Here is a 52,516-nt window from a genome sequence, read left to right as displayed (position 1 = left end):
GCGGCGCCGAGGACGTCGGCCAGGACGTCCGCCCCGTCGGCGGCCGCCGCGATGCCTCGGCAGCGGTGACGGACGGGCCTTCCGGCGTTCGTGGGGCGGTGCGGCCCGCTCAGCCGGCCTGGTGCGGCGGCTCAGGCTGGGCCGGCGGGGCGGGCTGCGCGTACGGGTTGTCCGCCACCGGCTGCGGCGGGACACCCGGCTGGTGCGGCGCGGCGGCCGGCGGGACGGGAGCGCCCGGCTGCGGCGGCACGGGAGCGCCCGGCTGTGGGGCGTTCGGGTTGTACGGCGCCTGCGGGGCGTTCGGGTTGTACGGGGCCTGCGGGGCGTTCGGGTCGAACCCGGCGGCCTGCGCGGTGGCCGCCTGCTGCTTGGCGTTGCTGCGCTCGACGATCGCCTTCACCGAGTAGACGATCATCGCGACCGGCAGGATGAAGACCTTGAAGAAAAGGTAGTACGTGCCGCCCTCGAAGACGAACACGAGGTAGTAGGCGTACCCCAGGAAGCCGAGGCCGATGAGTACGTTGAGGATCCGCAGACCGGCCTTCAGCCCGCCGGCGACGGCTCCGAGGACCAGCATGATCACGCCGCTGAGCGCCAGCAGGACGGCGTACCAGGAGAACAGCGGTTCGGCGCTGAAGTCGAGATTGTTCACGGGGGATTTCCTGTGGGAGGGAAGAAACAACGGCGGAACCGTTTGGGGACGAGAGCGCACAGTACTGGAGGCGGCTGACATTCGTCGCCGCCTTTACGTCACGGTGTCGTTGCGCTCTGCCGGAGCGGTAATTGACGAGGTGGGAAATGACTGATTATGAGGTGCTGCGGGTCTTTTGCGGACCGGACGGGCGGCACGGGAACGAGCTCGGCGTCGTGCGCGCCGGCGCCGCCGTGCCGGAGCGCGCGGACCGCCGACGGCTCGCGCGCGAACTCGGCTTCAGCGAGACGGTGTTCGTCGACGACCCGGAGCGCGGGGAGATCGACATCTACACCCCGACGCTGCGTCTGCCCTTCGCCGGGCACCCGTGCGTGGGCGTCGCCTGGCTGCTCGGCGTGGACCGGCTGGTGACGGCCGCCGGTGAGGTGGGAGTGCGGCGCGCGGACGGGCTGACGCTGATCGAGGCCCGGCCGGAGTGGGCCCCGCCGCGGACGCTGCGGCAGTACGGTTCGGCGGCCGAGGTGGAGGCGCTGGAGGTGCCGCCGCCGGGGGAGTGGGTCTACGCCTGGGCCTGGCAGGACGAGGCGGCGGGCACCGTCCGGGCACGGGCCTTCCCCGGGCGGGGCGACGGGATCGACGAGGACGAGGCGACCGGCGCGGCCGCCCTGCTGCTGACCGCGCGGCTCGGCCGGGCGCTGACCGTCACCCAGGGCGCGGGTTCGCAGCTGCTGACCGGGCCGCGCCCCGGAGGGCTGGTCGAGGTCGGTGGCCGGGTGGTGCCGGGGCGGGCTCAGCGGCCGGGCGGCGTCGGCTCCGCGTAGGCGCGCGGCCGGGGGACGGGTGCGACGGCCGCCACCCGGCCGACGGCGGCCACCGGCGGGACGGTCAGCACGGACACCCGGGGCACCCGCGGCCGCCGCCCCCGCAGCAGGTGCCGCAGACCGGGGACCAGCGCGAGGTGGGCGGCGGCCACGCCGATCACGGCGAACAGGATGTGGTCCACGTTGAGGACGTGCCCGGGCGTCCAGGAGGAGAGGAACTCCAGCCCGGTCGCCAGCAGCGCGGAGACGCCGGTGGTGCGCAGGAAGGACGGCAGCCAGGGGGCTCGGAGCCGGCCGCCGGCCAGCGGCAGCAGGACGCCGAGCGGGGCCAGCAGCAGGAGTTCGCCGACCACCTGCCAGCCGGTGGAGGAGCGGAGCGAGGCCAGCGGCGTCAGGTTGGCGTCGTACACCCAGGCCACCGGCAGCGGTCTCAGCACCAGCCAGAGCACCAGTGCCAGGTGGCAGGCCAGGCCCGCCAGTCCGGTCAGCCGGAGGGGACGGTGGACGCCCGCCGCCGGCCTGCTCTCGGTCCCCGCGCCGGAACGCTCGTCGCGTGTCCTGGTGCCATCTCGCTGCACGGGGGGAAGGACGTGAGCCGGTGGCACGGCGGTTCCACACCGGGCGTGAACATTCCCGGACGCGCCCCCGGCGCCCCCGCTACTTGCACGGGGAGGGCGTCGGCACGGCGCTGAACACGTTGTCCGGCGGCGGGCTGCCCGGTGTCACCGGGGTGGGCGACGGGCTCGGGCTCACGGCACCCTTGGCGGCGCCGCGGGCAGGGGTCACGGCCGGCGCGGGGCCGGGCGGGGTGGCCAGCGCGGCCGGTACGCGCGGGGTGGTGGGGCAGGCCGTCCGGCTGGCCGGGGCCCCGGCGTCGACCGGTACGGCCGTCGGCCGGATGCCGCAGCCGGAGGCCAGCGCGAGCAGGAGCAGCACGCCGGCGGTGCGGCGCAGGGTGGTGCGGGCGGGGGCGGTCACGTGGCGTCCTTGTCCTGTGCGGCGTCGCGCGCGGGGCCGCGCTCGGCCCCGCCCGCGGCCGGCGGGGGCGGTGGGGCCGACGGCAGCGTCAGGGTGAACACCGCGCCGACCTCCCCGTTCGCCGCCGTGATCGTCCCCCCGTGTATCTGGGCGTTGGCCATCGCGATCGACAGCCCCAGACCGCTGCCCTCCGAGCGGGCCCGCCCCCGGTCCGCCTTGTAGAACCGGTCGAAGACGTGCGGCAGCACGTCCTCGGGGATGCCCGGGCCGCTGTCGGAGACCTCGACCACGACCGAGTCGGCGGTCTGCCGGACCCTGACCCGCACCGGCGAGCCGCCGTGCTTGAGCGCGTTGCCGATGAGGTTGGCGAACACCACGTCGAGCCGGCGCGGGTCGACCACGGCCAGGATGCCGCGCGGGGCGTCCAGTTCGACCGCGTCGTACCAGGCCCGCCCGTCGATGCAGGACATGATCAGGTCCGCGATGTCGACCTCGTCGGCGACCAGCTTGGCGGTGCCGGCGTCGAAACGGGTCACCTCCATCAGGTTCTCGACCAGGTCGGACAGCCGCCGGGTCTCGCTGACCACGAGCCGGACGGCCGGCTCGATCATCGGGTCCAGCGACTCGGCCTCGTCCTCCAGGATGTCGGTGACGGCGGTCATCGCGGTCAGCGGAGTGCGCAGCTCGTGCGACATGTCGGCGACGAACCGCCGGCTCTGCGCCTCGCGCGCGCTCAGCTCCTCGACCTGCTCGTGCAGTGACTCGGCGGCCAGGTTGAACGTCCGGGCCAGGTCGGCGAGTTCGTCCGAGCCCTCGACTTCCAGCCGGGTGTCCAGGTGTCCCTCGCCGAGCCGCCGGGCCGCGTCGCCGAGCCGCTTGACCGGCCGCAGCACGGTGGCCGAGGCGGCCTGGGCGAGCAGCGCCGAGCCGATCAGGGCCAGCAGGGTGGCCACGGCCAGCGACCAGCCCAGCGTGTTGAGGTCGGCCCGCTCGTTCTCCAGCGACTTGAACATGTACGCCGTCGGGCCGTTCGGCACCACCTTGGTGCCGCCGATCAGGAACGGCCGGCCCTCCAGGTTCTGCCGCTGCCAGTACAGGTGGTACGGGTACGGGTTGTTCTCGGTGACCTCCCGCGGCTTGGCGACCGTGGACTGCAGCGCGGTCGGCACGTCGGCCAGCGTGAAGTGCGTCGGGTCGGAGGACGCCGAGGGGCACTCCGGGTGCGCCGGGTCGATCACCACCACGTCGTAATTCAGTCCGGAGCTGGCGACGTTGGACGCCAGCGCGGCCAGCTCCGGGCAGCCGGCGTTCAGCGGCAGCTCGGAGACGTTGCGGCTGAGCGAGACCCGGAAGTCGTTCAGCGCGGTGTCCTGGGCCCGCTTGAGCACCGCGTCGCGGTTCAGCCAGTACGCGATGCCGGAGGCCGAGACGGCGGCGAGCAGCGCGACCGCCGCGAACACCGCGATCAGCCGTACCCGCAGGGAACGCAGCCGGCGCCACCGGCTCGCCGGGAAGCGCCGGGCAGTCGTCTGATGGTCAGTCACAGGAGCCTGTCGTGATACGGGAGTTCAGGAGTCGGACGGGGCGGGGCCGGGGGCGGAGGGGTCAGGCCGGCGGGTCCAGCCGGTAGCCCACCCCGCGCACGGTGCGGATCAGCGTCGGCGCGGACGGCACGTCCTCGACCTTGGCCCGCAGCCGCTGCACGCAGGCGTCCACCAGGCGGGAGTCGCCCAGGTAGTCGTGCTCCCACACCAGCCGCAGCAGCTGCTGGCGGGAGAGCGCCTGCCCGGGGCGGCGGCTGAGTTCGAGCAGCAGTCGCAGTTCGGTCGGGGTGAGCTGGAGGTCCTGCCCGTCCTTGGTGACGGTCATCGCCGCGCGGTCGATCACCACGGTGCCGTACGCGGAGGAGTCCGAGCTCTCCCGCTCGCCGCGTCGCAGCACCGCCCGGATCCGGGCGTCCAGCACGCGCGGCTGCACCGGCTTCACCACGTAGTCGTCCGCGCCGGATTCCAGACCCACCACCACGTCGATGTCGTCCGAACGCGCGGTCAGCAGGATGATCGGCAGCTGGTCGGTGCGCCGGATCCGGCGGCACACCTCGAAGCCGTCGATCCCGGGCAGCATCACGTCCAGCACGATCAGGTCGGGCCGCTGCTCCTTGAAGAGCCTCAGGCCGTCTTCGCCGGAGGCAGCGGTGGCCACGCGGTGGCCCTGGCGGGTGAGGGCGAGTTCGAGGCCGGTCCGGATGGCGTCGTCGTCCTCGATCAGTAGGAGGAAAGGCACGGCCCCATTTTGGCCCACCCGCAGCCCCGAATCACCCCCCGGATCGCTCACCGGCCGCTCGGGAACCGGAAGGACCGCCACCGGCGTCAGGTACGGAGGGAGGCGGACCGGGACGAAAGGCCCCCGCCTGTGACACCCCTGTGACAGTCGGCGGACAGCGCCATCACAACCGGCGGGCAGGATTTTCCATGTCGCCGCAGGACAGCGGGCCGAAAGGGCCGGCTGGAGGGCGGCTACCGGAACCGCTCGTACCGACCCAGGGGGCGCACGATGAACGCCATGCTTCAGACCCGGACCAACCCGGCTGTCCGCACCGCGCGTTCGTCAGCCACGACCCACCGGACCCGGTACGAGGTCAGGACCGACGAGAACTCCGGTGCCGTGACCGTACGGGGGTGCGCGCACAGCACCGGTGGAAACCCCGTCGCCCGCCGGGTGAGCGGCGGCGCCAGGACGGGGGAGCTGTACGGGATCGGCCGGCTGGGGAGTTCGGCCGACTCCGCCAACACCCTCACGCTGCGGGGCATCCTCCCCGTCCGCGTCGAGGGCAAGGACACCCCGGGGGGGAACCGGGGTACCGGGGGGAACGGTCTGCGGACGGTCGGTTCGGGGGAACCGTCCGGTCGCGAGGCCGCCGGTGCGACGCTGCTGCGGCTGAACCCCGCTGCGGCCCGCACCACCGAGGCCGGACAGGGAGGCGCGCAGGGGGAGCACTCGGCCGCCGCGGAGGACCACATCACGGAGTTCACCGCGTACGTGCGCGAGCGCCGCGCCTCCCTGTACGCCACGGCCTACCACCTCACCGGTGACCGCTACGAGGCCGAGGACCTGCTGCAGAGCGCGCTCTTCAGCACCTACCGGGCCTGGGGCCGGATCACCGACAAGGCGGCGGTCGGGGGCTACCTCCGCCGCACCATGACCAACCTGCACATCTCCGCCTGGCGGCGCCGCAAGGTCAACGAGTACCCGACCGAGGAGCTGCCGGAGACGGCGGGCGACACCGACGCGATGGGCGGCACCGAGCTGCGCACCGTGCTCTGGCAGGCGCTGGCGAAGCTGCCGGAGAACCAGCGGACCATGCTGGTGCTGCGCTACTACGAGGGCAAGACGGACCCGGAGATCGCCGACGTGCTGGGGATCAGCGTCGGTACGGTCAAGAGCAGCATCTGGCGCGCCCTGCGCCGGCTGCGCGACGACGAGCACCTGAACAAGTCGGGCGACACCGTCCGGGCGTTCGGCGAGCTGGTCGCGTAACGAGGGACTCCCGTCGGGGGACGGGAACGGACGGTCAAACGGTCCGGGGGCAGCGGCTCGGGGGAGCGTGCCCGTGGGAGAGCCGAGGATCGTTCGGGGAAGGCGACGGGCCCGGTGCGGGGGAGACGCACCGGGCCCGTCGTCGTGCCGTCCGGACCCGCCCGGGCCTCGGCGGCGGGGACGGCGGGAACGGCCCGGCTCAAGCCGCGGAGAGCTCCGTCGGGCGGGCCGCGGTGCGGATTCGCCGCTCGGCCTCCGGCCCGGCGCACGCGTACGAGCCGAGCGCGACCTGCCGGCCCACGATGGAACGCTCGGCGCGCATCAGCCGCCAGCCCCGGCGCAGCAGCACCGGCAGCGACTTGCGGCCCTCCCGGACGTCCCGGCGCAGCCGGCGCCAGGCCGTGGTGAGTGCGCCGTTGCGCAGGCACAGGGCGTCGCCGAGCAGGCCCTCCTCGGCACACGCGGCGGTGATCTCGGCGGCGAAGATGCCCTCCGCGATGAACGCGCCGACGCTGCCGAGCTCCAGGGCGCGGGTGCCGATCCGGCCGTTGTCCGGGATCGAGTACACCGGGACGTCGGTGCGGCCGTGGTCGTGCAGGGCGCGGATGGCGGCGAGGGCCTGGTCGCGGTGCCAGGCGAGCGGGGAGTCCCAGTCGACGGCGCCGTCCGGCAGCCGCGGCAGCGTGGGGTCGTCCCCGTCCTTGTAGAAGTCGTCGAGCTGGAGGACCGGCAGGCCGCTGCGCTCGGCGAGCGAGGACTTCCCCGACCCGGAGGGCCCGGAGAGCAGGATCACCCGGGCGTGCGCGCCGGGGGCGGGGTTCATGGGGGAGTCACTCACGGGACACCAGTCTGACGCATCAGGGCCCGTTGCCGAAACCGGTCGGCACCGACCTTCTGCCACGGAGGCGGCGGTGGTTGCGGCCCGTCACCGCGTCGGCGACTGCGACTACGGGCCGGTGAGGGCGGCGTGCACCAGCGGCAGGTAGCGGGTGTCGACCTGGAGGTGGACCGGGTCTCCGGCACCGGGCGGCCGGTAGGCGGTGGCGGCCCAGTCCTGGCTGTGCCAGGTGTCGGGCTCGGGCTCGTGGAAGGTGCCCCCGGCGGGCAGGTCGAGCCGCCCGGCCTCCCGGGAGACGAAGGCCACGCCGGCGGTCCCCGGCGTGATCCGCAGGCTGCCGTTGACGTACCCGTGCCCCGGGCCGGAGCGGACCGAGCAGGGCACCCGGACCGGCCGCCCGGCGGCCAGTCGGCGCCTGCTGCGGGCCACGTGGTACCTGCGGAGGAAGCCGTCCGCGAACAGTGCGACCAGCTCGCCGATGAACTCGCCCATGGTTCCCCCCGATCGTCCCCGTCCCCGGTGATTCTGGCCGGGCCGGCCGGGCGCGCGGGAGCGGCGAAAGTCGGCGGCGGGGGTGACGAAAGTCGACGGGAACGGCGGCGGAAAGTCGACGGACCCGCGCCAGGGGGGGAGAGGCGCGGGTCCGTCCAATGACCGTCCGGGCCCTGGGGGGGAGAGGGCACTGGGGACGGCCAGTCTGTGGAGTTGTCGCCCCGGAGGGCGGGTGGGTCAGATACCCATCGGGTGCCACACCGTCTTCGTTTCGAGGAACGAGAGTAGCCGGTCCGTACCGGGCGCACTGGTCCAGTCCTGGGCGAACGGGTCCAGCTCCGGACGGACCACCCGCTTCAGGGTATCCGCGGCGGCGGCTTCCAGCGCCTGCGCCGCGCCGGGACCGTCGGCGGCGATGGCCCCGGTGAGGTCCACCGCGTTGACGTCCTGGTGCGAGGCCAGGGTGGGGGCGATGTCCGCGGTCCGGCCCGAGAGGATGTTGACCACGCCGCCCGGGACGTCCGAGGTGGCGAGCACCTCGCCCAGCGACAGCGCGGGCAGCGGGGCGTCCGCGGCGGCCGCGACCACGACCGTGTTGCCGGTGGCGATCGCCGGGGCGATCACCGAGACCAGGCCGAGCAGCGAGTGCCCGTACCCGGCCTGCGGGGCGACGATCCCGACCACGCCGGTCGGCTCGGGGGTCGACAGGTTGAAGTAGGGACCGGCGACCGGGTTGGCGCCGCCCGCGATCTGGGCGACCTTGTCGGTCCAGCCCGCGTACCAGACCCAGCGGTCGATCGCGACGTCCACCAGCGCGGCGGCCTTCTTCGGGCCGATGCCCTCGGAGAGGGCCACCTCGGCGGCGAACTGCTCGCGCCGGCCCTGCAGCATCTCGGCCACCCGGTACAGCACCTGGCCGCGGTTGTACGCGGTGGTGCCGGCCCAGCCCTTGACGGCGGCGCGGGCGGCGAGGACCGCGTCACGGGTGTCCTTGCGGGTGCCCAGCGGCGCGTTGGCGAGCCACTCGCCCTTGGAGTCCGTCACCTCGTACACCCGCCCGCTCTCCGAGCGCGGGAACTTCCCGCCGACGTACAGCTTGTAGGTCTTGTTCACCTGGATCCGCACCGGGGCGTCAGGACGCGCGAAGGTCGTGTCAGACATCGAGGTAGGCCTCCAGACCGTGGCGGCCACCCTCGCGGCCGTAGCCCGACTCCTTGTAACCGCCGAACGGCGAGGTCGGGTCGAACTTGTTGAAGGTGTTGGCCCAGACCACACCGGCCTTGAGCCTGTTCGCGGTCCAGAGGATGCGCGAGCCCTTCTCCGTCCAGATGCCGGCGGAGAGGCCGAACGGGGTGTTGTTGGCCTTCGCGACCGCCTCGTCGGGGGTGCGGAAGGTCAGCACCGACAGCACCGGGCCGAAGATCTCCTCCTGGGCGATCCGGTGGGCCTGGCTGACGCCGGTGAAGATGGTCGGCTTGAACCAGAAGCCGTTGCCCGGGAGTTCGCACTCGGGGGACCAGCGGTCCGCGCCCTCGGCCTCGCCGGCGTCGGTCAGCTCGGTGATCCGGGCCAGCTGCGCGGCCGAGTTGATCGCACCGATGTCGGTGTTCTTGTCCAGCGGGTCGCCGACCCGCAGGGTGGACATCCTGCGCTTCAGGGCGTCCAGCAGCTCGTCCTGGATCGACTCCTGGACCAGCAGGCGCGAGCCCGCGCAGCAGACGTGGCCCTGGTTGAAGAAGATGCCGTTGACGATGCCCTCGACCGCCTGGTCGATCGGCGCGTCGTCGAAGACGATGTTGGCGGCCTTGCCGCCCAGCTCCAGCGACAGCTTCTTGCGGCTGCCGGCCAGCTGCTTGGCGATGGCCCGGCCGACCGGGGTGGAGCCGGTGAAGGCGACCTTGTTGACGTCGGGGTGCGCGGTCAGCGCGGCGCCGGTGCGGCCGTCGCCGGTGACGATGTTGACGACGCCCTTCGGCAGGCCGGCCTGGCGGCAGATGTCGGCGAAGCGCAGCGCGGTCAGCGGCGTGGTCTCGGCCGGCTTCAGGACGACCGTGTTGCCGGTCGCCAGCGCGGGCGCGATCTTCCAGGCCAGCATCATCAGCGGGAAGTTCCACGGGATGACCTGGCCGGCCACGCCGAGCGGGCGCGGGTTGGCGCCGTAGCCCGCGTAGTCCAGCTTGTCCGCCCAGCCCGCGTAGTAGAAGAACCACGCGGCGACGGTCGGGATGTCGAAGTCGCGGGTCTCGCGGATCGGCTTGCCGTTGTCGATCGACTCCAGCACGGCCAGCTCGCGGCCGCGCTCCTGGATGATCCGGGCGATCCGGAACAGGTACTTGGCGCGCTCGCTGCCCGGCAGCGCCGACCAGTCGGCGAAGGCCCTGCGGGCGGCGGCGACGGCGCGGTCCACGTCCTCGTCGGTGCCCTGGGCGAACTCGGCGAGCACCTGCTCGGTGGCCGGGTTGACCGTCTTCAGGGCCTCGCTGCCGGAGGAGTCGACGAACTCGCCGCCGATGAAGTGGCCGTAGGAGGTGGCGATGTCGCCCGCGGCGGCGGGGGACTCGGGGGCCGGGGCGTAGGCGAAGAGGCCTCCGGCGGGCTTGGCCGCGGGCTCCTCGATGTTCTTCTTCTTGGCCATGGTGATCAGTCCACCGTCACGTAGTCGGGACCGGAGTAGCGGCCGGTGGCCAGCTTCTGGCGCTGCATCAGCAGGTCGTTGAGCAGGCTGGAGGCACCGAAGCGGAACCAGTGCGGGGTCAGCCAGTCGTCGCCGAGGGTCTCGTTGACCATCACCAGGTACTTCATGGCGTCCTTGGTGGTCTTGATGCCACCGGCGGGCTTCACGCCGACCTGGACGCCGGTGGCCGCGCGGAAGTCGCGGACCGCCTCCAGCATCAGCAGGGTGACCGGCGGGGTCGCGTTGACGGCGACCTTGCCGGTGGAGGTCTTGATGAAGTCGGCGCCGGCCAGCATCGCCAGCCAGGAGACCCGGCGGACGTTGTCGTAGGTCTGCAGTTCGCCGGTCTCGAAGATGACCTTGAGGTGGGCGTAGCTGCCGTCGGCGCGCTTGCACGCCTCCTTGACGGCGACGATCTCGTTGTAGACGTCGAAGTAGCGGCCGGAGAGGAATGCGCCGCGGTCGATCACCATGTCGATCTCGTCGGCGCCCGCAGCCACCGCGTCGGCGGTGTCGGCGAGCTTGACCGGGAGGGCCACGCGGCCGGCCGGGAAGGCGGTGGCCACCGAGGCGACCTGGATGTCGGTCCCCTTCAGGGCGTCCTTCGCGGTGGCGACCATGTCCGGGTAGACACAGATGGCTGCGACGCGGGGGGTGGTGGGGTCGGTCGGGTCGGGGGTCCTGCCCTTGGCGCACAGCGCGCGCACCTTGCCGACCGTGTCCGCGCCCTCCAGCGTGGTCAGGTCGATCATGGAGATCGCCAGGTCGATGGCGTACGCCTTCGCCGTGGTCTTGATCGAGCGGGTACCGAGAGTGGCGGCACGCGCCTCCAGGCCGACCTGGTCGACGCCGGGCAGGCCGTGCAGAAAGCGGCGGAGCGAGGCCTCGGACGCCGCAACGTCCTGAAGACCGCTGCCCGCAACGCCGGGGGCATTGGCTGCAACAGTGGACATAGTCACCAGACCAGCATATCTACGCGCGTAGTGGGCCGCCAGGGCACCCGCCATTCGTGGCCGGACCGAGACCTCCGTGCGAGGGGCATGGGGCAGAATCGACGCCATGACCGATTCCGACGGCACGCCCCACCAGGGCAAGGCCGCCCCCGGCGGGGAACCCGAGTACGCGGACCGCGTGTACCGCTCCGTCCCCGGCGTGATCTCCGGCGTGTTCCTGCTCGCCGTCGCCGCCTGGCTGATCGGCGACGCGGTGGTGACCGGCGCCGGCAAGACCCCGTACGTCGCGCTCGCCGCGGTGCCGGTGTTCGCCTTCCCGGTGATCGCCTACACGCTGCGCCCGGTGGTGCGGGCCTCCGGCGACCGGCTGGTGGTGCGCAACCCGTGGCGGACCATCATCGCGCCCTGGGCCTCGGTCGACGCGCTGCGCGCGGGGTACTCGGTCGAACTGCTCGCGGGCGGCAGGAAGTACCAGGTCTGGGCGGTGCCGGTGTCGCTGCGCCAGCGCAAGCGCGCCACCCGCGCCCAGAGCCGCGGCAACGCCGAGCACGCCTCCCGCACCGGGCTGGGGCTGGGCCTCGCGGCCCGGACCAACCCGGTCGTCCAGGGCTCCTCGGACCCCACCCGCGCCTGGTCCGACCAGGTGACCGACGTGCTGCAGGAGATGGCCGAGCGCAACGCCCGCCGTCCCGAGGCCGCCGGTCCGGTGACGGTCCGCTGGTGCTGGTGGGTGATCGTCCCCACCCTGGTGGGTCTGGTCGCCCTGATCTCCGTCATCGCGGCCTGACGCCGGCCGCCCCACGCGCGAACGGGCCCGCCGGAAGCTCTCCGGCGGGCCCGTTCGGTGTGGTGGTCAGATGCCGGCGGCTGCGGCCAGGTCCTGCTTGACGGCGTCCAGGAGCGCGGCGGCGCGGTCGCGGGTGGCCGCGAGGTCGGCGGCGGTGGCGACCGGGAGGACGACCTCCAGGTAGCACTTGAGCTTGGGCTCGGTGCCGGAGGGGCGGACCACGATGCGGGCCGAGCGGACGGCCTCGCCGGCCAGGTAGTAGCGCAGGCCGTCGGTGGGCGGCAGGTCGGCGGAGCCCTCGCTGAGGTCGTCGGCGCGGGTGACGGTCAGGCCGGCCAGGACGGTCGGGGGCTGCTCGCGCAGGCGGCGCATGGCGTCGGCGATCAGCGAGAGGTCCTGCACCCGGACGGACAGCTGGTCGGTGGCGTGCAGGCCGTGCTCCAGCGCCAGGTCGTCCAGCAGGTCGGACAGGGTGCGGCCGGACTTCTTCAGGGTGGCGGCGAGCTCGGCGACCAGCAGGGCGGCGGTGATGCCGTCCTTGTCGCGGACGCCCTGCGGGTCGACGCAGTAGCCGAGCGCCTCCTCGTAGCCGTAGCGCAGGCCCTCGGCGCGGGAGATCCACTTGAAGCCGGTCAGCGTCTCGGCGTAGCCCAGGCCCGCCGCTTCGGCGATCCGTCCGAGCAGTGTGGCGGAGACGATGGTGGTGGCGAAGGTGCCCTCGGCCTTCTTGGAGACCAGGGCCGTGCCGAGCAGCGCTCCGACCTCGTCGCCGCGCAGCATCCGCCAGCCGGCCGTGCCGTTGCCGCTGCCGGCCGCGTTGCCGCTGATGGGGACGGCCACCGCGCAGCGGTCGGCGTCCGGGTCGTTGGCGATCACGATGTCGGGGCCGACCGAGGCGGCGGTGCTGAAGGCGAGGTCCATCGCCCCCGGCTCCTCCGGGTTGGGGAAGGCCACGGTCGGGAAGTCCGGGTCGGGCTTGGCCTGCTCGGCGACGACGGTCGGCGCGGGGAAGCCGGCCCGGCGGAAGGCGGCGACCAGGGTGTCGCGGCCGACGCCGTGCATCGGGGTGTAGACGACGTCGAGGTCGCGCGGGCTGTGCGGGTCCACGATGGACACGGCGCGGGTCAGGTAGGCGTCGACGACGTCCTCGCCGAGCACCTCCCAGCCGTCCTCGGCGCGCGGGACCTCGTCCAGCGAGCCGATCGCGTCGATCTCGGCGGCGATCCCGGCGTCGGCCGGCGGGACGATCTGCGAGCCGTCGCCCAGGTAGACCTTGTAGCCGTTGTCCTGCGGCGGGTTGTGGCTGGCGGTGACGGTGACGCCGGCGGCCGCGCCCAGGTGGCGGACGGCGAAGGCGAGCACCGGGGTCGGCAGCGGGCGCGGCAGCAGCGCGGCGCGCAGGCCGGCGCCGACCACCACGGCGGCGGTGTCGCGGGCGAAGTCGTACGACTTGTGGCGGGCGTCGTAGCCGATGACGACCAGGTCGCCGAGGCCCTGCTCCTTGACGTACGCGACCAGGCCGGCGGCGGCCCGGATCACCACGGAGCGGTTCATCCGCATCGGCCCGGCGCCGATCTCACCGCGCAGTCCGGCGGTGCCGAACTGCAGGCGGTCGGCGAAGCGCTCGGCGAGCTCGGACCAGGCGAGCTTGCTGTCCGACTCGGCCTCGGGGCCCTCGGCCCGGGCCAGCAGGGCGCTGAGCTCCTCGCGGGTCTGCGGGTCGGGGTCCTCGGCCAGCCAGGCCCGGGCCCGGGCGAGGAGGTCGGTGGTGGGTGCCTGCGTCATGGCTGCCAGCTCCATCGGGAAGTGCGTCGGTGTGTCGGCCGGAGGGTTCGCTGAGACCGGGGGTTCCGCTGAGACCGGAGGGTTCGCTGAGACCGGGGGTTCCGCAAGGAAGGGGTCGAGCACGCGGACGGGGCCCACGGGAGGCGTGATCAGCGGATCACGCCGCCCGTGGGCCCCGTCACTCATGCATTCTGCGCCTGGTGGGCGTCAGATCCGCTCAAGGACCTTCGCCAGCAGCTCGCCCATGCGCTCGGCGGAGGCCTTGCCGGCCTCCAGCACCTCTTCGTGGTTGAGCGGCTCGCCGGTCATGCCGGCGGCCAGGTTGGTGACCAGGGAGATGCCGAGCACCTCGGAGCCGGCCTCGCGGGCGGCGATGGCCTCCAGGGTGGTGGACATGCCGACCAGCTCGCCACCGATGACCCGGGCCATGTTGACCTCGGCCGGGGTCTCGTAGTGCGGGCCGCGGAACTGCACGTAGACGGCCTCGTCCAGGGACGGGTCGACCTCGCGGCAGAGCGCGCGCAGGCGCTTGGAGTACAGGTCGGTGAGGTCGACGAAGTTGGCGCCGACGATCGGCGAGTCCGCCGTCAGGTTGATGTGGTCGCTGATCAGGACCGGCTGGCCGGGGGTCCAGCCCTGGCGCAGGCCGCCGCAGCCGTTGGTCAGCACGATGATGCCGCAGCCGGCCGCGGCGGCGGTGCGCACGCCGTGGACGACGGTGGCCACGCCGTGGCCCTCGTAGTAGTGGTTGCGGCCGAGGAAGATGAGGGCGCGCTTGTCGCCGATCTTCACCGAGCGGATCGTGCCGGCGTGACCGGCGACGGCGGGGGCGGGGAAGCCGGGCAGGTCGGTGACCGGGAACTCGGCCACGGTCTCGCCCAGGGCGTCGGCGGCCGGCACCCAGCCGGAGCCCATCACCAGGGCGACGTCGTGCCGCTCGGCACCGGTCAGCTCGCGCAGGCGCTCGGCGGCGGCCTGGGCGGCGGCGTAGGGGTCGGCGGAGACGACCGACTGAGGAGAAGCGTTCACGGGTCCGAGGATAGACGGGAATCGGCTACGCGCGTAGAAAATCTGGCGCGGCATGCCGGATCGTTACCCGGTTGACCCGAAAGCACAGCTCGGTGGCGCCGTCCGGGTGACCTGCTTTGTCGCTTCCCACACAGTGGGCTTTCCACGCACCGGGCGTTCCGCGTGTCCCGCCCGCGCGGCCGCCCCGGATTTCCGGGCACCCCGCTTTCCGGACACCCGGTGTTCCCCGTCCGCGCGGACCCCGCAAGCGGTCTGCCGGGCCTGGCGGGAGACGTGCGGGCAGCTGGGCGGCACCACGAACGTCGAGGGCCGGTTCGCGGCCGGTGTCGGGGTGCCGTGGCTGCACGTCGAGCTGGGCAACGGGCTGCGCACCGAGCCGGCCCGGCGCGCGGTGGTGGCCGGCGTCCTGGCGGAGACGGCGCGCAGCTGGGGCCCGCGGCCCTGACGGGCCCGCCCGGTCAGCAGGGGCGGCGGCGCAGGTCCATGACGTAGTCGTGCGGGGCGCCGGCGCTCTCGGCGGCGTCGGCGACCAGGCCGAGGTAGCGGGCCGCGGGCAGGCCGCCCTCGTAGTCGTTGAGCACGTACGTCCAGACCGGGATGGAGCCGTCCAGGGTCTGCGCGCGCAGCTTGATCTTGCGGTAGATGCCGAGCTGGACGCCCTCCCAGCGGTCCAGGCCCTCCTCGTCCACCGGCGAGACGTCGTACAGCGAGACGAAGACCTGGTCCTTCTCGTCCTCGACGACGGTGGCCAGCGAGCCCTCCCAGCCGAGCTGCTCGCCGCCGAAGGTGAGCCGCCAGCCGTCCAGCCACCCCGTGCCGCGCAGCGGGGAGTGCGGGGCTCGGCGGGTCATCTGCCGGGCATCGAGGTTGGTGGCATACGCGGCGTAAAGGGGCATGGGGGCCAGCGTAGCCGGGGTGGCGCGCGGACCGGGGCGACCGGGCGAACGGACGGAGCCCGGACCCCGGCGTGGCGGCGCTCCCGGCGTACGGGACAATGGTGAGCGTGACTCGGATCGTGATCATCGGTGGCGGACCCGGCGGCTACGAGGCGGCCCTGGTCGCCGCACAGCTCGGCGCGGAGGTGACCGTCGTCGACCGCGACGGTCTGGGTGGATCGGCGGTGCTCACGGACTGCGTTCCGTCGAAGACGCTGATCGCGACCGCGGAGGTGATGACCACCTTCGACAGCTCGTACGAGGAACTCGGCATCCTGGTCGCGGACGACACCCCGCCGCTGGAGCAGGCCGCCCGGGTCATCGGCGTGGACCTGGGCAAGGTCAACCGCCGTGTGAAGCGACTGGCGATCGCGCAGTCCCACGACATCACCCAGTCGGTGACCCGCGCCGGCGTCACCGTCCTGCGCGGCCGCGGCCGGCTCGGCACCGGCGGGCAGGCCGCGGACGGCTCCCGCGAGGTCCTGGTGGACGCGCCCGACGGCACCGTGCACGCGCTGCGCGCCGACGCGGTGCTGATCGCCACCGGCGCCCACCCGCGTGAGCTGCCGGACGCCCAGCCGGACGGCGAGCGGATCCTGACCTGGACCCAGGTGTACGACCTGGAGGAGCTGCCCCGCGAGCTGATCGTGGTCGGCTCCGGCGTGACCGGCGCCGAGTTCGCCGGGGCGTACCAGGCGCTCGGCTCCAAGGTCACCCTGGTCTCCAGCCGCGACCGCGTGCTGCCGGGCGAGGACCCGGACGCCGCCGAGGTGCTGGAGGACGTCTTCCGGCGCCGCGGCATGAACGTGATGGGCCGTTCGCGCGCCGAGTCGGTGAAGAGGATCGGCGACCGGGTCGAGGTGACCCTGGCCGACGGCAAGGTGATCGAGGGCACGCACTGCCTGATGGCGGTCGGCTCGATCCCCAACACCTCCGAGATGGGCCTGGAGGAGGCCGGGATCAAGCTCAACGACTGGGGCCAGATCCAGGTCGACCGGGTCTCCCGCACCACCGCCCCCGGCGTGTACGCGGCCGGCGACTGCACCGGCGTCTTCATGCTCGCCTCGGTGGCGGCCATGCAGGGCCGGATCGCGATGTACCACGCGCTCGGCGACGCGGTGCAGCCGCTGAACCTCAAGACCGTGGCCTCCAACGTCTTCACCGACCCGGAGATCGCCACCGTCGGCTACACGGCGGCCGACGTGGAGTGCGGCAAGATGGACGCCGTCGTGGTCAAGCTCCCGCTGCGCGGCAACCCGCGGGCGAAGATGCAGGGCATCCGGGACGGCTTCGTGAAGCTGTTCTGCCGTCCGGGCACCGGCATCGTGGTCGGCGGCGTGGTCGTGGCCCCGCGGGCCAGCGAGCTGATCCACCCGATCTCGCTCGCGGTGGACGCCAATCTGACGGTCGAACAGGTGGCCAGCGCCTTCACCGTCTACCCGTCCGTCTCCGGCTCGACCGCCGAGGCCGCCCGCCAGCTGCACATCCGCAAGCGGGCCGACGGCGAATCCTGAGCGTCCGGCGCGCAGTTGAGGGCGGCTGCCGACCGGCGGCCGCCCTTCGCGCATGATCGACCGTCACCCGGACGGCGGGCGCAGTCCCGGGCTATTGACGGCGCGTATTGTACGGTCACGCGCCGCTCGTGCGTGAGCAATTCCCGCTACTAGCTGCAAACGCCTGAAAGCAGACGGTCACGCAGGTTACCGTCGGTTCTGTGTTTGCTGCAGAACGTCGCCAGTTGATCCTCGAAATGGTGCGCGCCAACGGAGCGGTCTCGCTCCGGGAGTTGGCCCGCGTCGTCCAGACCTCCGAAGTGACCGTGCGCCGTGACGTGCGGGCGCTGGAGGCAGAAGGGCTCCTCGACCGCCGGCACGGCGGCGCGGTGCTCCCCGGCGGCTTCAGCCGCGAACCCGGTTACCCGCAGAAGACCCACCTGTCGGCGGCGGAGAAGAGCGCCATCGCGGACCTCGCCGCCGGCCTGGTGGAGGAGGGCGACGCGGTGGTGGTCGGCGCCGGCACCACCACCCAGGAGCTGGCCCGCCGGCTGGCACGGGTGCCCGGTCTGACGGTGGTCACCAACTCGCTGCTGGTCGCCCAGGCACTGGCGCACGCCAACCGGGTCGAGGTGGTGATGACCGGCGGCACCCTGCGCGGCTCCAACTACGCGCTGGTGGGCAGCGGCGCGGAGCAGTCTCTGCAGGGGCTGAGGGTCACCAAGGCCTTCATCTCCGGCAGCGGGCTGACGGCCGACCGCGGCCTGTCGACCGCGAACATGCTGTCCGCGAGCGTGGACCGGGCCATGGTGCTGGCGGCCGCCGAGGTCATCGTCCTCGCCGACCACACCAAGCTCGGCGCGGCCGGCATGTTCCAGACCGTCGCCACCGAGACGATCACCCGGCTGGTCACCGACGAGCAGGCCACCGCGGACGACGGCACCGCGCGCGAGCTGGACGCCCTGGCCGACTGCGGGGTGCAGATCGACCTGGCGCCGATCGGGGCGGCCCCGAGCGGCGACGCCCCGGTGCACGGCACCGGCAGCGGCCCCGTGCACCAGACCCAGCCCGGCCCGATGGCCCGCCGCACCGGCCCGCCCCCCGGCGGCGCGCCGCTGCCCGGCCAGCGCCGCCCCGGCGCCCACGGCGGCCCGGTCGGCCCCGGCGGGATGCCGGCGCGGCTGGCCGAGCTGGGCCTGCCGCGCGGGCGCTGAGCGGCCCGTGCGCGGCCGCGCACGAAGACGACCGGCCCGCACGCCCCGGAGGGCGTACGGACCGGTCGGTGCCCGCCGGGCGGGCCGGGCCCCGATCAGGAACGGTCCCTGATCGGGGCCGGCCCCGGCGGGGTCAGTCCTTGATCTCGCAGAGCGCGGCACCGCTGCTGACGCTGGCGCCCACCTCGGCCTTGAGGCCGACGACGGTGCCCGCCTTGTGGGCGTTCAGCGGCTGCTCCATCTTCATCGCCTCCAGGACCACGATCAGCTCGCCCTCGGCGACGACCTGGCCCTCCTCGACGGCGACCTTGACGATGGTGCCCTGCATCGGCGAGGCCAGGGTGTCGCCGCTGACGGCCGAACCGGCCTTCTTGGCGCCCACCCGGCGCTTGGCCTTGGCGGTGCCCGTCGCACCGGCCGCCGGGGCCGCGGCGACGCCCAGCGAGGACGGCAGCGAGACCTCGATCCGCTTGCCGCCGACCTCGACGACGACGGTCTCCCGGCCCTCGGCCTCCTCGCCCTCACCGGCGGCACCGGCGAACGGCGGGATGGTGTTGTCGAACTCGGTCTCGATCCACCGGGTGAAGACGGTGAACGGTCCGTCGCTGCCGTGCACCTCCGGCGCGAACGCCGGGTCGGTGACGACCGCCTGGTGGAACGGGATGGCGGTGGCCATGCCCTCCACCTTGAACTCGCTCAGCGCGCGGCGGGCCCGCTCCAGGGCCTGCTTGCGGTCACGGCCGGTGACGACCAGCTTGGCCAGCAGGGAGTCCCAGGCCGGGCCGATGACCGAGCCGGTCTCCACGCCGGAGTCCAGGCGCACGCCCGGGCCGGACGGCGGGGCGAACAGGGTCACGGTGCCGGGCGCGGGCAGGAAGCCCCGGCCCGGGTCCTCGCCGTTGATGCGGAACTCGAAGGAGTGGCCGCGGACCTCGGGGTCGCCGTAGCCGAGCTCCTCGCCGTCGGCGATCCGGAACATCTCCCGGACCAGGTCCAGGCCGGTGACCTCCTCGGTGACCGGGTGCTCGACCTGCAGACGGGTGTTGACCTCCAGGAAGGAGATCGTGCCGTCCAGCGCGACCAGGAACTCGCAGGTCCCGGCGCCCTCGTAGCCGGCCTCCTTCAGGATGGCCTTGGACGCCCGGTACAGCTCGGCGTTCTGCTCGGGGGTCAGGAACGGCGCGGGCGCCTCCTCGACCAGCTTCTGGTGGCGGCGCTGCAGCGAGCAGTCACGGGTGGACACGACCACCACGTTGCCGTGCTTGTCGGCGAGGCACTGGGTCTCGACGTGCCGCGGGTTGTCCAGGTAGCGCTCGACGAAGCACTCGCCGCGACCGAAGGCGGCGACCGCCTCGCGGACGGCGGACTCGTACAGCTCCGGGATCTCCTCCAGGGTGCGGGCGACCTTGAGGCCGCGGCCGCCGCCGCCGAAGGCCGCCTTGATGGCGACCGGCAGGCCGTGCTCCCGGGCGAAGACGACGACCTCGTCGGCGCCCGAGACCGGGTCCGGCGTACCGGCGACCAGCGGGGCACCGGCGCGCTGCGCCACGTGCCGGGCGGTCACCTTGTCGCCGAGGTCGCGGATGGCCTGCGGCGGCGGGCCGATCCAGATCAGACCCGCGTCGAGGACGGCCTGGGCGAAGTCGGCGTTCTCCGACAGGAACCCGTAGCCGGGGTGGACGGCGTCCGCACCGGAGTCGGCGGCCGCCTTGAGGACCTTGGCGATGTCCAGGTAGCTGGTAGCGGGGGTGTCACCGCCCAGCGCGTAAGCCTCGTCGGCCGCGCGGACGTGCAGCGCATCCCGGTCCGGCTCGGCGTAGACGGCGACGCTGGCGATACCGGCGTCCGAGCAGGCCCGGGCGACGCGGACGGCGATTTCCCCGCGGTTGGCGATGAGCACCTTGCGCACTGTGGCTCCCTTCTTGAACCTCGTTGAGTTTATGGATTCCTGGGCAGTACCGGCGAGTAGCCCCGGGTTGTGAACTATCCCACACGCTCGGTGATGGAATTTCCGGTCCCCGTACCGGCCGGTACGGAGACTCCGCAGGTCGCGGCTGGTGTGCCCGGAAGGGCGGGGGCCACGGCGGGTGACGGGGCCGCGGCGCGGCGGGACGGTGGCATGGGCCACACTCTCGCGCGGACGGCTCAAGCGGCGCCGGAGCGGGCGCCGGGCCGCTGCAGCGCCTCGGCGGTGACGTCGGCCACCAGCTCCACCATGTCCGGCCCGTACGCCTCCGGATTGACCACCCGCAGGACCATCGCGAAGGTGCCGTTGCGGCCGTGCCGGCGGGCGAGTTCGCGGTGGTGGGACACCAGGTAGCGCACGCCGGCCTGGTTGGCGGTGCCGGTCTGGCCGGCGATCAGGAACACCGGGCGGCCGCCGTCCGGGGTGGCGATCCGGGCCAGCAGGGTGTGCGTCTGGTCGTGGTCGGCGGTGAAGTCGCGGTCGCCCACCACGAGCACGTTGCTGCCCGGGCCGGGGCCGGAGGTGACCAGCACGCCCGGCAGTCCCCAGGCCAGGTGGGCGGCCATCCGCTCGTTGCTGACCGGGCCGCCCAGGCAGAGCTCGGTCTTGGCGCCCAGACCCCGGTGCGCGGCGTCGTGCGCGACCAGTTCGGGCCGCGCCCCGCACTCCTCGACCAGCCCGGCCAGCCACATCAGGGCGTAGGCGTCCCGGCGGGTCACGGTGTGCGCGTGCGAGCCCGTGCCGATGCTGCGCGGCACCACGATCAGGCACTCGCTGTCGGCGGGCAGCCCGAGGAACTCCCGCACCCGCTCGACCCTGCGGCGGCGCCGCACGGCCTGGGCGAGCCAGCCGAGGCCGGCACTGATGGCGCTGGCCACCAGACCCAGCACCACGTTGAGCACGCTGTCGGTCATCGCCGTGTTCCCTCCCCCGTGTGGACGGCGGTCAGCTTAGAGGCACAACTGTCGGGAGCGGGATGTCACTTGGGTCACGGATCGGCCGGGTCGTCAGGCCCAGAGGTCGACCAGCCGGACGTCGAGGTCGGCGAGCAGCCGGCGCAGCAGCGGCAGGGAGAGGCCGATGACGTTGCCCGGGTCGCCGTCGATGCCGTCGATGAACGGCGCCGAGCGGCCGTCGAGGGTGAACGCCCCGGCCACGTGCAGCGGTTCGCCGGAGGCCACGTACGCGGCGATCTCGTCGTCGTCCGGCGTGCCGAAGCGGACGGTGGTGGAGGCGGTGGCCGAGGACTGTCGGCCCGTCACCGTGTCGATCACGCAGTGGCCGGTGCGCAGGACCCCGGCGCGGCCGCGCATCGACTGCCAGCGGGCCAGTGCCTCGGTGGCGTCGGCGGGCTTGCCGAGCGCCTGCCCGTCCAGCTCCAGGACGGAGTCGCAGCCGACCACCAGCTCGCCGCCGGTGAGTTCGGCGGCGACGGCCTTCGCCTTGGCCTCGGCCAGCACGAGCGCGAGCTCGGCGGGGGAGGCGGCGCTGATCGCGTCCTCGTCGACGCCGCTGACCACCACGCGTGGGTCGAGACCCGCCTGGCGCAGCAGCCCGAGGCGGGCGGGGGAAGCGGAGGCGAGGACGAGGGCGCGCTGGTCGGTCATGCCCACCAGGGTAGGGGGTGCGGGTGTCCGCCTTTCAGGTGAACATCCGGGCGATCATGAGCAGGACGGAGCCGACCAGCACCAGGGCGCCGAGCACCCGGCCGGCCCGCTGCATCCGTTCCTGCATCCGACGGGCCTCGGGCGAGGGCTCGTCGCGGGGGTCTGACCAGAGCACCCGTCCAGAGTGCGCCGGGCCCGGGCCCGGGCGCCTGAGTATCCGTACTCAGGTTTCGGGCGATCCGGGCGGGTGCGGGCGGGTGCGGGCGGGTGCAGCACGGAGCGGGACGCCGGCCGGGCCGACGTCCCGCTCCGGACGCCTCAGCGTGCCCAGCCGGACGTCCGCCAGGCGTTGACGCCCGGGTGGACGGCGGGGCGGAGCAGGCGGGAGCGGTCGTTCCAGGGGGATGCCGGGCCGTCGCCGGCCCGGCGCGCCGCCTCGGCGGCGGCCTGCGCGGCGGCGGCCCGGGCCTGGACCACCGCCAGAACGGTGGCCAGCTCCTCGGGGGTCGGCTGCCCGTGCAGCACGTGGATCGGGGACATGGCTGGTTCTCTCCCGACGGGGACGGGTCTACAGGGGGATGTTGCCGTGCTTCTTCGGCGGCAGCACCTCGCGCTTGCCGCGCAGCGCCCGCAGGCCCCGGACGATGTGCCGACGGGTCTCGCTCGGCGCGATGACCGCGTCGACGTAGCCGCGCTCGGCCGCCAGGTACGGGTTCAGCAGGGTGTCCTCGTACGAGGCGATCAGCTCGGCCCGCTTCGCCTCGGCGTTGCCGGCCGCCTCGGCCTCGGCGATCTCCCGGCGGTGCAGGATGTTGACCGCGCCCTGCGCGCCCATCACGGCGATCTGGGCGGTCGGCCAGGCCAGGTTGAGGTCGGCGCCGAGGTGCTTGGAGCCCATGACGTCGTACGCGCCGCCGAAGGCCTTGCGGGTGATCACGGTGATCAGCGGGACGGTGGCCTCGGCGTAGGCGTAGATCAGCTTGGCGCCGCGGCGGATGATGCCGTCCCACTCCTGCTCGGTGCCGGGCAGGAAGCCGGGCACGTCCACGAAGGTCAGCACCGGGATGTTGAACGAGTCGCAGGTGCGGATGAAGCGGGCGGCCTTCTCGCTGGCGTTGATGTCCAGGCAGCCGGCCAGGTCCATCGGCTGGTTGCCGACGATGCCGACCGACTGGCCCTCGACCCGGCCGAAACCGGTGATGATGTTGCCGGCGTACAGCGGCTGGGTCTCCAGGAACTCGCCGTCGTCGACGACGTGCTCGATCACCTTGCGCATGTCGTACGGCTGGTTCGCCGAGTCCGGCACGATCGTGTCGAGTTCGAGGTCCTCGTCGGTGACCGTCAGGTCGGCCTGCTCCGGGTACGAGGGCGCGTCGCTCAGGTTGTTGGAGGGCAGGTACGAGAGCAGGCTCTTGACGTACTCGACGGCCTCCTTCTCGTCCGCGGCCAGGTAGTGCGCGTTGCCGGACTTGGTGTTGTGGGTGCGCGCGCCGCCCAGCTCCTCCATGCCGACGTCCTCACCGGTGACGGTCTTGATCACGTCCGGGCCGGTGATGAACATGTGCGAGGTCCGGTCGGCCATCACCACGAAGTCGGTGATCGCCGGGGAGTACACCGCGCCGCCCGCGCAGGGGCCCATGATCAGCGAGATCTGCGGGATGACGCCCGAGGCGTGCACGTTGCGGCGGAAGATCTCGCCGTACAGGCCGAGCGAGACCACGCCCTCCTGGATCCGGGCGCCGCCGGAGTCGTTGATGCCGATGACCGGGCAGCCGGTCTTCAGCGCGAAGTCCATCACCTTGACGATCTTCTCGCCGAAGACCTCGCCCAGGGAGCCGCCGAAGACGGTGAAGTCCTGGGCGAAGACCGCGACCTGACGGCCGTCGACGGTGCCGTAGCCGGTCACCACGCCGTCGCCGTACGGGCGGTTCCTCTCCTGGCCGAAGTTGGTCGAGCGGTGCCGGGCGAACTCGTCGAACTCCACGAAGGAGTCCTCGTCCAGCAGCTCGACGACCCGCTCGCGGGCGGTCAGCTTGCCCTTGGCGTGCTGCTTCTCCACGGCCTTGGACGAGCCGGAGTGCACGGCCTCGTCCAGCCTGCGTCGCAGGTCGGCGAGCTTGCCCGCGGTCGTGTGGGGGTCGTACGGCGCCTCGGTCATCCGGTGGCTCTCCCTGATCCTTGGCCGCGACCTGTTCGAGTGCGCGCGGGCCGGGTGGTGGGCCCGCGCATGAGGGCAGGGCGGCGCTACGAACTACCGCTGGGTAGCGTAGCCAGCGCGGAGGGCGATCCGGCACGTCCTGGCGTTATGGCCATCGACACAGTTTTATCGGGGCGCGTTCTGCGGGACGATGGGGCGGCCTACGCCCCGCGGCCGCGCCCACGATCTAGGGTTTCCCCCATGACCGCACCCGACACCCCTCGACGCAGCGGACTGCGCGGCTTCGGCCGCACCGGACCGTCCCCCTGGACCGATCTGGACCGTCCGCCGCTGGACGAGGAGGCGCTGCGCCACGACCTGCTCGTCCCGGGCGGGCTGTGGACCTCCCTCGACGTCGTCACCGAGACCGGCTCCACCAACAGCGACCTCGCCGCCCGGGCCAGGGCCGGCGCCGCCCAGGGTGCGGTGCTGGTGGCCGAGGCACAGAGCGCCGCGCGCGGGCGGCTGGACCGCCGGTGGACCGCCCCGGCCCGCTCCGGGCTGTTCCTGTCCGTCCTGCTGCGCCCCGAGGAGGTGCCGGTCGAGCGCTACGGCTGGCTTCCGATCCTGGTCGGGGTGGCTGCGGCGAGCACGCTCGGCCGGGTCGCCGAGGTCGAGGTCGGGCTGAAGTGGCCCAACGACCTGCAGGTGGAGGTGGACGGCGCGGAGCGCAAGATCGGCGGCATCCTCACCGAGCTGTCCGGCGGCGCGGTGGTCGTCGGCCTCGGCCTCAACGTCTCGCTGCGGGCCGACGAGCTGCCCGTTCCCACCGCCGCTTCGCTCGCGCTGGCCGGCGCCACCACCACCGACCGGGGCACCCTGCTGCGGGCCCTGCTGCGCGAACTCGCCGGGCTGTACCGCGAGTGGACGGCCGCTGCCGGCGACCCGCACGCCAGCGACCTGCTGCGCGCCTACGTGGACCGCTGCACCACGCTCGGCCGCCAGGTGAAGGTCCACCTGCCCGGCGACACCGAGCTGTCCGGCGAGGCGGTGGCGGTGGACGGCGACGGCCGGCTGGTGGTCCGCACGCCCGACGGCGCACGCCGGGCGGTCGGTGCGGGCGACGTCGTCCACGTGCGCCCCGAACCCCGCTGAACGGCAGGCTTCACCTCTCCTTGACCCGGGCGGATGCCCCGGATCCGGCGATTCCGTGCGAACATTCCACCTGGCAGCGGTGTGAGGCGCGCCACTGTCCGCCCGGGTGGCGGACGGCGCGCCCGGACAGGTAGGACACGAGGCGAGTGCGGCGACCGCACGGGGACGGACCGGTGGCAGAGGACGGCAGCAGCGGCACGACGGCGGGCAGCACCGACCCCACGGTCGCGCTCGAACTGGAACGCCTGATCCTGGACGCGCCGCGCCGTTACACGCCGTACCAGGCCGCGCGCGCCGCCGACGTCCCGATGGAGCTGGCCACCCGGTTCTGGCGGGCCATGGGCTTCCCCGACATCGGCCAGTCCCGGGCGCTCACCGACGGCGACGTGATCGCGCTGCGCCGGCTGGCCGGCCTGGTCGAGTCCGGGCTGCTGAGCGAGTCGATGGCGATCCAGGTCGCCCGTTCCACCGGCCAGACCACGGCCCGGCTGGCCGGCTGGCAGATGGACACCTTCCTGGAGAACCTCACCCAGTCCGTCGAGCCCGGACTGACCCGCGCCGACGTCGCGTACCCGCTGGTCGAGCTGCTGCTGCCGGAACTGGAGCAGTTCCTGGTGTACGTCTGGCGCCGCCAGCTGGCCGCCGTCACCGGGCGGGTGGTGCAGGCCGCCGAGGACCACGAGATCACCAGCGGGCGGCTCGCCGTCGGCTTCGCCGACCTGGTCGGCTTCACCCGGCTGTCCCGGCGGCTGGAGGAGGAGGAACTCGGCGAACTCGTCGAGACCTTCGAGAACACCTGCTCCGACCTGATCGCCGGGCAGGGCGGACGGGTGATCAAGACCCTCGGCGACGAGATCCTCTACGTCTCCGAGGACCCGGCGACCGCCGCCGAGATCGCGCTCAGCCTGATCGAGGCGCTCGCCGGGGACGACGCGATCCCGCCGCTGCGGGTCGGCATGGCCTTCGGCACGGTCACCTCACGGATGGGCGACGTCTTCGGCACCACCGTCAACCTGGCCAGCCGGCTCACCTCGATCGCGCCCAAGGACGCGGTGCTGATCGACGGCGAGTTCGCCGCCGCGCTGGAGCAGAACGGCAGTGTCGCCCCGGCCGACTCCGAGGGGCCGGGACTGGCCGAGGCGCTGTCGGCCGCCGCCGGGATGCCCGCCTCCGGGCTGCCGATGCCGGGGCCGGACGCCGGCGCCCGGTTCCACCTGCAGCCGATGTGGCGGCGGCCGGTGCGGGGGCTCGGGCTGGTCGAGCCGTGGCTGCTCACCCGACGGCTGAAGGCCGAGTAGCACCGTGGCGGCCGCGGGCGGTTCGGCTTCGGGTGGTTCGGCGGGCACGCTCCGGCGGCGGCCTTCCCCGTGTCGAACGGTTGAAACCCGTACGGCCCGAGGGCGGTCCATCCGGGCAAACGGGGCATAACCGAACGAACTCGCCATAGTCTTGGTGCAAGCGGCCGGTTGGGTGCGACCGGGCGACGGGGGTCCGGCAGGACCGAGCACGGGAGCGAGGCGAGCCGGTGAGCAGTGAGGCGATCATGACGGACCGCGGCTGCGACTGCGGCGGCTCGCCGCACCGCGACCCGCTGCCCGACCTGCGACTGCAGTCCGTGGTCGAGCTCGCCCAGGACATGGCCGGCGCGCTCACCCCGCTGGAGGCCGTCCGTGCCGCCGCCTGCCGGGCCACCGAGGCCCTCGGCGCCACCATGGCCGCCGTCTCGGTCTGGGACCGCGAATCCGGCCGCCTGCGGGTCCTGGTCAACCACGGCGACCTCGCCCCCGGCGAGGAGGAACTGCCCGAGGACGAGTCCTACCCCGTCGCCGACTTCCCCGAGATCGTCACGTATCTGGAGGAACGCTGGACCACCGGGCGCCTGCCGCGCGCCTGGCTGCAGAGCGCCGAGAACAGCGAACCGCACGCCGGCCACGTGCACCCGACCGCCGGCGCGTACTGCCGGGAGCGCGCCGCGGCGCTGCGCCGGCGCGGGCGGGCCTGCTGCGTGGTCGCGCCGATCGTGCTGCACGGGCAGGCCTGGGGTGAGCTGTACCTCGCCCGGTCCGTCGGGGTGCCCGAGTTCACCGAGGCCGACGCCGACTACGCCACCCTGCTCGCCGCCCAGGTCTCGGCCGGACTCGCCCAGACCGAACGCCTTGCCGACCTGCGCAAACTCGCCTTCTCCGACCCGCTCACCGGCCTCGCCAACCGGCGCGCCGTCGACGCCCGGCTGGACAGCGCGCTCGAAGCCCACAACCGGGACAACACCGTCGTCTCGCTGGTCGTCTGCGACGTCAACGGACTGAAACGGGTCAACGACCAGCTCGGCCACGAGATGGGCGACCGACTGCTGGAACGGTTCGCCCACCAGCTGTCGCTGGCCGCCGCCAAGCTCCCCGGCAGCCTCGCCGCCCGGCTCGGCGGCGACGAGTTCTGCCTGCTCGTGGAGGGCCACAAGGCCGACGAGGTGGTCGCCGCCGCCGAGGAGCTGTGTGCCCGGGCGCTCGCCCTGTCCGAGGGCGAGGGCGTCGCCTGCGGCGTCGCCTCCACCGGGGACTCGATCGGGCCCGTCACCACCCCCGACCGGCTCTTCCGGCTCGCCGACGCCGCGCAGTACCGGGCCAAGGCGGCCCGCGCCGCCCACCCCGTGGTCGCCGGGCGCAGCCACGGCCCCGGCTTCTCGCCCGACCCGACCGTGCTGCTCGCCGACGCCGCCGACCCGCACCACCGGGCCGACGGGCGGCGCGGGCCGAACGGACGGGCCGGTTCGGGCGACCGGCGGCGCTTCCGCGGCGCCGCCCACAGCGCCGACCCGGGCCAGCTGCTCACCGCCGTCCTCACCGCCCTCGACCAGGCCGCCACCGCCCGGGCCGTCCACCCCGCCGACACCCTCGCCAAGCTCGTCGTCGTCGCCGAGACCTCGGCCCGGCTGCTCGACGCCGTCGGCTGGTGGGTCTCCTACGTCCCGCCCGGCTCCCACCTCATGCGCACCGCCCAGCACGCCGTCTACCGGATGACCAGCGGCCCCAGCAGCACCCGCGCCGAGACCCAGCGCGCCCAGATCGAGGCCCCCGACGCGGTCTTCGACCTGCGCCACTACCCGATGACCCGCCGTGCCGCCCGCGGCGGCGCCTTCGCCCTGCGGGCCGGCGCCGCCGGCAACGACCCGGCGGAGGAGGCCATGCTCGTCGTCTCCGGCTACCGCGGCATGGTCGCCGCCGGGGGCCAGAACCCGGCTGGCGGCTGGCTCGTCGAACTCTTCGCCGACGACGCAACCCTGCCGCTCGGCCAGGCCGCCTCCGCCATGCGTGCCCTGGTCGCCGTCGCCCTCGCGGGCGCGGCCTCCCCGCCGGTGGTCTGAGGGACCGCTCCGGGGCGTCCGAGGGGCCCACCCGGCGTGCGCGGCCGCCCTGTTCGTCTGCCATGCTCTTGCCGCACTCACTCGGGGCCGGCTCGTTCGGGGCCGGCCCGGAGGGTCGAGGGGCGGGCCGCCGGACGCTGTCCGGGCGGCCCGGCCGGGCCGTGTGCCGATTCGGTGACCGGGATGTCGCGGGTGGGTCGCGGTCGGCGGCCGGGGGGTGCCCCCGGCGGGTGGGGCGGTGGCATGGTGGATGGCCGGTCGAGCGGGAACGGGGCGGGGTCGTGGGCAGACGGTTGACGGGTGCGGCGGTGGCCGGGGTGCTGGTGTTCGGCGGCGGGGTGGCGGTGGCCGCCCCGGCGTCGGCGGCGCCGGTGGTGCGGACGGCACCGGACCGGGCGCCGCAGGTGCGGGACGGCGCGCGGGTGCACCGGATCAGCCAGGTCGCCGGATCCAAGTCGAAGTCGGCGTCCACGTCGGCGTCCAAGTCGAAGCTGAAGAAGAAGGCGAAGCACGGGTTCTTCCACGGGTTCTTCCACGGACTTCTCGGCTGGCTGGCCGCGCTCCTGCTGGTCGGCGTGCTGGCCACCGTCCTGATCGTGCTCTGGGTCAGGCGTTCGCGGTCCCAGGCGGGTTGAGGGCCCGCAGCGCGGCGTCGACCAGGCGGTCCGCGTGGTCGTGGGTGAGCGGGCCGAGCCGGTACTGCCAGCGGTAGTAGAGCGGGCCGTAGAGGAGTTCGACGGCCAGGTCGAGGTCGGCGTCGGGGGCGATCCGGCCGGCCTCGCGGGCGCCGCGCAGGCGGTCGCGGGTGATCTCCAGCAGCGGGTCCAGCAGACGGGTGCGGTACTCGGCGTGCAGCGCGGGGTCGTTGAGGATCTCGCCGACGAGCGCCCGGAAGGTGCGGTCGGTGGCCGGGTCGGAGAGCTCGTCGCAGGTGGGGCGCAGGACGGCCCGGAGGTCGGCGGCGAGGTCGCCGGTGTCGGGGAGGGCGAGGTCGCCCTCCTGCTCGGCGGCGGCGAGGAAGGCGTCGAAGACGACCGCGCCCTTCGAGGGCCACCAGCGGTAGATGGTCTGCTTGCCGACCCCGGCGCGGGCGGCGATCGCCTCGATGGTGATCTTGCCGTAGCCGACCTCGGTGACGAGTGCCGCGGCGGCGGTGAGGACGGCGGCGCGGGCGCGCTCGCTGCGCCGGCACGGTCCAGCGCGACGTCGACGCCTTCGAGAACCGCCCGGAGCGGGCGATCGCGCTGGTCCCGCGCGCCCTGCAGCCCAACGCCGCCCGGGTCGACGAGCAGCGGATCGACTTCGTCGGGCCCTGCTTCGGCGACCGGGCCCAGCAGGGGCGGTGGGAGCGGCCGGCCGGTGCGGAGAAGGTGCTGCTGGTGTCGCTGGGTTCGGCGTTCACCCACCACCCGGCGTTCTACCGGGCCTGCGTCCAGGCCTTCGGCGCCCTGCCGGGCTGGCACACGGTGCTGCAGATCGGCGCGCACACCGACCCGGCCGAACTCGGCGAGGTGCCGGACACCGTCGAGGTGCACCGCTGGGTGCCGCAGCTGTCGGTGCTCGCCCAGGCGGACGCGTTCGTCACCCACGCGGGCATGGGCGGCTCCAGTGAGGGCCTGTTCCACGCGGTGCCGATGATCGCGGTGCCGCAGGCCACCGACCAGTTCGCCACCGCCGACGCCCTGGTCGGCCTCGGCGTCGCCCGCCGTCTGGACACCGACGTGGCGACCCCGCAGGCGCTGCGCACGGCCCTGCTGGAGCTGGTCGGCGACCCGGCGGTGGCGGAGCGGCTGCGGGAGCTGTCCGCCGCCGGCCGGGCCGAGGGGGGCACCGCCCGGGCGGTGGACCTGATCGAGGCGGAGCTGAAGGCCTGGGCCTGCCCGGGCCCCGTCCGGCCGAGGCGGGGCGGGCGGGGGTCGCGGCGTGCGGCCCGGATCCGGACGGCGGAGAATCCGGATGACGAACACCTGTTGTCATATCTCCATTCACCTGATGTGATGGTGTATATGGATATGCACAGTGCTGTGGCCCCCGACGCTCCGCTGGTCCTGGTCGGCAAGGCCGACGTCAGTGCCGAGGACGTTCTGGCCGTCGCCCGGGGCAACGCCCGGGTCGAGATCGGTCCCGACGCGCAGGCCGAGATGGCGGCCGCCCGTGCGCGGATCGACGCCCTCGCGGCCGAGCCGCGCCCCGTCTACGGCGTGTCGACCGGCTTCGGCGCGCTCGCCGTCCGGCACATCAGCCCCGAGCTGCGCGCGCAGCTGCAGCGGTCGCTGGTGCGCTCGCACGCCGCCGGCATGGGGCCGGCCGTCGAGCGCGAGGTGGTCCGCGCGCTGGTCTTCCTGCGGATGAAGACGCTGGCCTCCGGCCGCACCGGCGTGCGCCCGCTGGTCGCGCAGACCATGGCCGCCCTGCTCAACGCGGGCATCACCCCGGTGGTCCGCGAGTTCGGCTCGCTCGGCTGCTCCGGCGACCTCGCGCCGCTGTCGCACTGCGCGCTGGTCCTGATGGGCGAGGGCACCGCCACCGGCCCGGACGGCGTGGAGAAGCCCGCCGCCGAGCTGCTCGCCGCCGCCGGGATCGAGCCGGTCGAGCTGCTGGAGAAGGAGGGCCTGGCCCTCATCAACGGCACCGACGGCATGCTCGGCATGCTGGTGATGGCCATCGCCGACCTGCAGCGCCTGTTCACCACCGCCGACATCACCGCCGCGATGACCCTGGAGGCGCTGCTCGGCACCGACAAGGTGCTCGCCCCCGAGCTGCACGCCCCGATCCGCCCGCACCCGGGCCAGGCGCTGAGCGCCGCCAACATGCTGGCCGTCCTCAAGGACTCCGGCCTCACCGGCCACCACCAGGACGACGCGCCGCGAGTCCAGGACGCCTACTCGATCCGCTGCGCCCCGCAGGTGGCCGGCGCCGGCCGGGACACCCTGGCCCACGCCCAGCTGGTCGCCTCCCGCGAGCTGGCCGCCTCGGTGGACAACCCGGTGGTGCTGCCGGACGGCCGCGTCGAGTCCAACGGCAACTTCCACGGCGCCCCGGTCGCGTACGTGCTGGACTTCCTCGCCATCGCCGCCGCCGACCTGGGCTCGATCTCCGAGCGCCGCACCGACCGGCTGCTCGACAAGGCCCGCTCGCACGGCCTGCCGGCCTTCCTCGCGGACGACCCGGGCGTGGACTCCGGCCTGATGATCGCCCAGTACACCCAGGCGGCGCTGGTCAGCGAGAACAAGCGGCTCGCCGTCCCGGCCTCGGTCGACTCGATCCCGTCCTCCGCGATGCAGGAGGACCACGTGTCGATGGGCTGGTCGGCCGCGCGCAAGCTGCGCCAGGCCGTCGAGAACCTCGGCCGGATCCTCGCCGTCGAGCTCACCGCCGCCGCCCGCGCGCTGGAGATCCGTCAGCAGGCCGATTCGGCCGGCCGGATCGCCCCGGCGAGCGCGGCCGCGCTGGCCGTCGCCCGGGAGGCGGGGGTCGGCGGCGCCGGCCGCGACCGCTTCCTCTCGCCGGACCTGGAGGCGGCCGCGGCGCTGGTCGCCTCCGGCGAGCTGGTGCGCGCGGTCGAGCAGGTCACCGGCCCGCTGGCCTGACCCGTCCCGGGCGCGGGGCGGCCGGGACTCAGTCCCAGTCGCCCCGCGGCCGGCGGTCCGCGCGGTTGCGGCGCTCGCCGAACGCGGCGGCGAAGTTGACCCCGACGATGCCCGCCCAGCAGACCAGCAGGCCGCCGAAGCCGCCGTTCGCCGGGTTGGTGGCGATCGCGGTCAGCGGGATGCCGAAGACCATCGACACCACCGCGAGCCCGTTGCCGGAGCGCTTGCCCCAGCCCAGGCGGCGGGACCGCTGGTGGCGGTCGTGGTACCCGCGCGGCTCCTGGTCGTCCATCCGCTGGGCCACGGAGCGCTCGACCCGCGCGTCCAGGCGGGCGTCGAGACGCTTCATGAAGGAGTCGACGAGCTCGTCCTCGTACTCCTTGCCGAGCTCCTTGCGGGCCTGCAGGGTGGCGTCGAGGTCGCGCCGCAGATCGTCCTGGCGAGTGTCCATGGAGTACAGCGTGGCGCCGACGGGGCGCCCGGTCCATCCGTTCGCGGGGGGAATCCGGGCGGGCTCAGGGACAAATCAGGGTTACCCCGAGCCGTGCGGGGCGGCCGACGGGCCGTCACCCGCCGGGCGCCCCGCGAGCGCGCCCCGGCCGTCCGCGGACCGGGGCGCGACTTTCCTCCGGCCCTCCTCCGGCTGTCCGCATACCGATCTTTTCCGTCCGACCCTCGGGACGTCTCACGGAGCGTTCCGCCGTACGAGACGTCTTTGCCAGGCGGGGCCCGCTGCTGCACAGTCGTCGTCCGAACCGCTCGCACCCGGAGGTACCGCTGATGACCGCCCTCGACGAGACCGGCAGCGTCGGCCCCTCCGCCCGGCTGCTCCAGCTGTTCGAGGGTCACCGGCTGACTCCGACCCAGCGCCGGATCGCGCACTCGCTGGTGCGGCACGCCACCGAGGCGCCGTTCCTGTCCAGCGTCGAGGTCGCCGAACTCGCGGGCGTCAGCCAGCCGTCCGTCACCCGGTTCGCGGTCGCGCTCGGGTACGACGGCTACCCGGCGCTGCGCAGGCAGCTGCGCGAGCTCGGCGGGGGAGAGCCCGCCGCGCCGGAGACCCCGGACGACGCGGTGCGCAACGAGCACCAGCAGGCCGTGCTCGCGGAGATCGCCCACCTGCGCCACCTCGCCGAGCTCCTCGCCGACCCGGAGCCGATCATCCGGGCCGCCCGGCTGCTCGCCGCCTCCCGCCCACTGCCGGTGCTCGGCCTGCGGGCCGCCTCGGCACAGGCCCGCGGCTTCGCCTACTTCGCCGCCAAGGTGCACCCGGACATCCGGCTGCTGGACGAGGGCGGCAGCATGCTCGCCGACCGTCTGGAACAGGCCACCGCGGCCGGGGCCAGCGCGCTGCTCTGCTTCGCGCTGCCGCGCTACCCGAGGGAGCTGATGGACGCTCTGGCGGTGGCCCGCGAGTGCGGGCTGACGGTGCTGACCGTCGCCGACAGCGCCTTCGCGCCGGTCGCCAAGCTGTCCGACCTGATGCTGCCGGCCGCCGTCGGCACCGGCCTGGTCTTCGACACCGCGTGCGCGCCGATGATGCTCGGCCGGGTGCTGCTGCAGGCGATGTGCGACGAAATCCCGGGCGCCGAGGCCCGGTTGGAGGCGATCGAGCAGTCGGCGACGGCGCGCGGCCTGTTCCTGGACTAGGGGCGGGCCCGGAACCGGTGCGGCCCGGACCGGGCGTGGCCGGGAATAGTCGTCACGAACCCGGGCATCCCCTACTGCAGGGGGTGCCGCCCATGCGCGTGATCCACGAGATGAAGTTCGTCGCCCGGCTGTCCTCGGGTGCCGACGAATGGTCCTGCCCCGCCTGCGGACGCCGCGTCACCCTGCGGCGGCTGCCCGATCCCGAACTGACCGTCCTCGACCCGGGCGACGAGTCCGCCGTCCACGTCGGCGTCATCGAACCCGACGCCCGCGCCGCCGCGGCCGCCGAGAAGTACGGCCTCGGCCCCGTCCAGGACGTCCCCCGGCCGCCGTCCCCGCCGACGCCGGACGCGGACGACCGCCGCTGGCTCGCCGAGATCGGCATCGACTGGGACGGCGGCGCGGCGGCCTGACTCGGCTCCGGGGTGCGTACAGCGGAAGCGCGGAGGTGTCCAACTCGGAGGGCAGCGGCGAGGGCAGCGGGACGGGCTCGCCGTACTTGCCGTGCAGCACGCCCTGGTAGGCGCCGTCGCGAGGGTGGGTGTAGAGCGTCCAGGTGCCCGTGCGCGGGTCCATGGCGAGGAGGAGGGCCACGCCGGCGACGGCGTACCAGTCGGTCTTCGTGGCGACGCTCTTCACGCCTTCCGAGTTGGAGATCACCTCGACGGCCAGGGCGACCTCGTGCGGTCGGACAACCACTCGTCGTCCTGATCCCAGTCCACGGGGAGGACGACCAGGGCGGGGGTGACGTAGTCCTCGTCGTTGCCCGGCATGCCGATGGACGACACCTCGTAGGAGCCGAGGTCGGCCGGCAGCTTCGGATCCAGCTGGATGCGCAGCCGTCGCACGGTTCCCGCGTGCTTGCCGCGAGGCGTCGGGGACATCACCAGGGTTCCTCCGATGATCCGGACGCGAAGTCCCGTGCCCTGCTCGATCTCCTCCGCCACATCCCGGAGTCTGCCGGGCCGCGCGGTGATGGCCGTCATCGTGTCCTCCGCGCCCTGGTACTGGGCCGAGTGGCTGGTGTTCGCCGGGTTCAGGCTAGCGCCCGGAGCCGGTCGGCGGCACGGCTGATCGGATGGGACCGATCGGTTTCGGGGTCTGGTCGAAAGCCGGTTGTTTAGTTATATTCAGTCGAGCAGGGCTTGAATGAATCCATCCGCAGGGAGGCCGGGACTATGGTGCAGCAGGCGAGCGGTCCGCGCGAGGTTCGCGCGGCGCGCGGAACGGCGCTCACGACGCAGGGTTGGCAGCAGGAGGCCGCCCTGCGGATGCTGATGAACAACCTCGACCCCGAGGTGGCCGAGCACCCGTCGAAGCTGGTCGTGTACGGCGGCACCGGGAAGGCCGCGCGGGACTGGCGCTCCTTCGACGCCATGGTGAAGACGCTGCAGGGCCTGAAGCAGGACGAGACCATGCTGGTCCAGTCCGGCCGCCCGGTCGGCGTGATGCAGACCCACGAGTGGGCGCCGCGCGTGCTGATCGCCAACTCCAACCTGGTCGGCGACTGGGCCAACTGGGAGGAGTTCCGCCGGCTGGAGAGCCTCGGGCTCACCATGTACGGCCAGATGACCGCCGGCTCCTGGATCTACATCGGCACCCAGGGCATCCTCCAGGGCACCTACGAGACCTTCGCCGCCGTCGCCAACAAGCGCTACAACGGCACCCTGGAGGGCACCATCACCCTCACCGCCGGCCTCGGCGGGATGGGCGGCGCCCAGCCGCTGGCCGTCACCATGAACGGCGGCGTGGCGATCTGCATCGACTGCGACCCGTCCCGGATCTCCCGCCGGATCGAGCACCGCTACCTGGACGTCGAGGCCAAGGACCTCAGCCACGCGCTGGAGCTGGCCACCGCCGCCCGCGACAAGAAGCAGCCGCTGTCCATCGGCCTGCTGGGCAACGCCGCCGAGCTCTTCCCGCAGCTGCTCGCGATGGACGCGCCGATCGACATCGTCACCGACCAGACCAGCGCCCACGACCCGCTGAGCTACCTGCCGATCGGCGTCTCCTTCGACGACATGGCCACCTACGCGGCCGAGAAGCCCGCCGAGTTCACCACCCGCTCGCGCGAGTCGATGGCCAGGCACGTCGAGGCCATGGTCGGCTTCCTGGACCGCGGCGCCGAGGTCTTCGACTACGGCAACTCGATCCGCGGCGAGGCCCAGCTGGCCGGCTACGACCGCGCCTTCGCCTTCCCCGGCTTCGTCCCCGCCTACATCCGCCCCCTGTTCTGCGAGGGCAAGGGCCCGTTCCGCTGGGCGGCCCTGTCCGGCGACCCGCAGGACATCCACAAGACCGACAAGGCCGTGCTCGACCTCTTCCCGGAGAACGAGTCGCTGCACCGCTGGATCAAGATGGCCCAGGAGAAGGTGCACTTCCAGGGCCTGCCCGCGCGCATCTGCTGGCTCGGTTACGGCGAGCGCGACAAGGCCGGCGAGCGCTTCAACGACATGGTCGCCTCCGGCGAGCTGTCCGCGCCGCTCGTCATCGGCCGCGACCACCTCGACTGCGGCTCGGTCGCGTCCCCGTACCGGGAGACCGAGGCGATGCTGGACGGCTCCGACGCGATCGCCGACTGGCCGCTGCTCAACGCCATGGTCAACGTCGCCTCCGGCGCCTCCTGGGTCTCCATCCACCACGGCGGCGGCGTCGGCATCGGCCGCTCCATCCACGCCGGCCAGGTCACCGTCGCCGACGGCACCGCGCTGGCCGGGGAGAAGATCCGCCGGGTGCTCACCAACGACCCGGGCATGGGCGTCATCCGGCACGTGGACGCCGGCTACGACCGCGCCGACGAGGTCGCCGCCGAGCGCGGGGTTCGCGTCCCGATGGGTGAGCTGTGACAGCACCCTCGTTCGAAGAGATGTGGGCGGAGCTGCTCCCCGTGGGCCGCTCCGCCGCCTCCGGCGGCTACCGCCGCTTCGCCTGGAACTCCGCAGACGCCGAGTGCCGCGCCTGGTTCGAGCAGCAGGCCCGCAGCCGCGGCCTGACGTACGAGCTTGACCGCAACGGCAACCAGTGGGCCTGGCTGGGCGACCCGCAGGCCGGCGGGGCCGTCGTCACCGGCTCGCACCTGGACTCCGTCCCGGACGGCGGTGCCTTCGACGGCCCGCTCGGGGTGGTCTCATCCTTCGCCGCGCTGGACGAACTCCGCGCCCGGGGAACCGAGTTCACCCGGCCGCTGGCGATCGTCAACTTCGGCGACGAGGAGGGCGCCCGGTTCGGCGTGGCCTGCATCGGCTCCCGGCTGACCGCCGGGGTGCTCTCCCGCGAGGCCGCGTACGACCTGCGCGACGCCACCGGCGTCCGGCTGCCCGACGCGATGGAGAAGGCCGGCTACGACCCGACCGCCATCGGCGCGGACGACGACCGGCTGGCCCGGGTCGGCGCCTTCGTCGAGCTCCACGTCGAACAGGGCCGCTACCTCGCCGAGGGCCGGCCGGTCGGCGTGGCCGGCGCGATCTGGCCGCACGGCCGCTGGCGGTTCGACTTCCACGGGGAGGCCAACCACGCCGGCACCACCCGGATCGAGGACCGCCGCGACCCGATGCTGACCTACGCCAACACCGTGCTCGCCGCCCGCAAGAAGGCGAAGCACGCGGGCGCGCTCGCCACCTTCGGCAAGGTCGCGGTCGAGCCCAACGGCACCAACGCGATCGCCTCGCTGGTGCGCGGCTGGCTCGATTCCCGGGCGGCCGACGAGCGCACGCTCACCGAACTGGTCGCCGAGATCGAGCGGGCCGCCGCCGAGCGCGGCGAGCGCGACGGCGTCCGGGTCGAGCTGACCCGCGAGTCCTACACCCCGGTGGTGGAGTTCGACGGTCCGCTGCGCGACCGGCTCGCCAAGCTCCTGGACGCCCCGGTGCTGCCCACCGGCGCGGGACACGACGCCGGGATCCTGGCCTCCGCGATCCCGACCGCCATGCTGTTCGTGCGCAACCCCAGCGGCGTCTCGCACTCCCCGGCCGAACACGCCGAGGTGGCCGACTGCCTGGCCGGGGTCACCGCCCTCGCCGACGTACTGGAGGACCTGGCGTGTCAGTGACCGCAGTGAGCTACTGGGCGCCCTACGCCTGGCTGCCGCACCCCAACGGGCCGGTGGTCGAGCGGGACGTGCTGATCGCCACCGGCCCCGGCGGCCTGATCACCGCGGTGACGCCGGACAGCGGGCCCTGCCCGTCCGGCGCCGTCCGCCTCGAAGGGCTGCTGCTGCCCGGCCAGGCGAACGCCCACTCGCACGCCTTCCACCGGGCGCTGCGCGGGCACGTGCAGGTCGGCTCCGGCACCTTCTGGACCTGGCGCGACACCATGTACCGGTTCGCCGGCGTGCTCGACCCGGACAGTTACCTGGAGCTCGCCACCGCCGTCTACGCCGAGATGGCGCTGGCCGGGATCACCGCCGTCGGCGAGTTCCACTACCTGCACCACGCGCCCGGCGGCGCCCGCTACACCGACCCGAACGCGATGGGCGAGGCGCTGATCGAGGCCGCCGCCCGGGCCGGCATCCGGATCACCCTGCTGGACACCTGCTACCTGTCCGCCGGCTTCGGAGCCGAGCCGACCAGGCCGCAACAGCGGTTCAGCGACGGCGACGCGCAGGCCTGGGCCGAGCGGGCGGACGCGCTCAAGCCGCGCGAGCACGCCCGGATCGGCGCCGCCATCCACTCCGTCCGGGCCGTCCCGGCCGAGCAGCTGGGCACCGTCGCGCAGTGGTCGCGGACGCGCGGGGCGCCGCTGCACGTCCACCTCTCGGAGCAGACCGCCGAGAACGACGCCTGCCTCGCCGCACACGGCGTCACCCCGACCCGGCTGCTCGCCGAGCACGGCGCGCTCGGCCCGCTCACCTCGGCCGTGCACGCCACCCACCTCACCGACGAGGACGTCAAGCTCCTCACCGACTCCTCCACGACCGTCTGCATGTGCCCCACCACCGAGCGGGACCTCGCGGACGGCATCGGCCCGGCCCGCCGGCTCGCCTCGGCGGGCTGCCCGATCACCCTGGGCAGCGACAGCCACGCGGTCATCGACCCGTTCGAGGAGGCCCGCGCCCTGGAGCTGGACGAGCGGCTGCGCACCCGCACCCGCGGCCACTGGACGGCGGGCGCCCTGCTGCGGGCCGGCACCGAGGACGGGCACGCCTCGCTCGGCTGGCCGGAGGCCGGGCGGATCGAGGCCGGGGCGCTCGCCGACTTCACGGTGATCGCGCTGGACTCGGTCCGCACCGCGGGCCCGCCGCCCCGGCTCGGCGCCGAGATCGCGGTCTTCGCGGCCTCGGCGGCGGACGTGCGGCACGTCGTGGTCGGCGGCCGGCACGTCGTCCGGGACGGTGCGCACCAGCTGGTGGCCGACGTCCCGGGCGCGCTGCGGTCCGCCATCGGCGCGCTGGACTGCTGACCCCGCCGACCCCCGCGGCGGGACCCCCGCCCGCCGCGGGAACCCCCGTCCAACTCCCTTCGGAAGGCCTTGTCTTGAGCACCTTGATCACGGGCATCGGCAGCCTGGTCACCAACGACCCCGGGCGGGGCACCGGGCCGCTCGGCCTGCTGACCGACGCGGCCGTGGTGCTGGACGGCGCCACCGTCGCGTGGGTCGGCCCGGCGGACCGGGCCCCGGCCGCGGACGAGCGCGTCGACGCCGCGGGCCGGGCCCTGCTGCCCGGCTTCGTCGACTCGCACGCCCACCTGGTGTTCGCGGGGGACCGCACCGCCGAGTTCAACGCCCGGATGTCCGGGCAGGCGTACACGGCGGGCGGGATCCGCACCACGGTGGCGGCCACCCGGGCCGCGACCGACGCCGAACTGGACGCCAACCTGGACCGGTTCGTCCGGGAGGCGCTGCGCCAGGGCACCACCACCATCGAGTGCAAGTCCGGTTACGGGCTGACGGTGGAGGACGAGGCCCGGGCCCTGCGGATCGCCGCCCGGCACACCCCGGAGACCACCTACCTGGGCGCGCACGTGGTCGCCCCCGAGTACGCCGAGGACCCGGCCGGGTACGTCGACCTGGTCACCGGCGAGATGCTGGACGCCTGCGCCCCGCACGCCCGGTGGGTGGACGTCTTCTGCGAGAAGGGCGCCTTCGACGGTGACCAGGCGCGGGCGGTCCTGACCGCCGGCATCGAGCGCGGGCTCACCCCCCGGGTGCACGCCAACCAACTCACGTACGGTCCCGGCGTGCAGCTCGCCGTCGAGCTGGGGGCCGCCTCGGCGGACCACTGCACCCACCTCACGGACGAGGACGTGGCGGCGCTGGCCGGCTCGGGGACGGTCGCGACCCTGCTGCCGGGGGCGGAGTTCTCCACCCGGGCCGAGTACCCGAGCGGGCGTCGGCTGCTGGACGCGGGGGCCGTGGTGGCGCTGTCCACCGACTGCAACCCGGGTTCCAGCTTCACGAGTTCGATGGCGTTCTGCATCGCGGTCGCGGTGCGGGAGATGGGGATGACGCCGGACGAGGCGGTCTGGGCGGCCAGCGCGGGCGGCGCCCGCGCGCTGCGCCGCACCGACGTCGGCGTGGTCGCCCCCGGCGCCCGGGCCGATCTGCTGCTGCTCGACGCGCCCTCGCACGTCCACCTGGCCTACCGGCCGGGCGTGCCGCTGACGGCCGCGGTCTGGCGCGCGGGTGTCCGCGAGGTCTGACCGACGGTCTGCGGGAGGCTCCCGCGCCCCCGGGGTGGCGGGCGCGGGAGCCTTCTGCCACGTCTTCGCGTCCGGCCAGGCAGGTGCTTCCCGCTACGCCGGCATCCGCGGTGCGGGGCCCAGGGAGCGCCGTAGGAAGTCCAGTTCGAGTCCCAGCAGGTTCTCCACCACCGACTCGTCGCCCGGCCGGTGCCCGGTGGCGGCGAGCGGGAGGACCTCGTGCGGGCGGCCCGCGGCGAGCAGGGCCCGGGAGAGCCGCAGGGTGTGCGCGGGAAAGACGTTGTCGTCGGCGAGGCCCTGGACCAGCAGCAGCGGTCGGCGCAGGCCGGGCGCCGCGGTGATCAGCGAACCCTCGTCGTAGTGCGCGGGGTGCTCGTCGGGGTGGCCGAGGAAGCGCTCCTGCCAGTGGGTGTCGTAGGTGCGCCAGTCGGTGGGGGCGGCCCCGGCCGAGGCCGCGTGGAAGACGTCCGGGCGGTGCAGGACGGCGTAGGCGGCGAGGTACCCCCCGAAGGACCAGCCGCGGATGCCGACCCGGCCGGTGTCGAGCAGCCCGGGCCGTAGCCGGTCGGTCTCCCGCAGGCCCTCGATCTGGTCCTCCAGCACCGGGCCGGCCTTGTCGCCGTACACCGCCTTCTCCCAGCGCGGCCCGCGCCCGGGGGTGCCGCGGCCGTCCACGACGAGGACCGCGAAGCCCTGGTCGGCGAACCACTGCGAGACCAGGTCCCACCAGAGGCCGCCGGAGGTGGCCTTCTGCATCGCGGGCCCGCCGTACGGGTCGAGCAGGACGGGCAGCGGGCCGGCGCCGGGGCGGTGGCCGGTGGGCAGGAACAGTGAGGCGCGCAGTTCGCGCGGGCCGAGCCGGAGCAGTTCGGGCCGGGCGGCGGGCGCGGGCGGCCGGGCGTGCGAGACGAGTGGGAGCTCCGGACGGGCCTCGCGCAGGACGGTGCTGCGACCGGCGGGGTGGCCGTCGGCCCGGGTGGTGAGCACCAGGGTGCCGCCGTTCCGTACGCCGGTGTGCAGACCGGGGCCGCTGCTCAGCCGACGGAGGCCGGTGTCCGGCCGGTACGTCCAGAGGTGGGTCTCGGTGGGCTCGTCGGAGGCGGTGAACAGCACCTGCTCGCCGTCGGTGCCGAGCACCTCGCGCAGCTGCAGCCCGGCCGAGGTGACCGGCTCGCCGTCGACGGTCAGGTGCCGGGTGTCGTCCAGGTCGGTGGAGCCGACCAGCGCGCCGGCGGCGGTGCGGGCCGGCAGGCCGGGGAGGAGTTCGACCCAGTGCTCGTCGCGCTGCTCGGCGAGCACCCGGGTGGTGCCGTCCGGGCCGACCGCCAGGGTGCGGACGGTGCGCTGGTCACGGCTCTGCACGGCGGCGTACGGGCCGTGGGCGTCCCAGCCGGCGGCGGTGAGGTACTCGAAGGCGGTGCGGTCCCAGCGGACCTCGGTGCGGCTGCCGTCGAGGCCGAGCAGCCACAGCGAGACGTCGGCGTTGGCGGTGCCGGCCAGTGGGTAGCGCAGGACGCGCGGCGGGCGGTGCGGGTCGGAGGGGTCGGCCAGGAAGACCCGGGTGACCGGGCGTTCGTCGACCCGGGCGACGAGCAGCGCGGTGCCGTCGGGGGACCACCAGTGGCCGCGGGTGCGGTACATCTCCTCGGCGGCGACGTACTCGGCGAGGCCGTAGGACACGTCCTCGGACTCGGGTTCGGCGAGTGTCCGGTCGTCGGTGCCGTCGACGGAGACCACCCGCAGGGCGCCGGCCGTGACGTAGGCGATCCGGCGGCCGGTCGGGTCCGGACGGGGGTCCTGCGGCGGCCCGGGGACGGCGGTCGGGACGGCGCGGACGGCGGCCTCGGCGGGGCCGTCGGCGGGGGCCGTGGTGTCGGCAGTGGTGTCGGCGATCCACAGGGCGTCGCCGAGGGTGAAGGCGGCGAGCCGGCCGGTGGCGTCGGTGTCGTACGCGGCGATGCCGGTGTCGGCGCCGAGGGCGGCCGGGTCGGCGACCACCCGTTCCGCGCCGGTGGCGGTGTCCAGGGCCCAGAGGCAGTCCAGTGGATCGGTGTCGCCGCGGCTGCGCAGGAACAGGACGGTGGTGCCGTCGGCGCTCGGTCGCGGCCGGGTGGGGGCGCCGAGGGTGAACCGCCGGGTCCGGGCGAGGCTGCGGGGCAGGGAGTCGGTGGGCATGCCGCACGGTAGGCAGAAAACGGCCGGGGCCGCCGTGGATCTCAGGAATCCACGGCGGCCCCGGAGTCGTGAGCCGGTCGTCAGCGCGTCAGTGCACGTCGCCCATGAGCTTGACGACCTTCTTGCGGTACAGCGCCAGCGCGATGCCGGCGAGGATCGCCATGGCGCCCTGGACCGCGAAGTACGCGGTGCCGCCGACCACCTTGTCGCCCAGCACCAGCTGGAAGATCGCGGCGACGCAGTCGCCCGCGGTGACGGCGAGGAACCAGACGCCCATCATCTGGCTGGCGTACTTGGTGGGCGCCAGCTTGGTGGTGACGGACAGGCCGACCGGGGAGAGGGTGAGCTCACCGACGGTCTGGACCAGGTAGACCACGGCCAGCCACAGCGGGGTGACCTTGGTGCCGCCGGAGGCGGCGCCCATCGCCAGCATCATGACCATGAAGGAGACGCCGATCATCAGCAGACCGAAGGCGAACTTCATGGTGGTGCTGGGGTTCTTCGACCGGCGGGCCAGCGCGACCCAGATCCAGGCGAAGACCGGCGCCAGCGCCATGATGTACAGCGGGTTGAGCGACTGGAACCAGGTGGACGGGAAGTCGATCCCGAACAGCGTGGACGCGGTGTGCTCGTCGGCGAAGATGCTCAGCGTCGAGCCGGACTGGTCGTAGATCATCCAGAACACGGCGGCGGCGACGAAGAACCAGATGTAGCCGCTCATCTTGGACTGCTCGGTGGAGTCGAGGTCCTTGTCGCGCTTCACCTTGGCGAAGACGAGCACCGGGATCGCCAGGCCCGCGATGGACAGCGGCCAGATCGCCCAGTTGATCGTGAAGTGGCCGGTGAAGCCGACGACCGCGTAGAAGGCGGCGGCGACGGCCAGCCAGATGCCGGCCTTGGTGAAGATCTTCCGCTTCTCGTCCGCGCTGATCGGCGAGGTGACGATGTCGCTCTTCGGGCTCAGGTGGCGGGTGCCCAGCAGGAACTGGGCGAGGCCGAGGGCCATGCCGACGCCGGCCAGGGCGAAGCCGAGGTGCCAGTTGACGCTCTGGCCGACGGTGCCGATGACCAGCGGGGCCGCGAAGGCGCCGAGGTTGATGCCCATGTAGAAGACGGTGAAGCCACCGTCACGGCGCGGGTCGTTCGGGCCGTCGTACAGGTGGCCGACCATCGTCGAGATGTTGGCCTTGAGCAGGCCCGAGCCGACCGCGATGAAGGCGAGGCCGACGAAGAACGACGCGCTGAACGGGACCGCCAGCAGGAAGTGGCCGATCATGATGATCGAGCCACCGAGTGCGACGGTCTTGCGGGCGCCGAGGAAGCGGTCCGCGATCCAACCGCCCGGGAGGGCCAGCAGGTAGACCATGGCCGTGTAAACGCTGTACACGGCAGCGGCGACCGCCGTCTTCATGCCGAGGCCGCCGTCCGTGAGGGAGGCGGTCATGTAGAGCACCAGCAGGGCGCGCATGCCGTAGTAGCTGAAGCGCTCCCACATCTCGCTCATGAAGAGAGTGGCGAGTCCTCGGGGGTGGCCGAGAAAGGTCTTGCCGCTGGGAGAGGCCGACGTGACGTCGGCGTCCAGGGTCGTAGACGCCATGTGTAGTGGTTCCTTGCCTGACAGCGTCCGCCTAGGGGGGTGGCGGCGGACGTGGACTTGAACCACTCTACGTGGCGATATTTGGCTCTATCAGATGACAAAAGCCACGAATTAGGTATGGCAATGGCAAAGAGATCAACAGATCTTCCCGATCGATCCATGGTAGACGGGGTTCTCTTCCTTCGGATTCAAGATCCAGAAGGGGATTCTTTGCTGAACCGGCGGTCTGCAACACCCTGTTGAGTTCAGTCGGATGCCTGTATAACGATCACGCTCTGTGAACTACCTCACAGGGCGTCCGGCCATACCCCGGCGGACTACCATCACCACATGACCTGTGTGCTGCTCGCCGAGGACGATCCGGCGATCTCCGAACCGCTCGCCCGGGCCCTGCGACGCGAGGGCTATGAGGTGCTCGTCCGCGAGGACGGTCCGACCGCACTCGCCGCCGGCCTCACCGAGGAGGTCGACCTCGTCGTCCTGGACCTCGGCCTGCCCGAGATGGACGGCCTGGAGGTCTGCCGCCGACTGCGCGCCGACGGCAAGAGCTGCCCCGTCCTGGTGCTCACCGCCCGCGCCGACGAGGTGGACACCGTGGTCGGCCTCGACGCCGGCGCCGACGACTACGTCACCAAGCCCTTCCGCCTCGCCGAACTGCTCGCCCGCGTCCGGGCCCTGCTCCGCCGCGGCAACGTCGACCAGCTCACCACCGGCGCACACGGGGTGAAGATCGACATCGAGTCCCACCGCGCCTGGCTCGGCGACGAGGAGCTCACCCTCTCCGCCAAGGAGTTCGAGCTGCTGCGCGTGCTGGTCCGGGACGCCGGCCGGGTGGTCACCCGCGAGGAGATCATGCGCCAGGTCTGGGATACCACCTGGTGGACCTCGACCAAGACCCTGGACATGCACATCTCCTGGCTCCGCAAGAAGCTCGGCGACGACGCGGCCAACCCGCGCTACATCGCCACCGTGCGCGGGGTCGGGTTCCGGTTCGAGAAGAATTAGTCCCGTACGGAGATCGGGACCGGGCCACGGCCGGTGAAGCGGAACACCTCGGGGAGCGGCAGCGTGAAACGCCGGATGATCAACTCGCTGCTGGGCGTCGTCCTGGTGGTGGTCGTGGTGTTCTGCGTACCGCTCGCCCTGGTCGAGAAGCGCACCATCGTCAGCTCGGCCCAGGACCGGGTCGACGCCGCCGCCGTCCGGGTGCTCGCCCTGGTCGAGAGCCGGATCGCGGCGGGCGAGTCGGTCACCGAGGCGCGGGCCTTCGAGAGCCAGGTCACCGAGGGCAGCTACGTCGAGGTACAGGTCCCCGGCCAGCAGGTGGTCTCCGCCGGCGCCCGCCCGGCCGGGGACCACCTGCTGAAGGCCGTCGAACGCGGCAACAGCGGCGAGACCGTCACCGTCGAGCAGTCCCGCGCGGACGTCGACCACGAGATCGCCAACAACCTGCTGCTGCTCGGCGTCGTCGCGCTGCTCGCCGTCCAGGCCGCCGTGGCGCTCGCGGTCTGGCAGGCCAAGCGGCTCGCCCGCCCGCTCACCGACCTCGCCGAGACCGCCGAACGGCTCGGCTCCGGCGACCCGCGCCCGCGCGACCGCCGCTACGGGGTGCCCGAGCTCGACCGGGTCGCCGAGGTGCTGGACACCAGCGCCGAGCGGATCGCCCGGATGCTCACCGCCGAACGCCGGCTCGCCGCCGACGCCTCGCACCAGCTGCGCACCCCGCTCACCGCCCTCTCCATGCGGCTGGAGGAGATCACCGCCCTCGCCGAGGACCCGGAGACGGTCAAGGAGGAGGCGACCATCGCCCTCCAGCAGGTCGAGCGGCTCACCGACGTCGTCCAGCGACTGCTCACCACCCAGCGCGACCCGCGCAGCCCCACCGCCGTCGCCTTCGACCTGGACGAGGTCATCAAGCAGCAGGTGGAGGAGTGGGGCCCGACGCTGCGGGAGAAGAACCGGGTGCTGTCCCTGGAGGGCCTGCACGGGATCACCGCGGTCGGCACCCCGGGAACGGTCGCCCAGGTGCTGGCCACCCTGATCGAGAACTCCCTGATGCACGGCGCCGGGACGATCACCCTGCGGGTCCGGCCGTCCGGCACCTCGGTGGTGGTCGAGGTGCAGGACCAGGGCGCGGGGGTGCCGCCGGACCTCGGCAACCGGGTGTTCGAGCGCGCGGTCAGCGGCCGCAACTCCACCGGCATCGGCCTCGCCGTCGCCCGCGACCTCGCGGAGGCGGACGGCGGGCGGCTCGAACTGCTCTCTTTGAAGCCCCCGGTGTTCGCGATCTTCCTCGGGCGCAGCCACGCCGACTGAGGCCACGAGGACCGGAGCCCGGCCGGCGGCGCTGCGGGAACGACGAACCCCGGCGGCCTGGTCGGCCTGCCGGGGCTGCGTGTGGTCTGCGCGGGAGGTTCGCGGGGCCTACTCGGCCTTGGCGTAGCGGATCTGCTCGGCGGCCAGCATCAGCTCGGCCTGGGCGGCCAGCTCCTGGCCGCCGGCGGCGCCCGCAGGCTGCTGGGCCGGCAGTTCGACCGACTCGGGCACGGCCTTGAACACCCAGGTGCGGTACGAGACGAAGCGGAACACGGTGGCCACCGCGAGGCCGATCACCTTGGCGCCCAGCTGCTCGTAGTGCGAGTCCAGCTTCAGCACGTACACCGAGAAGCCGAGCACGCCGGTCTCGATCAGCATGCCGATGCCGCTGTAGACCAGGAAGAGCGTGATCTCGCGCTTGCGGGAGGCGGCGTCGCGGTCCCGGTACAGCCAGTAGCGGTAGCCGAGGTAGTTGGTGGCGATCGCGATCACCGTCGCGGCGATGTTGGAGCGCACCGAGGCGAGGCCCAGGCCGTTGATGCAGACCCAGAAGACGGCGAAGTTGACCACCACGCCGCTCAGGCCGACGATCCCGAACTTCACGACTTCGCCCTTGAGCCCACGCAGTTTCTGCGCGAGCGACGATTTCGAAGCTGCGGTCGTCGCCATGCCGGACTGCCTCCATGTACCTGCGGGTCGAGAGGGCTGATCGCGGCGGCGCGGTCGCCCCTTGAGCCCTGCGTGCACGCACATGATCGGACCGCGTAGACCAGGACCTGGCCGTCCAGGCTACCCGCTTCCGCCGAACGGCTCAGCCCCGAGGGGGCCGGGTCCGCATCTACGCGCGTCCGCTTCCGAGGGCCCACCAGCGGCTCCACCGCCCCCCACCGGCCCGGATATCCTGGCGGGGTGACTTCCCCGGGCAATGTGAATTTTCCAGTGGTGGGCATGATCGGCGGCGGGCAGCTGGCCCGCATGGCACACCAGGCGGGCATCCCGCTCGGGGTCAGGTTCAAACTCCTCGCCGACACGCCCCAGGACTCCGCCGCGCAGGTGGTCTCCGACGTCGTCCTCGGTGACTACCGCGACCTCGACACCCTGCGCCGCTTCGCCGCAGGCTGCGACGTGGTCACCTTCGACCACGAGCACGTCCCCACCGGGCACCTGCGGGCCCTGGAGGCCGACGGCATCGCCGTCCGCCCCGGCCCGGAGGCGCTCGTCAACGCCCAGGACAAGGGCGTGATGCGGGCCAAGCTGGACTCCATCGGGGTGCCCTGCCCCCGGCACCGGATCGTCGCCGACCCGGCCGACGTCACCGCCTTCGCGAACGAGGGCAACGGCTACCCCGTCGTCCTGAAGACCGTCCGCGGCGGCTACGACGGCAAGGGCGTCTGGGTCGTCGACGGCGAGGAGGAGGCGCAGGCCCCGTTCCTGGCCGGAGTCCCCGTGCTGGCCGAGGAGAAGGTCGACTTCGTCCGCGAGCTGGCCGCCAACGTCGTTCGCTCGCCCAGCGGCCAGGCCGTCGCCTACCCGGTCGTGGAGAGCGTCCAGGAGAACGGCGTCTGCGCCGAGGTCACCGCCCCCGCGCCGGACCTCGACCCCGCCCTGTCCGACGAGGCCCAGCAGCTCGCCCTGCGGATCGCCGGCGAACTCGGCATCACCGGCCACCTCGCCGTCGAGCTGTTCCAGACCCGCGACGGCCGGATCCTGGTCAACGAGCTCGCCATGCGCCCGCACAACTCCGGGCACTGGACCCAGGACGGCGCCGTCACCTCCCAGTTCGAGAACCACCTGCGGGCCGTCCTCGACCTCCCGCTCGGCGACCCCCGGCCGCGCGCCAAGTGGACCGTCATGGTCAACGTCCTCGGCGGCGACTACCCGGACATGTACCACGCCTTCCTGCACTGCATGGCCCGCGACCCCGGGCTGCGGATCCACATGTACGGGAAGGACGTGAAGCCCGGCCGCAAGGTCGGCCACGTCAACGTCTTCGGGGACGACCTCGAAGACGTCCGCGAGCGCGCCCGCCACGCGGCCGCCTACCTGCGAGGAACGATCACCGAATGAGCGCCTCCGCCTCCCAGCCCGTCGTGGGCATCGTCATGGGCTCGGACTCCGACTGGCCCGTCATGGAGGCCGCCGCCCAGGCCCTCGACGAGTTCGAGATCCCGTACGAGGTGGACGTCGTCTCCGCCCACCGGATGCCGCGCGAGATGGTCGCCTACGGCGAGAACGCCCACAAGCGCGGCCTGAAGGCGATCATCGCGGGCGCCGGCGGCGCGGCCCACCTGCCGGGCATGCTGGCCTCCGTCACCCCGCTGCCGGTCATCGGCGTGCCGGTGCCGCTGCGCTACCTGGACGGCATGGACAGCCTGCTGTCGATCGTCCAGATGCCGGCCGGCGTCCCGGTCGCGACCGTCTCGGTCGCCGGCGCGCGCAACGCGGGCCTGCTCGCGGTCCGGATGCTCGCCGCCTTCGACTCCGAGCTCACCGAGCGGATGACCGAGTTCCAGGCCGAGCTGAACAACCAGGCCACCGACAAGGGCAAGAAGCTCCGCGCCAAGGTGGCCGGTTCGTCCTCCTTCGGCTTCGGCAAGTAATCACGGTCACGGCGGTGGGGTAGAACAGCTCGCATGACCTCTGAGCTGGACAACCCCGCCGCGCTGGACCGCGCCCGAGCCCTGCTGCGCACCGCCCCCGTCGTGGACGGCCACAACGACCTCCCCTGGGCGATGCGCGAGCAGGCCGGGTACGACCTCGGCGCGCTCGACCTCGCCGCCGACCAGAGCGACCGCCTGCACACCGACCTCGCCCGCCTTGCGGAGGGCGGGGTCGGCGCGCAGTTCTGGTCCGTCTACGTCCCGGCCTCGCTGGCCGGCGACCACGCGGTGAGCGCCACCCTGGAGCAGATCGACTTCGTCCACGCCCTGGTCGAGCGCTACCCCGACCGGCTCCGCCTCGCCCGGACCGCCGACGACATCGAGGCCGCCCGCGCCGAGGGCCGGATCGCCTCCCTGATGGGCGCCGAAGGCGGCCACTCCATCGACTGCTCGCTCGCCACCCTGAGGGCCCTGTACGAGCTGGGCGTGCGCTACCTGACGCTCACCCACAACGACAACGTGCCGTGGGCCGACTCCGCGACCGACAAGCCGGTGGCCGGCGGACTGACCCGCTTCGGCGAGGAGGTCGTCCGGGAGATGAACCGGCTCGGCATGCTGGTCGACCTCTCGCACGTCTCCGCCGACACCATGCGCGACGCCCTGCGGGTCACCGAGGCGCCGGTGGTCTTCTCGCACTCCTCCGCCCGCGCGGTCTGCGACCACCCGCGCAACGTGCCGGACGACGTGCTCGCCCAGCTGCCCGCCAACGGCGGCGTGGCGATGGCCACCTTCGTGCCCAAGTTCATCCTGCCCGCCGCCATCGAGTGGACCCTGGCCGCCGACGAGAACATGCGCGCCCACGGCTTCCACCCGCTGGACACCACCCCGGCAGGCATGGAGCACCAGCGCGCCTTCGAGGCCGCGCACCCGCGCCCGATCGCCACCCCCGCCACCGTCGCCGACCACCTCGACCACATGCGCGAGGTCGCCGGCATCGACCACATCGGCATCGGCGGCGACTTCGACGGCACCGCCTTCCTGCCGGACGGCCTGGACTCGGTGGCCGGCTACCCCAACCTGGTCGCCGAACTCCTGCGCCGGCACTGGTCGGAGGCCGACCTCGCCAAGCTCACCTGGCACAACGCCGTCCGCGTGCTGCGCGACGCCGAGTCGGCCGCCGCCGGACTCCGGGCGAGCCGCCGCCCGTCCATCGCCACCATCGCCCAGCTGGACGGCGCCGGTTCCTGAGGCGGCCCCGGCTAGGCGAGCAGCGGGATCTCGATGGCCGGGCACTTGTCCATCACCATCGAGAGCCCGGCGGCCCGGGTCCGCTCGTACGCGGCCGCATCGATCACACCGAGCTGGAACCAGACCGCCTTCGCACCGACCGCCACCGCCTGGTCGGCCACCTCACCGGCCAGCGCGCTGTTCACGAACACGTCCACCACGTGAACCGGGAACGGGATCTCGGCGAGCGAGGCGTACCCCTGCTCGCCGAGGACCGTCTCGGCCTTCGGGTGCACCGGCACGATCCGCTTGCCGTACTTCTGGAGGACCCGGGCCACCCCGTACGCCGCCCGGGCGGTGTTGGTGGAGAGGCCGACCACGGCCCAGGTGTCCCCGGTGCCGGTGAGGATCTCGCGGACCGTCGCGTCGTCGCCGTAGCTCGTCATGCCGGTACCAACGACGCGGGGGGCCGCGGGATTCCGGTCTGGGCCCGGGCGCCCGGGGGGCGGCCCCGGGGCGAACGGCGAACGCCCGCCTCCGGGTCCGGGGCGGGCGGGCGCGTTGTGGGCGGGGGTGTCAGCTGGGGCGGCCCAGGGCGCGGTAGGTCCAGCCGGCGGCACGCCAGGCCTCGGCGTCGAGGACGTTGCGGCCGTCGAGGAGGCGGCGCTCGGCGACCACGGCGCCCAGCTCGGCCGGGTCCAGCTCGCGGAACTCCGCCCACTCGGTGAGGTGGAGGACGACGTGGGCGCCCTCGGCGGCCTCCAGGGCGGAGCCCGCGTAGGCCAGGGAGGGGAACATCTTGCGGGCGTTGTCCACGGCCTTCGGGTCGTAGACGGTGACCTGGGCGCCCTGGAGCTGGATCTGGGCGGCCACGTTGAGGGCGGGGGAGTCCCGGATGTCGTCCGAGTTGGGCTTGAACGCGGCGCCGAGGACGGCGATCCGGCGGCCCAGGAAGCCGCCGCCGCACTGCTCGCGGGCCAGCTCGACCATCCGGGAGCGGCGCCGCATGTTGATCGAGTCGACCTCGCGCAGGAAGGTCAGCGCCTGGTCGGCGCCGAGCTCGCCGGCCCGGGCCATGAAGGCGCGGATGTCCTTGGGCAGGCAGCCGCCGCCGAAGCCGAGGCCGGAGTTGAGGAACTTGCGGCCGATCCGCTCGTCGTGGCCGAGTGCGGCGGAGAGCAGGGTGACGTCCGCACCGGCCGCCTCGCAGACCTCGGCCATCGCGTTGATGAAGGAGATCTTGGTGGCCAGGAAGGAGTTGGCGGCTGCCTTGACCAGCTCGGCGGTCGCGTAGTCGGTGACCAGGAACGGCACCCCGGCCGCGATCGGCTCCGCGTACACCTCGCGCAGCAGCCGCTCGGCCCGCTCGCTCTGGGCGCCGACCACGATCCGGTCCGGCCGCAGGGTGTCCTGGACGGCGAAGCCCTCGCGCAGGAACTCCGGGTTCCAGGCGAGTTCGGCGCCCTCGCCGACCGGGGCCAGCGCGGTCAGCCGCTCGGCCAGCCGGGCCGCCGAGCCGACCGGGACGGTGGACTTGCCGACGACCAGGGCCGGGCGGGTCAGGTGCGGCGCCAGTTCGTCGATCACGGTGTCGACGTACGACATGTCGGCGGCGAACTCGCCCTTGCGCTGCGGGGTGTTGACGCAGACGAAGTGCACGTCGCCGAACTCGGCGACCTCCTGGACGGAGGTGGTGAAGCGCAGCCGCCCGGTCGATCCTTCGTGCCCGGCCACGTGCTTGAGCAGCAGTTCGGACAGGCCCGGCTCGTACATCGGGACGCGGCCGGCGGTGAGCATGGCGATCTTGTCGGGGTCGATGTCCAGGCCCAGCACCTCGAAGCCGAACTCGGCCATCGCGGCGGCGTGCGTGGCGCCGAGGTAGCCGGTGCCGATCACGGAGATGCGGAGGGTCACGGGTTCTCCCTGGGTGCGGACTCGACCGGTCCGGATGTGGACTCGGACCGGCGCGGACGCCCCCGATGCTATCCGCCCCGCCCGGGCGTGCAGGGATCGCCCGTGCGCCCGGGGCGCTAGGCAGCCGCAGGTGGGAGCCCTAGGATCTCTACTGAACGGTAGTTAACCCCGGATTCGACGTCGATCGGACCGGTTCGAACGGACCGGATCCGACTTCGGTCACTGGGCTCCGGCCACTGGACGACGAGGCAGGCATCATGGCTGGCAGCGCAGGGGCGGCTGACTTCGATCTCTTCCGCATCTCCGAGGAGCACGAGATGCTTCGTGAGGCGGTGCGTTCGCTGTCCGAGGCGAAGATCGCTCCGTTCGCGGCGGAGGTGGACGAGCAGGGGCGG

Annotated in this window: 48 protein-coding genes and 4 pseudogenes; 23 read left to right on the top strand and 29 right to left on the bottom strand. The window is 73.4% G+C overall.

The window, feature by feature from the left end:
- Positions 1-109: 109 nt before the first annotated feature.
- A complete protein-coding gene (locus AB0D10_RS38835) occupies positions 110-652 on the bottom strand; it encodes a hypothetical protein (protein ID WP_360265336.1) in 543 nt (180 codons plus the stop codon).
- A gap of 146 nt (positions 653-798) precedes the next feature.
- Between AB0D10_RS38835 and AB0D10_RS38830 the strand changes: the two genes are divergently transcribed.
- Complete coding sequence (locus tag AB0D10_RS38830; protein WP_360265334.1) at positions 799-1,473, top strand: PhzF family phenazine biosynthesis protein; 675 nt, start codon at positions 799-801, stop codon at positions 1,471-1,473.
- Here AB0D10_RS38830 and AB0D10_RS38825 read toward each other — a convergent pair.
- From AB0D10_RS38825 to AB0D10_RS38810, 4 genes are all read right to left on the bottom strand, one after another.
- The gene (locus AB0D10_RS38825; protein ID WP_360265331.1) at positions 1,443-2,051 is read right to left on the bottom strand and encodes a VanZ family protein; all 609 of its coding nucleotides are present in this window, start codon (positions 2,049-2,051) and stop codon (positions 1,443-1,445) included. The two genes, AB0D10_RS38830 and AB0D10_RS38825, sit on opposite strands and share 31 nt — an antisense overlap.
- Before the next feature lie 79 nt (positions 2,052-2,130).
- Positions 2,131-2,451, bottom strand: coding sequence for a hypothetical protein (locus AB0D10_RS38820; RefSeq protein WP_360265329.1), 321 nt, complete (start codon positions 2,449-2,451; stop codon positions 2,131-2,133).
- The gene (locus tag AB0D10_RS38815) at positions 2,448-3,995 is read right to left on the bottom strand and encodes a HAMP domain-containing sensor histidine kinase (RefSeq protein ID WP_360265326.1); all 1,548 of its coding nucleotides are present in this window, start codon (positions 3,993-3,995) and stop codon (positions 2,448-2,450) included. Before AB0D10_RS38815 ends, AB0D10_RS38820 begins: the two co-directional genes overlap by 4 nt.
- 61 nt (positions 3,996-4,056) lie before the next feature.
- Positions 4,057-4,734 (bottom strand): response regulator transcription factor, encoded by a 678-nt coding sequence (locus AB0D10_RS38810; RefSeq protein WP_063349065.1) that lies wholly within the window; start codon positions 4,732-4,734, stop codon positions 4,057-4,059.
- Positions 4,735-5,325: 591 nt separating this feature from the next.
- Here AB0D10_RS38810 and AB0D10_RS38805 point away from each other — a divergent pair.
- The gene (locus AB0D10_RS38805; RefSeq protein WP_360265355.1) at positions 5,326-5,988 is read left to right on the top strand and encodes a SigE family RNA polymerase sigma factor; all 663 of its coding nucleotides are present in this window, start codon (positions 5,326-5,328) and stop codon (positions 5,986-5,988) included.
- A gap of 199 nt (positions 5,989-6,187) precedes the next feature.
- On the opposite strand, the gene AB0D10_RS38800 is transcribed toward AB0D10_RS38805, so the two are convergent.
- The 5 genes from AB0D10_RS38800 to deoC all read right to left on the bottom strand — a co-directional run bounded on the left by AB0D10_RS38800 (position 6,188) and on the right by deoC (position 10,945).
- Positions 6,188-6,811, bottom strand: a complete 624-nt coding sequence (locus AB0D10_RS38800; protein WP_360265352.1) for an ATP-binding protein — start codon at positions 6,809-6,811, stop codon at positions 6,188-6,190.
- Between the two features lie 123 nt (positions 6,812-6,934).
- Positions 6,935-7,318, bottom strand: a complete 384-nt coding sequence (locus AB0D10_RS38795) for a hypothetical protein (protein ID WP_360265323.1) — start codon at positions 7,316-7,318, stop codon at positions 6,935-6,937.
- A 237-nt stretch (positions 7,319-7,555) separates the two neighbouring features.
- Positions 7,556-8,479, bottom strand: a complete 924-nt coding sequence (locus AB0D10_RS38790) for an aldehyde dehydrogenase family protein (RefSeq protein ID WP_360265321.1) — start codon at positions 8,477-8,479, stop codon at positions 7,556-7,558.
- Positions 8,472-9,953, bottom strand: coding sequence for an aldehyde dehydrogenase family protein (locus tag AB0D10_RS38785; protein WP_360265318.1), 1,482 nt, complete (start codon positions 9,951-9,953; stop codon positions 8,472-8,474). Before AB0D10_RS38785 ends, AB0D10_RS38790 begins: the two co-directional genes overlap by 8 nt.
- A gap of 5 nt (positions 9,954-9,958) precedes the next feature.
- Positions 9,959-10,945: a deoxyribose-phosphate aldolase gene (gene deoC, locus AB0D10_RS38780; RefSeq protein ID WP_360265349.1), complete on the bottom strand. Its 987-nt coding sequence runs from the start codon at positions 10,943-10,945 to the stop codon at positions 9,959-9,961.
- Positions 10,946-11,051: 106 nt separating this feature from the next.
- Between deoC and AB0D10_RS38775 the strand changes: the two genes are divergently transcribed.
- Positions 11,052-11,732, top strand: a complete 681-nt coding sequence (locus AB0D10_RS38775; protein ID WP_360265316.1) for a PH domain-containing protein — start codon at positions 11,052-11,054, stop codon at positions 11,730-11,732.
- 66 nt (positions 11,733-11,798) lie between these two features.
- On the opposite strand, the gene AB0D10_RS38770 is transcribed toward AB0D10_RS38775, so the two are convergent.
- From AB0D10_RS38770 to AB0D10_RS38760, 3 genes are all read right to left on the bottom strand, one after another.
- A complete protein-coding gene (locus AB0D10_RS38770; RefSeq protein WP_360265313.1) occupies positions 11,799-13,517 on the bottom strand; it encodes a phospho-sugar mutase in 1,719 nt (572 codons plus the stop codon).
- A 207-nt stretch (positions 13,518-13,724) separates the two neighbouring features.
- Positions 13,725-14,546 carry a purine-nucleoside phosphorylase gene (locus AB0D10_RS38765; RefSeq protein WP_360265310.1) on the bottom strand — a complete coding sequence of 274 codons (822 nt, stop codon included), beginning with the start codon at positions 14,544-14,546 and terminating at the stop codon, positions 13,725-13,727.
- Between the two features lie 458 nt (positions 14,547-15,004).
- Positions 15,005-15,442: a gamma-glutamylcyclotransferase gene (locus AB0D10_RS38760; RefSeq protein WP_360265308.1), complete on the bottom strand. Its 438-nt coding sequence runs from the start codon at positions 15,440-15,442 to the stop codon at positions 15,005-15,007.
- A gap of 98 nt (positions 15,443-15,540) precedes the next feature.
- On the opposite strand from AB0D10_RS38760, the gene AB0D10_RS38755 reads away from it, so the two are divergent.
- Both AB0D10_RS38755 and AB0D10_RS38750 read left to right on the top strand, forming a co-directional pair.
- Positions 15,541-16,995: an NAD(P)H-quinone dehydrogenase gene (locus AB0D10_RS38755; protein ID WP_360265305.1), complete on the top strand. Its 1,455-nt coding sequence runs from the start codon at positions 15,541-15,543 to the stop codon at positions 16,993-16,995.
- Between the two features lie 200 nt (positions 16,996-17,195).
- Complete coding sequence (locus tag AB0D10_RS38750; protein ID WP_360265302.1) at positions 17,196-18,188, top strand: DeoR/GlpR family DNA-binding transcription regulator; 993 nt, start codon at positions 17,196-17,198, stop codon at positions 18,186-18,188.
- A 133-nt stretch (positions 18,189-18,321) separates the two neighbouring features.
- On the opposite strand, the gene AB0D10_RS38745 is transcribed toward AB0D10_RS38750, so the two are convergent.
- The 6 genes from AB0D10_RS38745 to AB0D10_RS38720 form a co-directional block, all read right to left on the bottom strand.
- Positions 18,322-20,097 carry a biotin carboxylase N-terminal domain-containing protein gene (locus AB0D10_RS38745; RefSeq protein ID WP_360265299.1) on the bottom strand — a complete coding sequence of 592 codons (1,776 nt, stop codon included), beginning with the start codon at positions 20,095-20,097 and terminating at the stop codon, positions 18,322-18,324.
- A 236-nt stretch (positions 20,098-20,333) separates the two neighbouring features.
- Positions 20,334-21,068 carry a hypothetical protein gene (locus AB0D10_RS38740; RefSeq protein ID WP_360265296.1) on the bottom strand — a complete coding sequence of 245 codons (735 nt, stop codon included), beginning with the start codon at positions 21,066-21,068 and terminating at the stop codon, positions 20,334-20,336.
- A 93-nt stretch (positions 21,069-21,161) separates the two neighbouring features.
- Complete coding sequence (locus AB0D10_RS38735; protein ID WP_360265293.1) at positions 21,162-21,761, bottom strand: nucleoside triphosphate pyrophosphatase; 600 nt, start codon at positions 21,759-21,761, stop codon at positions 21,162-21,164.
- Between the two features lie 34 nt (positions 21,762-21,795).
- A complete protein-coding gene (locus tag AB0D10_RS38730; RefSeq protein WP_360265290.1) occupies positions 21,796-21,936 on the bottom strand; it encodes a hypothetical protein in 141 nt (46 codons plus the stop codon).
- Between the two features lie 143 nt (positions 21,937-22,079).
- A complete protein-coding gene (locus AB0D10_RS38725; RefSeq protein ID WP_360265287.1) occupies positions 22,080-22,301 on the bottom strand; it encodes an acyl-CoA carboxylase subunit epsilon in 222 nt (73 codons plus the stop codon).
- Between the two features lie 28 nt (positions 22,302-22,329).
- Positions 22,330-23,919, bottom strand: coding sequence for an acyl-CoA carboxylase subunit beta (locus tag AB0D10_RS38720; protein ID WP_360265284.1), 1,590 nt, complete (start codon positions 23,917-23,919; stop codon positions 22,330-22,332).
- A gap of 240 nt (positions 23,920-24,159) precedes the next feature.
- Between AB0D10_RS38720 and AB0D10_RS38715 the strand changes: the two genes are divergently transcribed.
- The 4 genes and pseudogenes from AB0D10_RS38715 to AB0D10_RS38700 all read left to right on the top strand — a co-directional run bounded on the left by AB0D10_RS38715 (position 24,160) and on the right by AB0D10_RS38700 (position 29,049).
- Positions 24,160-25,053 carry a biotin--[acetyl-CoA-carboxylase] ligase gene (locus tag AB0D10_RS38715; protein ID WP_360265282.1) on the top strand — a complete coding sequence of 298 codons (894 nt, stop codon included), beginning with the start codon at positions 24,160-24,162 and terminating at the stop codon, positions 25,051-25,053.
- Positions 25,054-25,226: 173 nt separating this feature from the next.
- Entirely contained in the window at positions 25,227-26,351 is a 1,125-nt protein-coding gene (locus AB0D10_RS38710) for an adenylate/guanylate cyclase domain-containing protein (RefSeq protein ID WP_360265279.1), read from the top strand.
- Positions 26,352-26,689: 338 nt separating this feature from the next.
- Positions 26,690-27,715 (top strand): annotated as a pseudogene (locus AB0D10_RS38705) (sensor domain-containing diguanylate cyclase); the annotation flags it as partial.
- A 980-nt stretch (positions 27,716-28,695) separates the two neighbouring features.
- The gene (locus AB0D10_RS38700; RefSeq protein WP_360265277.1) at positions 28,696-29,049 is read left to right on the top strand and encodes a hypothetical protein; all 354 of its coding nucleotides are present in this window, start codon (positions 28,696-28,698) and stop codon (positions 29,047-29,049) included.
- Here AB0D10_RS38700 and AB0D10_RS38695 read toward each other — a convergent pair.
- Both AB0D10_RS38695 and AB0D10_RS38690 read right to left on the bottom strand, forming a co-directional pair.
- A complete protein-coding gene (locus AB0D10_RS38695) occupies positions 29,021-29,479 on the bottom strand; it encodes a TetR-like C-terminal domain-containing protein (RefSeq protein WP_360265346.1) in 459 nt (152 codons plus the stop codon). The genes AB0D10_RS38700 and AB0D10_RS38695 overlap by 29 nt on opposite strands.
- Positions 29,456-29,560 (bottom strand): annotated as a pseudogene (locus AB0D10_RS38690) (TetR/AcrR family transcriptional regulator); the annotation flags it as partial. The gene AB0D10_RS38695 and the pseudogene AB0D10_RS38690, both read right to left, overlap by 24 nt.
- A gap of 92 nt (positions 29,561-29,652) precedes the next feature.
- On the opposite strand from AB0D10_RS38690, the pseudogene AB0D10_RS38685 reads away from it, so the two are divergent.
- Both AB0D10_RS38685 and hutH read left to right on the top strand, forming a co-directional pair.
- A pseudogene (locus AB0D10_RS38685) lies at positions 29,653-30,210 on the top strand (nucleotide disphospho-sugar-binding domain-containing protein); the annotation flags it as partial.
- 216 nt (positions 30,211-30,426) lie between these two features.
- The gene (gene hutH / locus AB0D10_RS38680) at positions 30,427-32,004 is read left to right on the top strand and encodes a histidine ammonia-lyase (protein WP_360265344.1); all 1,578 of its coding nucleotides are present in this window, start codon (positions 30,427-30,429) and stop codon (positions 32,002-32,004) included.
- Positions 32,005-32,032: 28 nt separating this feature from the next.
- Here hutH and AB0D10_RS38675 read toward each other — a convergent pair whose 3' ends face one another.
- A complete protein-coding gene (locus AB0D10_RS38675) occupies positions 32,033-32,455 on the bottom strand; it encodes a hypothetical protein (protein ID WP_360265274.1) in 423 nt (140 codons plus the stop codon).
- Between the two features lie 329 nt (positions 32,456-32,784).
- Between AB0D10_RS38675 and AB0D10_RS38670 the strand changes: the two genes are divergently transcribed.
- Positions 32,785-33,654, top strand: coding sequence for a MurR/RpiR family transcriptional regulator (locus AB0D10_RS38670; RefSeq protein WP_360265271.1), 870 nt, complete (start codon positions 32,785-32,787; stop codon positions 33,652-33,654).
- A 92-nt stretch (positions 33,655-33,746) separates the two neighbouring features.
- Positions 33,747-34,067, top strand: a complete 321-nt coding sequence (locus tag AB0D10_RS38665; RefSeq protein WP_360265358.1) for a hypothetical protein — start codon at positions 33,747-33,749, stop codon at positions 34,065-34,067.
- Positions 34,068-34,164: 97 nt separating this feature from the next.
- Here the strand turns inward: AB0D10_RS38665 and AB0D10_RS38660 are convergent.
- Both AB0D10_RS38660 and AB0D10_RS38655 read right to left on the bottom strand, forming a co-directional pair.
- Positions 34,165-34,293, bottom strand: a pseudogene (locus tag AB0D10_RS38660) (Uma2 family endonuclease); the annotation flags it as partial.
- Positions 34,294-34,310: 17 nt separating this feature from the next.
- Positions 34,311-34,640, bottom strand: a complete 330-nt coding sequence (locus tag AB0D10_RS38655; protein ID WP_360265268.1) for a hypothetical protein — start codon at positions 34,638-34,640, stop codon at positions 34,311-34,313.
- A 192-nt stretch (positions 34,641-34,832) separates the two neighbouring features.
- On the opposite strand from AB0D10_RS38655, the gene hutU reads away from it, so the two are divergent.
- From hutU to hutI, 4 genes are all read left to right on the top strand, one after another.
- On the top strand, positions 34,833-36,500 hold the full coding sequence (hutU, locus tag AB0D10_RS38650; RefSeq protein WP_360265265.1) for a urocanate hydratase: 1,668 nt from the start codon (positions 34,833-34,835) through the stop codon (positions 36,498-36,500).
- A gap of 20 nt (positions 36,501-36,520) precedes the next feature.
- Positions 36,521-37,702, top strand: coding sequence for an allantoate amidohydrolase (locus tag AB0D10_RS38645; RefSeq protein ID WP_360265342.1), 1,182 nt, complete (start codon positions 36,521-36,523; stop codon positions 37,700-37,702).
- Positions 37,693-39,051 (top strand): formimidoylglutamate deiminase, encoded by a 1,359-nt coding sequence (locus AB0D10_RS38640; protein WP_360265263.1) that lies wholly within the window; start codon positions 37,693-37,695, stop codon positions 39,049-39,051. The genes AB0D10_RS38645 and AB0D10_RS38640 overlap by 10 nt, the downstream gene beginning before the upstream one ends.
- A 74-nt stretch (positions 39,052-39,125) precedes the next feature.
- The gene (gene hutI / locus AB0D10_RS38635) at positions 39,126-40,292 is read left to right on the top strand and encodes an imidazolonepropionase (RefSeq protein ID WP_360265260.1); all 1,167 of its coding nucleotides are present in this window, start codon (positions 39,126-39,128) and stop codon (positions 40,290-40,292) included.
- A gap of 93 nt (positions 40,293-40,385) precedes the next feature.
- Here hutI and AB0D10_RS38630 read toward each other — a convergent pair whose 3' ends face one another.
- Positions 40,386-42,467: a prolyl oligopeptidase family serine peptidase gene (locus AB0D10_RS38630; protein ID WP_360265257.1), complete on the bottom strand. Its 2,082-nt coding sequence runs from the start codon at positions 42,465-42,467 to the stop codon at positions 40,386-40,388.
- 88 nt (positions 42,468-42,555) lie between these two features.
- Positions 42,556-44,064, bottom strand: coding sequence for an oligopeptide:H+ symporter (locus AB0D10_RS38625; protein ID WP_360265254.1), 1,509 nt, complete (start codon positions 44,062-44,064; stop codon positions 42,556-42,558).
- A gap of 330 nt (positions 44,065-44,394) precedes the next feature.
- Here AB0D10_RS38625 and AB0D10_RS38620 point away from each other — a divergent pair, with 330 nt between their 5' ends.
- Together AB0D10_RS38620 and AB0D10_RS38615 are read left to right on the top strand one after the other, a co-directional pair.
- A complete protein-coding gene (locus AB0D10_RS38620) occupies positions 44,395-45,069 on the top strand; it encodes a response regulator transcription factor (protein WP_030058577.1) in 675 nt (224 codons plus the stop codon).
- Between the two features lie 63 nt (positions 45,070-45,132).
- Positions 45,133-46,380 carry an ATP-binding protein gene (locus AB0D10_RS38615; protein WP_360265251.1) on the top strand — a complete coding sequence of 416 codons (1,248 nt, stop codon included), beginning with the start codon at positions 45,133-45,135 and terminating at the stop codon, positions 46,378-46,380.
- A 108-nt stretch (positions 46,381-46,488) separates the two neighbouring features.
- Here AB0D10_RS38615 and AB0D10_RS38610 read toward each other — a convergent pair whose 3' ends face one another.
- The gene (locus AB0D10_RS38610; RefSeq protein ID WP_360265248.1) at positions 46,489-47,049 is read right to left on the bottom strand and encodes a GtrA family protein; all 561 of its coding nucleotides are present in this window, start codon (positions 47,047-47,049) and stop codon (positions 46,489-46,491) included.
- Between the two features lie 258 nt (positions 47,050-47,307).
- Between AB0D10_RS38610 and AB0D10_RS38605 the strand changes: the two genes are divergently transcribed.
- From AB0D10_RS38605 to AB0D10_RS38595, 3 genes are read left to right on the top strand one after another with little or no spacing between them, the layout of a single operon-like run.
- On the top strand, positions 47,308-48,447 hold the full coding sequence (locus AB0D10_RS38605; protein WP_360265246.1) for a 5-(carboxyamino)imidazole ribonucleotide synthase: 1,140 nt from the start codon (positions 47,308-47,310) through the stop codon (positions 48,445-48,447).
- Positions 48,444-48,980 carry a 5-(carboxyamino)imidazole ribonucleotide mutase gene (gene purE / locus AB0D10_RS38600; RefSeq protein WP_360265243.1) on the top strand — a complete coding sequence of 179 codons (537 nt, stop codon included), beginning with the start codon at positions 48,444-48,446 and terminating at the stop codon, positions 48,978-48,980. Before AB0D10_RS38605 ends, purE begins: the two co-directional genes overlap by 4 nt.
- Positions 48,981-49,013: 33 nt before the next feature.
- Positions 49,014-50,228 carry a dipeptidase gene (locus AB0D10_RS38595; protein WP_360265240.1) on the top strand — a complete coding sequence of 405 codons (1,215 nt, stop codon included), beginning with the start codon at positions 49,014-49,016 and terminating at the stop codon, positions 50,226-50,228.
- An 11-nt stretch (positions 50,229-50,239) separates the two neighbouring features.
- On the opposite strand, the gene AB0D10_RS38590 is transcribed toward AB0D10_RS38595, so the two are convergent.
- Both AB0D10_RS38590 and AB0D10_RS38585 read right to left on the bottom strand, forming a co-directional pair.
- A complete protein-coding gene (locus AB0D10_RS38590) occupies positions 50,240-50,653 on the bottom strand; it encodes a CoA-binding protein (protein WP_360265237.1) in 414 nt (137 codons plus the stop codon).
- 130 nt (positions 50,654-50,783) lie between these two features.
- Positions 50,784-52,121 carry a UDP-glucose/GDP-mannose dehydrogenase family protein gene (locus AB0D10_RS38585; RefSeq protein WP_360265235.1) on the bottom strand — a complete coding sequence of 446 codons (1,338 nt, stop codon included), beginning with the start codon at positions 52,119-52,121 and terminating at the stop codon, positions 50,784-50,786.
- 257 nt (positions 52,122-52,378) lie between these two features.
- Between AB0D10_RS38585 and AB0D10_RS38580 the strand changes: the two genes are divergently transcribed.
- On the top strand, positions 52,379-52,516 hold a 138-nt coding region (locus AB0D10_RS38580; protein ID WP_360265339.1), incomplete at its 3' end, for an acyl-CoA dehydrogenase family protein.

Origin of the sequence: Kitasatospora sp. NPDC048545 (assembly GCF_040651155.1) — a bacterium.
GTDB lineage: Bacteria > Actinomycetota > Actinomycetes > Streptomycetales > Streptomycetaceae > Kitasatospora.
The sequence above is the reverse complement of the archived record's forward strand: the minus strand, read 5'-3'. Positions and strand labels throughout refer to the sequence as shown.

Bases quoted from the DNA above. Each gene is read 5' to 3' on its own strand.
- AB0D10_RS38830 (WP_360265334.1), top strand. From the start codon at position 799: ATGACTGATTATGAGGTGCTGCGGGTCTTTTGCGGACCGGACGGGCGG.
- AB0D10_RS38800 (WP_360265352.1), bottom strand. From the start codon at position 6,811: ATGAACCCCGCCCCCGGCGCGCACGCCCGGGTGATCCTGCTCTCCGGG.
- AB0D10_RS38795 (WP_360265323.1), bottom strand. From the start codon at position 7,318: ATGGGCGAGTTCATCGGCGAGCTGGTCGCACTGTTCGCGGACGGCTTC.
- AB0D10_RS38790 (WP_360265321.1), bottom strand. From the start codon at position 8,479: ATGTCTGACACGACCTTCGCGCGTCCTGACGCCCCGGTGCGGATCCAG.
- AB0D10_RS38785 (WP_360265318.1), bottom strand. From the start codon at position 9,953: ATGGCCAAGAAGAAGAACATCGAGGAGCCCGCGGCCAAGCCCGCCGGA.
- deoC (WP_360265349.1), bottom strand. From the start codon at position 10,945: ATGTCCACTGTTGCAGCCAATGCCCCCGGCGTTGCGGGCAGCGGTCTT.
- AB0D10_RS38775 (WP_360265316.1), top strand. From the start codon at position 11,052: ATGACCGATTCCGACGGCACGCCCCACCAGGGCAAGGCCGCCCCCGGC.
- AB0D10_RS38770 (WP_360265313.1), bottom strand. From the start codon at position 13,517: ATGACGCAGGCACCCACCACCGACCTCCTCGCCCGGGCCCGGGCCTGG.
- AB0D10_RS38760 (WP_360265308.1), bottom strand. From the start codon at position 15,442: ATGCCCCTTTACGCCGCGTATGCCACCAACCTCGATGCCCGGCAGATG.
- AB0D10_RS38755 (WP_360265305.1), top strand. From the start codon at position 15,541: ATGGTGAGCGTGACTCGGATCGTGATCATCGGTGGCGGACCCGGCGGC.
- AB0D10_RS38740 (WP_360265296.1), bottom strand. From the start codon at position 21,068: ATGACCGACAGCGTGCTCAACGTGGTGCTGGGTCTGGTGGCCAGCGCC.
- AB0D10_RS38735 (WP_360265293.1), bottom strand. From the start codon at position 21,761: ATGACCGACCAGCGCGCCCTCGTCCTCGCCTCCGCTTCCCCCGCCCGC.
- AB0D10_RS38725 (WP_360265287.1), bottom strand. From the start codon at position 22,301: ATGTCCCCGATCCACGTGCTGCACGGGCAGCCGACCCCCGAGGAGCTG.
- AB0D10_RS38720 (WP_360265284.1), bottom strand. From the start codon at position 23,919: ATGACCGAGGCGCCGTACGACCCCCACACGACCGCGGGCAAGCTCGCC.
- AB0D10_RS38715 (WP_360265282.1), top strand. From the start codon at position 24,160: ATGACCGCACCCGACACCCCTCGACGCAGCGGACTGCGCGGCTTCGGC.
- hutH (WP_360265344.1), top strand. From the start codon at position 30,427: ATGCACAGTGCTGTGGCCCCCGACGCTCCGCTGGTCCTGGTCGGCAAG.
- AB0D10_RS38675 (WP_360265274.1), bottom strand. From the start codon at position 32,455: ATGGACACTCGCCAGGACGATCTGCGGCGCGACCTCGACGCCACCCTG.
- AB0D10_RS38670 (WP_360265271.1), top strand. From the start codon at position 32,785: ATGACCGCCCTCGACGAGACCGGCAGCGTCGGCCCCTCCGCCCGGCTG.
- AB0D10_RS38665 (WP_360265358.1), top strand. From the start codon at position 33,747: ATGCGCGTGATCCACGAGATGAAGTTCGTCGCCCGGCTGTCCTCGGGT.
- AB0D10_RS38655 (WP_360265268.1), bottom strand. From the start codon at position 34,640: ATGACGGCCATCACCGCGCGGCCCGGCAGACTCCGGGATGTGGCGGAG.
- hutU (WP_360265265.1), top strand. From the start codon at position 34,833: ATGGTGCAGCAGGCGAGCGGTCCGCGCGAGGTTCGCGCGGCGCGCGGA.
- AB0D10_RS38645 (WP_360265342.1), top strand. From the start codon at position 36,521: ATGTGGGCGGAGCTGCTCCCCGTGGGCCGCTCCGCCGCCTCCGGCGGC.
- AB0D10_RS38630 (WP_360265257.1), bottom strand. From the start codon at position 42,467: ATGCCCACCGACTCCCTGCCCCGCAGCCTCGCCCGGACCCGGCGGTTC.
- AB0D10_RS38625 (WP_360265254.1), bottom strand. From the start codon at position 44,064: ATGGCGTCTACGACCCTGGACGCCGACGTCACGTCGGCCTCTCCCAGC.
- AB0D10_RS38620 (WP_030058577.1), top strand. From the start codon at position 44,395: ATGACCTGTGTGCTGCTCGCCGAGGACGATCCGGCGATCTCCGAACCG.
- AB0D10_RS38610 (WP_360265248.1), bottom strand. From the start codon at position 47,049: ATGGCGACGACCGCAGCTTCGAAATCGTCGCTCGCGCAGAAACTGCGT.
- purE (WP_360265243.1), top strand. From the start codon at position 48,444: ATGAGCGCCTCCGCCTCCCAGCCCGTCGTGGGCATCGTCATGGGCTCG.
- AB0D10_RS38595 (WP_360265240.1), top strand. From the start codon at position 49,014: ATGACCTCTGAGCTGGACAACCCCGCCGCGCTGGACCGCGCCCGAGCC.
- AB0D10_RS38590 (WP_360265237.1), bottom strand. From the start codon at position 50,653: ATGACGAGCTACGGCGACGACGCGACGGTCCGCGAGATCCTCACCGGC.